The sequence below is a fragment of the Pseudomonas sp. 910_23 genome (genome assembly GCF_052850795.1).
The window spans coordinates 113402-169467 of record NZ_VXCZ01000008.1 but is presented as its reverse complement, the minus strand read 5'-3'; the positions used below and the strand labels follow the sequence as shown (position 1 = coordinate 169467).

Below are 56066 nucleotides of genomic sequence, written 5' to 3'. Positions count from 1 at the left end.
GAATGACCAGACGGGCGACTGCCAGATGTTCACTACGCGGCTGGCCGAGATGTGCAAGCAGTTGGGCGTGGAGTTCCGTTTCGAGCAGGACATCCAGCGCCTCGATTACGCCGGTGATCGCATTAACGGCGTGTGGATCGACGGCAAGCTGGAAACCGCCGACCGCTATGTACTGGCCCTCGGCAGTTACTCGCCGAAGCTGCTCAAGCCCCTGGGGATCAAGGCACCGGTTTACCCGCTCAAGGGCTACTCGCTGACCGTGCCGATCACCAACCCGGCAATGGCGCCCACCTCGACCATTCTCGATGAGACCTACAAGGTCGCGATCACCCGTTTCGACAACCGTATTCGTGTCGGCGGCATGGCTGAAATAGCCGGTTTTGACCTGTCGCTGAATCCACGTCGACGTGAAACCCTGGAGATGATCGTCAACGACCTTTATCCTCAGGGCGGCGATTTGGCCCAAGCCAGTTTCTGGACCGGTCTGCGTCCGACCACACCCGACGGCACGCCGATTGTCGGTGCCACCCCATTCAAGAACCTGTTCCTGAATACCGGTCACGGCACGCTCGGCTGGACCATGGCCTGTGGCTCTGGCCGCTTGCTGGCCGACCTGATGGCAAAGAAAACGCCGCAGATCAGCGCCGCCGGCCTCGATATTTCCCGTTATGGCAATCACCAGGAGTCCGCACAACATGTCAATCCAGCGCCAGCTCACCAATGAGCGCATGAGCCAGATCGTGGTTCACAGCGGTACCGTGTATCTGGCCGGGCAAGTCGGCGACGACCTGAGTGCCGGGATTGAACAGCAGACCCGTGAAACCCTGGTCAATATCGAGCGTTTACTGGACCTGGCCGGTACCGACAAGTCCAGGTTGCTGTCGGTGACCATCGACCTGAAGGATATTGACGCCGACTTCGCCGGCATGAACGCGGTGTGGGACAAGTGGCTGCCCAAAGGCGTCGCTCCGGCCCGTGCCACGGTTGAAGCCAAATTGTGCGAGCCGCAAATCCTGGTAGAGCTGTCCGTCGTGGCGGCGCTGCCTTAGCAACGATCCCTCTCCCGGCGCCGACGTTGTTGGTCGGCACCGGTTTTTCTTCACCTTGCTGCCTAGAAGCCTGCCGCCATGCGTCCAGCCCGTGCCCTGATCGACCTTCAAGCCCTGCGCCACAACTACCAATTGGCCCGTGAAGTCACGGGGGCCAAGGCGCTCGCCGTGATCAAGGCCGATGCCTACGGCCATGGTGCCGTGCGTGTGGCCCAGGCACTGGAAACCGAAGCCGACGGGTTTGCCGTGGCGTGCATCGAGGAAGCCCTGGAACTGCGTGCCGCCGGCATTCGCGCGCCAGTGCTGTTGCTGGAAGGCTTTTTTGAGGCGGACGAGTTGCCGCTGATCATCGAACAGGATTTGTGGTGTGTGGTGCATTCGTTGTGGCAGCTTGAGGCCATCGAACAGGCCAAACTGAGCAAACCGCTGACCGTGTGGCTCAAGCTGGACTCGGGCATGCACCGTGTCGGCTTGCATCCCAAGGATTATCAAGAGGCGTACCAGCGTCTGCTGGCCAGCGGCAAAGTCGCGAAGATCGTGTTGATGAGCCATTTTGCCCGCGCCGATGAGCTCGATTGCGTCAGCAGCAACGAACAAGTCACGGTATTCGAAGCAGCTCGCCAAGGCTTGGCTGCCGAAGTCAGCCTGCGTAACTCCCCGTCTGTATTAGGCTGGCCAGGCGTGGCCAGCGATTGGGTACGCCCAGGCATCATGCTCTACGGCGCAACGCCATTTGGCGAAGACCAGGCCTTTGCCGCACGGTTGCAGCCGGTGATGACCCTGGAGTCCAAAATCATTTGTGTACGCGAACTGCCGGCTGGCGAACCCGTGGGCTATGGCGCCAGGTTTGTCACGCCCAAGCCGATGCGCATCGGAGTGGTTGCCATGGGCTATGCCGACGGTTACCCCCGCCACGCGCCAACCGGTACGCCGGTGCTGGTGGCGGGCCAGCGCAGCCAACTGCTGGGGCGCGTGTCCATGGACATGCTGTGTGTCGACCTCACCGACTTACCCCAGGCGGGCCTTGGTTCAACCGTGGAGTTGTGGGGCAAGAACATCCTCGCCAGTGACGTCGCCACTGCTGCCGATACCATTCCCTACCAGATTTTCTGCAACCTGCGCCGGGTGCCCAGGCTCTATTGCGGCGCTTGATGGCCGGATACGAATGCAGCTGCCCGGGATTTAGGCCCAAGTGTTGTAAATACTGAACGCTGTCGCCATGATAACGCTCAATTACAACAAAGCCTGAATCCTAGGAGGCTCCTGCATTGGACGTCGGCGAACGACTGCAATCCATCCGTAAACTCAAAGGTCTTTCCCAGCGCGAGCTTGCCAAGCGCGCGGGCGTCACCAACAGCACCATTTCGATGATCGAGAAAAACAGCGTCAGCCCCTCGATCAGCTCCCTGCGCAAGGTGCTGGGCGGTATCCCCATGTCCATGGTCGAGTTCTTTTCCGAGGAGATCCTCCAGGAAATACCGACGCAGATCGTCTATAAAGCCAATGAGCTGATCGACATCTCTGACGGTGCCGTCACCATGAAACTGGTGGGCCGGGCGCACCCGAGCCGGGCCATCGCCTTTCTCAACGAAATTTACCCGCCGGGCGCCGACACGGGCGAAGAAATGCTCACCCATGAGGGCGAGGAAACCGGAATTCTGCTGGAAGGTCGCCTGGAATTGGTGGTCGGTCTTGAAACTTTTGTGCTCGAAGCTGGCGATAGCTACTACTTTGAAAGCACCAAGCCCCATCGTTTTCGCAACCCGTTCGATGTGCCGGCGCGACTAATCAGCGCAGCCACGCCCGCGAACTTTTAACAAAAGAGGCGCCCTGCCAGCGTTGCAGAGGCTCCCATAGCTGTATCCGTGTGGCCGTATCTCCCTTTATTTAATAGGGTTGTTTCGGCAGCCCGGGCTAACCGTTATACTTTCGCCGCCTGCGAAACCGTGGCCGCAGGCGTGAATAGCCACCATTGAGGGTGAACGCGTGAACCTAATTATGAAAATGCTGGCTGCACCAGCAACCGTACTGGCCCTATGGGCTGTCAGCGCTCAAGCTGCGACCAATGATGACATTGCCAAGCGCCTGGAGCCTGTGGGCCAGGTTTGCGTCCAGGGCCAGGAATGCAAGGGCATGGAAGTGGCCGTGGCAGCGGGCGGTGGCGGTGCGAAAACACCGGACGAGATTATCGCCAAGCACTGTAACGCGTGCCACGGTACTGGCCTCTTGGGTGCGCCGAAAGTTGGCGACACCGCCGCCTGGAAAGAACGCGCCGACCACCAGGGCGGCCTCGATGGCATCCTGGCCAAGGCCATCACCGGTATCAACGCCATGCCACCCAAAGGCACCTGCGCTGATTGCTCGGATGAAGACCTCAAAGGCGCCATCAAGAAGATGTCCGGCCTGTAATCAGACGATCTTCGCCAAAAATGCCGCTTACGAGCGGCTTTTTTGTGCTCGCGATTTATGTTTAGAGGCTGTTCATTGCAGCAAAGACCCGGCAAGCTCGGTCCAACTCCAATTCATGGAATGTTCGGGAGCAGTCCGATGGTGCAGTTGTGTTCAATCGAGCAAGCAGTTGACGACGTACTGGCGCGGTTGCCGGCGCATATCCACATGGGCATGCCGCTGGGTCTTGGCAAGCCCAATCTGTTCGCCAACGCGCTGTACCGGCGTATTGCCAAACTGCCGGAGCGGGCGCTGACGATCTACACCGCGTTGAGCCTGGGCCGCCCGACGATGGGCGATGGCTTGCAGAAGCGCTTTCTCGAACCGTTCATCGAGCGGGTGTTTGGTGACTACCCTGAACTGGACTTCCTCGCCGACCTGCACAAGGACAGCCTGCCGAAAAATATCCAAGTGCAGCAGTTTTTCATGCAGCCCGGCAGCCTGCTCCACAGCACTTCGGCGCAGCAGGATTACGTAAGCAGCAACTACAGCCATGCCGCCCGCGACATCAACGCCGCCGGCCTGAACCTGGTGGCGCAACTGGTTGCCAGCAGCGCCGAGCATCCTGATCGCCTGAGCCTGAGCTGCAACCCGGATATCACCCTCGACCTGCTGCCGATGATCGCCAAGCGCCGCGAAGCCGGGGAAACCATCCTCGTTGTCGGCCAGGTCCACAGCGATCTGCCCTACATGCCCGGCGACGCCGAGTTGGGCATGGACGCGTTCGACTACCTGCTCGATGAAAAAGACAGCACCACATTGTTTTCCACGCCGAACATGCCGGTGGGCTTCCAGGATCATTTTATTGGCCTGCACGCCAGCACCCTGGTACGTGACGGCGGCACCTTGCAGATTGGCATTGGCTCCATGGGCGATGCGCTGACCGCCGCCTTGCTGGCGCGCCAGGCCGATAACGAAGCCTATCGATTGCTGCTGACGGACCTGGATGTGTATCAGTGGGCGCCACTGATCAGCCGTGAGGGCGGTGTCGAGCCTTTCGCGCGTGGCCTTTACGGATGCAGCGAGATGTTTGTCAACGGGCTGTTGGTTCTGGCCGATGCGGGGATTGTGCGGCGCAAGGTCTACCCGGATGTGGCGACCCAGACGCAGGCCAACGAAGGCACTCTGGACGATGCGGCGCAACCCGATGGCGTGTCGATCCACGGTGGCTTCTTTCTAGGGCCGCGCAGTTTTTACCAGCGCTTGCAGGAAATGACCCACGCCAAGCGTCTCGAATTCAACATGACTGCCATCAGCTATATCAACGAGCTGTACGGCCAGGAAGAACTCAAGCGGCTGCAGCGCCTGGATGCGCGCTTTATCAACAGCGCGATCATGGTCACATTGCTCGGTGCCGGCGTGGCCGACCAGCTGGAAGACGGTCGCGTGCTCAGCGGTGTGGGCGGGCAATACAATTTCGTTGCCCAGGGGCATGCGCTGGACGGTGCGCGTTCAATCCTGATTTTGCGCAGCTGGCGGGAGTCGGCGGGCGAGGTCAGTTCCAATATTGTCTGGGAGTACGGCCACTGCACCATTCCCCGGCACCTGCGGGATATCGTCATTACCGAGTACGGCATTGCCGACTTGCGCGGGCAGACGGATGCCAAGGTGATCGAAGCGCTGCTCAATATCACCGACTCGCGTTTCCAGGGCGACTTGATTGAGCAGGCACAAAAGGCCGGCAAGCTGCCCAAGGACTTCCAGCTGGATCCGCGCTTTGCGGACAACACGCCGGAACGCCTCCAGGCGATTCAGGCCAAGCATCGACGGTTGTTCCCGGAATACCCGTTGGGCAGTGATTTCACGGATGAGGAGCGGGACTTGTTGCGAGCGCTGAACTGGCTCAAGAGCAAATTCAAGCTGACGGAGATTCTGGAGTTGGGCAAGGCGGCACTGGATGCACCGGAGCCGCAGGCGTATCCCGGGCATTTGGTACGGATGCGTCTGGATAAGCCGGAGGGGTTTAAAGAGGATTTGTATCAGCGGCTATTGCTTGCTGGGCTACAGGCCACCGCCCGCTGACAGGCAACACAAATCAAATGTGGGAGCTGGCTTGCCTGCGATGAGGGCCTGACAGTCGACATCTCTGTCGTTTGACACTCCGCTATCGCAGGCAAGCCAGCTCCCACACGTTGATTTAGTCGATGAAGGTCACGACACCACCCGCCAAGGACTTCACCCGCGCCAGCGACTCAACCCGATAACCCTGCGCATCCAGCTCCGCACGCCCACCCTGGAACGACTTCTCGATCACGATCCCCAAGCCCGCAACAGTCGCGCCGGCCTGCTTGATGATCGAAATCAGCGCCTGGGACGCTTTGCCGTTGGCCAAAAAGTCATCGATCACCAGCACGCGGTCGCTGCTGGTCAGGTGGCGTGGGGAGATCGCCACAGTGCTTTCGGTTTTCTTGGTGAAGGAATACACCGTTGCCGACAGCAGGTTTTCCGTCAGGGTCAACGACTGCTGCTTACGCGCGAAGATCACCGGTACACCCAGGTTCAGCCCGGTCATGATCGCCGGTGCAATACCTGAGGCTTCGATGGTGACGATCTTGGTGATCCCCGAATCCTTGAACAGCGCGGCGAATTCGTCGCCGATCAGTTTCATCAGTGCCGGGTCGATCTGGTGGTTCAAAAAGGCGTCGACCTTGAGAACCTGATCGGAAAGCACGATGCCTTCTTCGCGAATTTTCTTGTGCAGTGCTTCCACGGAAAGCTTCCTCTGATGGCGCAGCAGGCGCCGAAAGTAGATTGAAAAGTAGTCGATTCTAGCGCTTTAGCATTGCGCGTATATCCGCCAGGGCGGTGTTGCCGCGAACGGCCTTCACCTCGGTGGGGGTGTCGTCATTGCCTTCCCAGGCCAGGTCATCGGGCGGCAGCTCGTCAAGGAACCGGCTGGGGGCACAATCGATGATTTCGCCGTATTGCTTGCGCTTGGCGGCAAAGGTGAAGGCCAGGGTCTGACGTGCGCGGGTGATGCCCACGTAGGCCAGGCGCCGTTCTTCCTCGATGGTGTCGGCTTCGATGCTGGAGCGGTGTGGGAGGATTTCCTCTTCCATGCCCATGATGAACACGTAGGGAAATTCCAGGCCCTTGGAGGCATGCAAGGTCATCATCTGCACGCCTTCGGCGCCGTCTTCCTCTTCCTGCTGGCGCTCAAGCATGTCACGCAACACCAGCTTGCCGATGGCGTCCTCGACGGTCATTTCGCCGTCTTCGTCTTTTTCCAGGGTGTTCTTCAGCGCTTCGATCAGGAACCAGACGTTGCCCATGCGGTAATCCGCGGCCTTGTCGCTGGAACTGTTGGTGCGCAGCCAGTTTTCATAGTCGATGTCCATGACCATGCTGCGCAGGGCGCTGATCGGGTCTTCGCCGGCGCACTGTTCGCGCACCTTGTCCATGAAGCGCTTGAAGCGCGACAGGCGATCTGTGAAGCGCGTGTCCAGGTGTTCGCCCAGGCCGATTTCGTCGGTGGCGGCATACATGGAAATCTTGCGTTCGGTGGCGTAGTTGCCGAGCTTTTCCAGGGTAGTGGAGCCGATTTCCCGGCGCGGTACGTTGATCACCCGCAGGAAGGCGTTGTCGTCGTCCGGGTTCACGATCAGCCGGAAGTAGGCCATCAGGTCTTTTACTTCCTGGCGTCCGAAAAAGCTGTTGCCGCCCGACAGGCGATACGGCACCTGGTGGTGCTGCAGTTTCAGCTCGATCAGCTTGGCCTGGTAGTTGCCGCGATACAGGATCGCAAAGTCGCTGTAGGGCCGGTCGGTGCGCAGGTGCAGGCTGAGGATTTCCACGGCCACGCGTTCGGCTTCCGCGTCTTCGTTGCGGCAGCGGATCACGCGGATCTCATCGCCATGACCCATCTCGCTCCACAGTTGTTTTTCAAACTCGTGGGGGTTGTTGGAGATCAGCACGTTGGCGCAACGCAGGATGCGGCTGGTGGAGCGATAGTTCTGCTCCAGCATCACCACTTTCAGCGACGGGTAGTCTTCCTTGAGCAGCATCAGGTTTTCCGGGCGGGCGCCGCGCCAGGCGTAGATCGACTGGTCGTCGTCGCCCACCACGGTGAACTGGTTGCGCGTACCAATCAGCAACTTCACCAGCAGGTATTGGCTGGCGTTGGTGTCCTGATATTCGTCCACCAGCAGGTAGCGTACCTTGTTTTGCCACTTCTCCAGGATGTCCTTGTGTTCCTGGAACAGCTTGACCGGCAGCAGGATCAGGTCGTCGAAGTCCACTGCGTTGAACGCCTTGAGCGTGCGCTGGTAGTGGGTGTAGACGATGGCGGCGGTCTGCTCCTTGGGGTTGCGTGCAGCTTCCAGGGCTTCGGCGGGCAGGATCAGGTCGTTTTTCCATGAGCCGATCATGTTCTTGATTTCGTCGACGCCGTCGTCGCCTGCGTATTCCTTCTGCATGATGTCGGTCATCAGGGCCTTGACGTCGGTCTCGTCAAAGATCGAGAAGCCGGGCTTGTAGCCCAGTCGCACATGCTCCTTGCGGATGATGTTCAGGCCCAGATTGTGGAAGGTACACACCGTCAGGCCGCGGCCTTCGCCGCCCTTGAGCAGGGTGCCGACCCGCTCTTTCATTTCTCGCGCCGCCTTGTTGGTAAAGGTCATGGCGACGATGTACTGGGCGCGGATGCCGCAGTTCTGGATCAGGTGCGCGATCTTGCGGGTGATCACGCTGGTCTTGCCGGAGCCGGCGCCGGCGAGCACCAATAGAGGGCCGCCGACGTAGTTCACGGCTTCTTGCTGCCGGGGATTGAGTCGGGACATACGGAGTTTTAGGAGTCGTTGTTCAAAAGGGCGGGCATTTTAACAGGCTGGCAAGATTCTGCTGCCTTAGAACGACGGTGTGACGTACCACTCGATCTAAATTTGCCGGTTTTGCTACTTTGCCGCAGGATGTGGGGAATACTCAGACTATTTTTCACAGTCTGCGTGTTTGATAACACCTATCATTTGTCACGCATTTATCATTGCCAGGCCGCACGTCATAATGCCATCGCTCACGAAATTTAGCAGAGTCTAGGGAGTTAGCTTGTCTACGCCTGTCGAACCCTTGCGTTTGCTGCTGCTGGCCGAAGAGCCTGCATGGGCAGCGTTGTTGCGCGAGTGCCTGGTGCCGATGGGCGAAGGGGCTGTGCTGATCAGTGCACCCAACTGGGACTCGGTGAGTCGTCTGTTCGATGACGATCAGGGCGCCGTGCTATTGACTACGCCCAGCCTGCAGCCCGGTCCTGGCCGCTGCAGCTTGCCGTGTGTATTGCTGTTGGAGCAGGAGCCGCTGGTGTCGCCGCTCGGTGTCAGCGACTGGTTGATCCTGAATGGGCTGGACCCTGAAACATTGCGCCGCTGCTTGCGCCATGTGCGCGAGCGCGGCGTTCTGGAGAACACCTTGCAGCGCTTGGCCGAGCAGGACCCGCTCACCGGTATCGCCAACCGCCAGGGCTTCCAGACACTGCTGGCGGCGCGGCTGGCGGACAACGAAGGCCGCGGCCTGGCTCTGGGCCATCTGGACCTGGACAACTTCCGTCATGCCAACGACGCCCTCGGCCACCAGGCCGGCGATCGGTTGATCCTGCAAGTGGTGTCGCGGCTCAAGAGCCAGCTCGAAGCCGGGGACCAGCTGGCGCGGCTGGGCAGCGATGAATTTGCCTTGCTGATCGACACCCGTCGCGCGCCCCAGCGTGCCGAGTGGATGGCCGAGCGCATCACCGAAGTGATGGCCGAGCCTTACTGGGTCGATGGCGAAAGCTTGTTGATCGGCTGCAGCCTGGGCGTGGCACATGCGCGCGCCCGCGCCGGCGCTGACCCGTTGATGTGGCACGCCCATATCGCCATGCAGCAGGCCAAAAGCACCCAGGGCTGCACCTTTCACATCTTCAATGAACGCATCAACCGCAACGCTCGCAGCCTGGCCGACCTGGAAAGTGAACTGCGCCGGGCTTTGCGCCGCGATGAGCTGGAGCTGCATTACCAGCCGCGCCTGGACTTGGACGACGGTCATATCGTCGGCCTCGAAGCCCTGGTGCGCTGGCGCCACGGTGAGCGCGGCTTGTTGCCACCCAGCGAATTCGTGCCGCTGGCCGAGCAGAGTGGCCTGATCGTGCCTTTGGGCTACTGGGTGATTTCCCGGGCCCTGCGCGACATGCAAGACCTGCGCGAACGCGGCCTGCCGCCGCTGCACATGGCCGTCAACCTGTCGTTTCGCCAGTTCCAGGACAGCCAATTGCTCTCCACACTCAGTCGCCTGATTGCCGAGCGTGGCGTGGAAGCGCAATGGCTGGAGTTCGAATTGACTGAAACCGCGGTGATGCGCCGCAGCGATCTGGTCAAGCAGACCATGGACGCCCTGGGCCGCCTCGGCGTGCGGTTCTCCCTGGATGACTTCGGCACCGGGTTTTCGTCATTCGTGCACCTCAACAGCCTGCCGATCGCCTTGTTGAAGATCGACAAAAGTTTTGTCGGCGGCATGGAAGAGCGCGAAGAAAACCGCAAATTGGTACACGCGATGATCAACCTGGCCCACAACCTCAACCTGGAAGTGGTGGCCGAAGGCGTGGAGACACCCGAGCAGCTTGAGCTGTTGCGGTTGTTCGGTTGTGACCAGGCCCAGGGGTACCTGATCAGCAAGCCGTTGCCGTTGGCGGAACTGGTGGAGTACCTGATGTTTGGGCAAAGCCAGCAGGCGCTGTTGGGCTGAGCGATCCAGACGTGCAAATACAATTAAAACTGTGGGAGGGGGCTTGCTCCCGATAGCGGTGCGTCAGTCAGCAAATGCAGTGACTGACACTCAGCAATCGGGAGCAAGCCCCCTCCCACAGTTCTGACCGAGCAGGGCTTTATTCTGTCGGTGCGGCCTGAAAGGCAGGCTGCATTTCAGGCTCCCGCCGAATCATCCGCTTCATCTTCGCCTCAAACGCCCATGTCAGGCTCACCGCCGCGCACGCCAGTCCCAGCGCCAAGCCCCACCATACCCCGGTGGGCCCCCAGCCTAAAGTGAACGCCATCAGCCAGGCCGAGGGCGCACCGATCAGCCAGTAGCAACCCAGGCCGACCAGGAAGGTGGTCTTGGCGTCCTTCAAACCACGGATACAGCCCATGGCAATGGTCTGCACACCGTCGAACAATTCAAACCACGCGGCGACGGCCAGCAGGCTGACGGCCAGGACGATGACGTCATGGAACGCCGGGTTGTCATGGTCGAGGAACAGCCCGATCAACGGGTCGGAAAACAGCCACAACACTACGGCAAATCCCAGCATTACCATGGCACCAAAGCCTATGCCGACCCGACCGGCCATGCGTGCCTGCAACAACTGCCCGGCGCCGTAATGCTGGCCGATGCGCATGGTCACCGCGTAGGACATCCCCGCCGGTACCATGAACGCCACCGAGACAATTTGCAGGGCAATCTGATGCGCGGCCAACTGAGTACTGCCCATGGTGCCCATGCACAACGCCGCAAAGGCAAACAGCCCGACCTCTACTGCATAGGTGCCGCCGATCGGCAGGCCCAGGCGCCACAGCTCGCGCAGGTAGTGGGTATTCAAGCGCAGCAGGCCGGTACCCAGCGGGTAGGCGGCGTAGGCGCGGTTGCTGCGGATGTACCACATCAATGCCAGCGCCATGCCGTTGGCGACGATGGCGGTCACCAGGCCTATGCCCATCAGGCCCAGTTTCGGCAGGCCGAACATGCCTTCGATCAAGGCGTGATTGAGCAGATAGTTGACCACGGTGCCGCACAGGCTGATCACCATCACCGGCGTCGCCTTGCCGATCGCGCTGGTAAAGCCGCGCAGCGCCATGAAAGTCAGATAGCCGGGCAGGGCGAAAGGCAGGATGGTGAGGAATTGCCCCGCCGCTTGTACGTTGGTTTCGGTCTGGCCGAACATCAGCAGCACCGGCTTCAAGTTCCATAGCAGCAGCGCCGCTGCCAGGGCCATCAACCACGCCAGCCACAGCCCGGCCTGGGTGAGGCGCGTGGCGCCGTCGATATCGCCTGCGCCGTGACGAATGGCGACCAGGGTGCCCACCGCGGCAATCACGCCGATGCAGAAGATCGCCACGAACGAATAGCTCGCCGCGCCCAGGCCGCCGCCGGCCAGGGCTTCGGGGCTCAGGCGCGCCATCATCAGGGTGTCGGTCAGCACCATCAGCATGTGCGCCAACTGTGAGGCAATCAACGGCCCCGACAGCCGCAGAATGGCCCAGAGTTCGGTACGTGCCGGATGTTGCATGATCATCACACTCAAATAGTCAGGAAATGGGGGGAGATTGATTCTCGGCGCTTTGGGCGCTTTGCACAAAAGGATAAAAGCGATCGTTCACATGATTAAAACTCATGCCTCGTTGATTCTGATAGGGTGCCGATATTGCGCCGTCGGAGCTTTCCCAATGTCTCGTCGTCTTCCTCCACTGTATGCCCTGCGTGCATTTGAAGCCGCTTCCCGGCACAACTCCTTCACCCGTGCGGCGCAGGAACTGTCCATCACCCAAAGTGCGGTCAGCCGGCATATCCGCACCCTCGAGGAGCATTTCGCCTGCCGCCTTTTCCAGCGCAGCGGTCGCAATCTGCAGCTCACCGAAGCCGCACGCCTGTTGCTGCCCGGCGTGCGCGAAGGCTTCGCTGCGTTGGAGCGCGCCTGTCATACCTTGAATACTGAAGATGACATTCTGCGCATGAAGGCACCGTCCACCTTGACCATGCGCTGGCTATTGGCGCGCCTGAGTCGCTTCCGCGCCTTGCAGCCAGGCAATGAGGTGCAACTGACCAGTGCGTGGATGAGCGTGGATGAAGTGGACTTCAACCAGGAACCCTTCGACTGTGCGGTGTTGTTGAGCGATGGGCGTTTTCCGGCGGACTGGGAGGCCAGTTACCTGTTCCCCGAATTGCTGATCCCCGTGGGCGCGCCGAACCTGCTGGATGATGGGCCTTGGGACGCTGCCCGCCTGGCGAGTGCCGAGTTGTTGCATCCCACGCCTGATCGTCGTGACTGGCGCAACTGGCTGGAGCGCATGGGGTTGTCGTCCCGGGTGTCTCTCAAGGGTGGGCAGGTGTTCGATACCCTTGAGTTGGGCATGATCGCGGCGGCGCGTGGCTATGGCGTGTCCATGGGCGATTTGTTGATGGTGGCCGAAGATGTCGCCCAGGGACGCCTGAGCCTGCCGTGGCCCAGGGCGGTCGCCAGTGGGGAAAGTTACTACCTGGTGTGGCCGAAAACTCGTCCTGGGGGAGAACGCTTGCGACGGCTGGCGGAGTTTCTTCAAGGTGAAGTCAAAGCGATGGAGTTGCCTCAGGTTGAACGTCTCGATTGAGTAGGGGCCGGCGTTGATGCAATCGTTTGCGGGATACCCCTGTGATTCGCTCAAGTATTACCAAGTGCCGCCGAAGAAGGTGTGTTGGAACCATCGTGCACCAACGTTTCCCACTAGATAATTTGCCGAGCAGCGCTATGAGATCAGGATGATCCTGGCCTCGGCCAGGAGCTGTCATGTCTCAACCTCGTGCCCGGATTGCCTCCCAGTTAGGTCTCGCCCTTGCCGTGATTCTGGCTGTCGTTATCAGCGGCAGCACTGTGTTTGCCCTGCGTTCCCTCGACTCCGCCAACCTCGACACCCGTGAGGAGCACCTGGCCAGCGAGGCGCGTTTGCTCGCCGACCAACTCAATACCTTCCACAGCACCTTGCGCGAGAGTACCCAGCGTTTGAGCTGGCTGTTTGAAAAACGCTTCGGCGCCGGCCTGAGTGTGCGTGCCGACCAACCCGTGGCCGTGGCCGGTGTACAGACGCCGAGCCTGTACCTGGGTAATGAGGTGCTGAACAACAATTTCGAAGAAGTGGATGAGTTCAAGCAAATGTCCGGCGGTGTGGCCACCGTATTCGTGCGCAGCGGCGACGACTTTATCCGCGTGAGCACTTCCCTGACCAAGCAGGATGGCAATCGTGCCATCGGGACCGTGCTTGACCGACAGGGCGCGGCTTACCAGCGTGTTGCCGACGGGCAAACCTATATCGGCCGTGCGGTATTGTTCGACCGTTCCTACATGACCCAGTACAGCCCGGTGCGTGACAGCAGCGGCAAGGTCATCGCCGTGCTGTTTATCGGCTTCGATTACACCGATGCGCAGAACGCCCAGTTTGAAAATCTCAAGCGCTTCCGTCTCGGCCAGACCGGCTCCCTGGCGCTGCTGGATGAGCAGAAGCATTGGCTGGTGCCGCCAGCCGGCGTGCAGGCGCCGGACCAGGCCATTGCCGTGATGCTCGACCTGGCAAAGACGCCGGGGGCAGGGCGTTTCTGGAGCGATAATAACGAAGATTTCTACAGCGTTTCGGTGCCGTTCGAAGGCGGCCCCTGGGCGGTGGTGGCGAGTATGCCCAAGGCGGAAATACGCGCCGTGACGTGGGAAGTCGGGATTCGCCTGGTGATCGGCAGCGTGCTGGCGATGTTGCTGGCAGTGGGCGCCACGGTGTGGCTGTTGCGCAGCAAGCTGGCGCCATTGAGTGATTTGGTACGCCAGGCGCAAGCTCTGGGCGCAGGCGACTTGAGCGCACGCCTTAACGTGTCCAGCCATGACGAAATCGGGCAGTTGGCGCGCAGCTTCAATCAGATGGGTGAAGCGCTGTCGACCATGGTTTCGCATATCCGCAGTGCTGCCGAACAGGTCAACAGCCGCGCCCAGGCGCTGTCGGGGCTATCCGGTGGCGCCTACGAAGGCATGGAGCAACAGTCTGGCGAGATCACCAGTATGGCCGGCGCGGTGGAAGAGTTCAGCGCTACCTCGTTGAACATCGCCGACAACATGGGCAACACCGAGCGCCTGGCGCAAGAGAATGCCCAGCAGACCCGGATCGGCCGCACCTCGATGCAAGAGGCGTCATCGTCGCTGGAGCATATTGCCACTGCCCTGAACAGCACAGCCGCAGTGATCAACACCTTGGGCCAGCGCTCCCAGGAAATCGGCGGGATCGTCGGTGTGATTACCTCCATCGCCGAACAGACCAACCTGCTGGCGCTCAACGCCGCCATCGAAGCCGCCCGCGCCGGTGAGCAAGGCCGCGGTTTTGCCGTGGTCGCCGACGAAGTGCGCAACCTGGCCTCGCGCACCCGCCAGGCCACCGATGAAATTTCGGCGATGATCCAGAGCATCCAGCAGGAAACCGGCAACGCCATCAGCACCATGGAACACGGCAAGGTATTGATGCAGGACGGCCTGTCGCGCAACGCCGACGTCGCCTCGGCCCTGGCGCGTATCGATGAGCAAAGCCGCTCGGCCGGCCAGCAATTCGCTGCGATCACCACCGCCACCCAGGAGCAGAGCAGCACCGCAACCCTGCTCAGCAGTAACTTGCAGAGCATTGCCCTGGCCAACAGCGAGCAGCGCGAAGTGGTGTCGAACCTGGCAGTCACCGCCAAGGAACTGGAAACCTTGGCGGCAGGCTTGCGTCAGGAGGTAGACCGGTTTCGTTGAGGCTTAGTGGTCGCCCAGCCCTGGGTCTACGCGCTTGCCGATGTCCTTGAGCCGCGCCAGTTGGTCGACCATACCTGGCGCTTCATCCATGCTGGTCACGAAGGTCCACAGGTAAGTCATCACCGCGTAGATGTGGCCGGCCTTGACCCCTGGGGACAAGGCCAACTGGCTGATCGCGACCACAAACAGCAAAGCCGCGAGGGTACCGAGAAACAGGTACGCCGCAGCCTCGCGGTCTGAAAGCCAGATGCGCAGGCGCGACAGCACCTGGTAGTGACGTCGCAGGGTCGGCGCGCCGACCTTTTCGACCAGGCCGATTTCTTTCTCCAGGCGGTTATTCAGGCGCTCGTGTAGTTCCTGATTGCGCTGTGCAAAGCGTGGCAACAAGGTCATGCACAGCAGCAGCGCGGCCAGGCAGGCCATGCCTACCCATGGCTCAATCACGATCAACATTACCGCCGCGCCCACAATCGACACCAACGCCGTGGCGATGATCGGCACGTGCTTTTCAAAGAAGTCGACAAATTCCCGTGCCAGCACCACCCGTGCCGCTGATTTCGAGGTGCTGTGGTTCTGTTGGCGCTGGTTGAGGATGACTGGCACCGCAAGGTCGGCGTAAATGCGCGTGAACGTGCGTGTATCCAGCGCTCGCCGTGCCGCCCCGACCACCCAGAACGCCATGACCACGGCGGCATAGAACAACGCACTGGTGGCATCGCCGCGGATAATCGAATCCACCGCGAACCCGGCAAACAGCGGATAGGCCAACAACAGTGCGTTCTCCAGCGCCACCAGCGACAAGGTGCAAGACAGCTTGCCGGGATAGGCTTTGGCAATAGCCTTGAGTGTCTGGCTGGCGGACTGCTGGCCGATTTTCTGGCTTTCTTCGATCAGAATTTGGGGGGTGACGGATGTCATGGGTGCACCAAAGGAGTGATAGACGCTATTATTGAGCGACTGCTCAAGTATCCTTGAGCGATCGCTCAAAAAGCAAGCGCCGCTCATCTACCGGCGCCCGAAGGAATTGCCCATGTCGCGTATCGACCGTAAAGACCAGATCATCGCCGCCGCTCTTGAGCTGTTTCGCAGTAAGGGCTTTGCCGCGGTGTCCACCCGTGACTTGGCCGAACATGCCGGGCTGTCACGCAGTCACGTCTATCACTATTTCAGTGACTGGAATGAACTGCGTCGCGAAGCTTTTGTGCGCTTTGCCAATGAGCAGTTGGATGAAGTGCGTGAGCCGTTGGCCGATGCGCCACCGCTGGAGGCGCTAATGGGGTTCTTGCGCGACTGCCTGCCCAGCACCGCTGACGCCGCTTGGGCGCTGTGGCTCGACGCCTGGGACGAAGCCATGCACGACCCGCAAATGGCCCAGGCTTACCTGGTGATCAACGCCCAGTGGCAAGGCATGCTTGCCGAAGTGATCGAGCGGGGCGTTGCCGATGGCGTCTTTCGCTGCGAGTCGTGTCAGCGCGCTGCACGGCAGATCTTCGCCCTGGCGATGGGCTATGCCGATGACCTGATGCTCAAGCCTTCCGCAGAGTCGGCAGAAGCGGTGCTGGAAGAGGTGCTGGAAGTGGCGAGGCTGCTGCTGGATTTTGCCTGACAAGTGCTAGCCATGAGCGGCTGGTCGGTACTGCAACGCCTCCGCCAAATGATGGCGGGCGATGCCTTCCACTTGCTCAAGGTCCGCCAGGGTGCGAGCCACCTTGAGCAACCGATGGGCTGCACGCAGCGATAATGTCAGTCGTTCGCACGCGCTTTCCAGCCAGCTTTCATCGGCTTTGGTCAACTGGCAGTGTTCGCGTAGCCGTGGCAGATCGAGGAATGCATTGGCACAACCCTGGCGCTGGTGCTGGCGTTCACGGGCTTGCGCCACCTGGGCGGACGCTTGCGCGGTGGTGTCACCGGCCTGTTGGGAGGGGCTCAGCGCAGTGACCTCCCGCGCGACTGTCAGGTGCAAATCAATCCGGTCCAGCAGCGGCCCGGATAGCTTGTTGCGATAGCGTTGTATCTGTTCCGGCGTGCACCGACAACGCCCGCTGGGTTCGCCCATGTAGCCGCACGGGCAGGGGTTCATGGCCGCGACCAATTGGAAGCGTGCCGGGAAACTCACCCGGTCCCTGGCTCGGGAGATCACGATATGCCCCGACTCCAATGGCTCGCGCAGCACCTCCAGTACCTTGCGATCAAATTCCGGCAGCTCATCCAGAAACAGCACGCCGTGATGGGCCAGGGTGATTTCCCCCGGCTGCGGCTTCGAGCCGCCACCCACCAGCGCCGGGCCGGATGCCGAGTGGTGCGGCTGGCGGAACGGGCGATTGGGCCAATGGCTCAGGGGGGCCAGGCTGACCACGGATTGGATCGCGGCCACTTCCAGCGCCTCCTGCTCGCTCAGCGGTGGCAGCAAGCCCGGCAGGCGGCTGGCCAACAGGGTTTTGCCGGTACCGGGTGGCCCGCTGAACAGCAGGTTATGTGCGCCGGCCGCCGCAATCAGCAAGGCCCGCTTGGCTGCCAGTTGGCCCTGCACTTCACTCAGGTCCGGGTAAGGCTTGTTCAAGTACAGCAAGCCGTCGGACCTGTAGGGCTCAATCGGCACATGCCCATTAAGGTGCGCCACCACTTGCAGCAGGTGGTCCACCGCAATCACTTTGAGCCCCGACGCAAGGCAGGCTTCCTCGGCATTGGCCCTGGGCACTATCACGGTGCGCCCGGCCTTGCGCGCTGCCAGCGCGGCCGGCAACACACCTTTGACCGCCCGCACCTCGCCGGACAACGCCAACTCCCCAAGGCACTCCACGTCATCAAGCATCAAGGCCGGCACTTGCACACTGGCCGCCAGGATCCCCAGGGCAATCGCCAGATCAAAGCGCCCGCCGTCCTTGGGTAGGTCGGCGGGCGCGAGATTGAGGGTGATGCGCCGGGCCGGGTATTGCAGCGCCGAGTTGAGAATGGCGCTGCGAACGCGATCCTTGCTTTCCTTCACTGCAGTTTCCGGCAGGCCCACCAGCGTCAGCGATGGCAAGCCATTGGCCATATGCACTTCAACGGTGACGGCGGGGGCTTCAACGCCGACCTGGGCGCGGCTGTGCACGATAGCGAGGGACATGCTCGTTCCTTGAATGGGGGGGCGCTTCCTGCGGTTTTTTCAAGGGTAGACGAGGGGGGCGTCCAGCGAGGGAGGGAGGTTTTACAGAACGTATCCGGGCGGCAATGCAAAACAAATGTGGGAGCTGGCTTGCCTGCGATAACGGTATGTCAGCAAAGAATCATCCGCTGATTCACCGCCATCGCAGGCAAGCCAGCTCCCACACTAACCGTGTTTATTCAGCAGAGGATGGCGCCAACCGTGCTTCAAGTTCAGCCACCTTCGCCTCCAGGCTCTCCAACCGCGCACGCGTGCGGGCCAGCACCACCATCTGGCTGTCAAACTCTTCCCGGCTGACCAGGTCGAGCTTGCTGAAACCACTTTGCAGCAATGCCTTGAACTGGCTTTCGATTTCATTGCGGGGCAGCGGGGTGTCGCCGCTGAACAGGCGAGAGGCGTGGCCGCTCAGGGCGTCGAGGAGGTCTTTGGGCGCGAGCATGGGAAACATTCCGGAAAACAGTTGGCCAGCAGTGTATCACGCAGCGTCTATAGTCTTTTTCATGCCGCGTTGCGCACGGTTTTCGCGCATCAAAGCGGGCGGCTGCGCACCGTTTTGATGCGCATTGCGGCCGCGCGCACGCCCCGTGGGTGGGCACAAGTGAGCAAGGGATTGATTTCAGTGGTTTTTACGGAGCTGGCAAGGTTTCTGCTTAGACGATCATGACCCATGCACTGATGCAGTCGCTGTGACGAATGCAGTGCGCCGACGGATCAGGGGTACAGGTTTCGTCACCAGTGGATCGCTGGCGTCGCAACGGCAAATGCCGAGGCGACGATGCGTTACAAAGCCAGGCACTGCGCTTAGACTTGAGACGGGTTTGTTTTCCTGGGGCAAGTCCACCAATTCGGGAGAGAGTTTTCATGAAGCTAGTCACTGCCATCATCAAGCCGTTCAAGTTGGACGATGTACGCGAGTCACTGTCCGAGATCGGCGTGCAGGGCATTACCGTTACTGAGGTCAAGGGCTTCGGTCGGCAGAAGGGTCATACCGAGCTGTATCGTGGCGCGGAATACGTAGTCGATTTCCTGCCGAAGGTGAAGATTGATGTCGCCATTGACGACAAGGATCTTGACCGGGTTATCGAGGCGATAACCAAGGCGGCCAACACCGGCAAGATCGGTGACGGCAAGATCTTCGTGGTCAATCTGGAACAGGCTATTCGCATCCGTACCGGCGAAACCGATACCGACGCAATCTAAGCCGCCAAACCCCAACGCCCCAGGAGAAAACACTATGACTCTGCGTAAATTCGCAGGGCTCGGAGCCCTGCTGTCCATCGTAATGCCAAGCCTGGCCATGGCGGCAGACGAAGTGGCTGCTCCAGTCCTCAACTCCGGCGACACCGCCTGGATGCTGACCGCCACCGCTTTGGTGCTGTTCATGACCATCCCTGGCCTGGCGCTGTTCTACGGCGGCATGGTCCGCTCCAAGAATATTCTGTCAGTGATGATGCAGTGCTTTGCCATCACCGGCTTGATCAGCATCCTGTGGGTCGTCTACGGCTACAGCATCGCGTTTGATACCACCGGTATGGAACAGGGTGTGGTCAACTTCAACTCCTTCTTCGGCGGCCTGGGCAAGGCGTTCCTGGCGGGTGTCACCCCGGCCAGCATCACCGGGCCTGCGGCGCTGTTTCCGGAAGCCGTGTTCATCACCTTCCAGATGACCTTCGCCATCATCACCCCGGCGCTGATCGTCGGTGCCTTCGCAGAGCGCATGAAGTTCTCCGCGATGCTGATCTTCATGGCTATCTGGTTCACCCTGGTCTACGCGCCGATCGCGCACATGGTCTGGAGCGGCAACGGTGGCCTGATGTGGGACTGGGGCGTGCTGGACTTCGCCGGCGGCACCGTCGTGCACATCAACGCGGGTGTGGCGGGCCTGGTGGCGTGCATCGTGCTGGGCAAGCGTAAAGGCTTCCCGACTACACCAATGGCACCGCACAACCTGGGTTATACCTTGATCGGCGCGGCCATGCTGTGGATCGGCTGGTTTGGCTTCAACGCCGGCTCCGCTGCGGCGGCCAACGGCACGGCGGGCATGGCGATGCTGGTCACCCAGATTGCCACGGCTGCTGCGGCGCTGGGCTGGATGTTCGCCGAGTGGATCACTCACGGCAAGCCAAGTGCACTGGGCATTGCCTCAGGTGTGGTGGCCGGCCTGGTCGCCGTGACGCCAGCCGCTGGCACCGTGGGCCCGATGGGTGCCCTGGTGATCGGCCTGGTTGCCGGTGTGGTGTGCTTCTTCTGCGCCACCAGCCTCAAGCGCAAGCTGGGCTACGACGACTCCCTGGACGCCTTCGGTGTGCACGGTATCGGCGGTATCGTCGGTGCGATCCTCACCGGTGTGTTTGCAGCCCCGGCACTGGGCGGCTTCGGCACCGTGACCGATATCGCTGCCCAGGTCTGGATCCAGTGCAAAGGCGTAGGCTTCACTGTGATCTATACAGCCATCGTGACCTTCGTCATCCTCAAGGTGCTGGACATGGTCATGGGCCTGCGTGTCACTGAGGAAGAAGAGGCTGTGGGCCTCGACCTGGCGCAACACAACGAGCGCGGCTACAACTTGTAAGTACGCGAAAAAAACATGCCCGGCTTGCCGGGCATTTTTTTGTCTGGTGTTTGTCTTTGGCTAAAGGTGTATGGGTTTTTTATCAACTTTGTGATGGGATCCACACGGCACTTTTCAGAGTGCAAATGTCTTACAGGCATGAAGGCGTATTCGGCACTTTGTTTTTTCCCAGAGCGCGCTAGAATGCGCGCCGATGGGCGGAGAACTGTATGTGGCAACAGACCCTGATTACCCTGCGGGCCAAGCCCCGGGGCTTTCATCTGGTAACGGACGAGTTGCTTGCCGGCTTGCCTGAATTGAAGGCTTGCCGTGTGGGCCTGTTGCATTTGTGGCTGCAGCACACCTCGGCCTCGTTGACCGTCAACGAGAATGCCGACCCGGCGGTTCGCCGTGACTTCGAGCGTTTTTTCAACCTGCTGGTGCCACAGGGCCGCGCAGGGTTTGAACATAACGACGAAGGTCCGGATGATCTGCCGGCGCACTTCAAGGCCAGTCTGCTGGGCTGCCAGCTGAGTTTGCCGGTCAAGGCCGGCCGCTTGGCGATGGGGACCTGGCAAGGTGTTTATCTGGGCGAGCACCGTGATCATGGCGGTGCTCGTAAAGTCCTCGCCACCTTGCACGGTGAAGAGGCATAAGCCACTGGAAATCCGGTGGATGTTGATTTTTTTCCGGCGACCTCGACAGAGGGTGAAGCTGGGCTATAACTAATCTGCTTTTCGCAAGTCATGAGGTAGAACATGAGCGACGATGATCTGGAACAAGACGACCTCGAAGTAGGTGATGAAGACGACACCGAAGAAGGTCTTGAAGTAGCGGCGGAAGACGTTGCTGACGATGCCGAGGATGGCGGTGCCGATGACGCGGCTCCCAAAGCCAAAGGCAAAGCCAAGGCTGCTGTTTCGGTAGACGAGCTGCCAAGCGTTGAAGCCAAGAACAAAGAGCGCGATGCCCTGGCCCGTGCGATGGAAGAGTTCCTCGCTAAAGGCGGCAAAGTGGTCGAAGTCGAGGCTAACGTGGTTGCAGACCCACCGAAGAAGCCGGATAACAAGTACGGCAGCCGACCTATCTAAGGTCTGCCTCCTGCTTGTAAGAAAAAGCCCGCCGTCGCTGCGGGCTTTTTCATGCCTGGAGCCATTACCAGTTCGCTCCCACATTGGGGGGCAGTGTTAACCCCAGCGACTCAGCAGTGGCGGCAACTCCGTCAGGCTGCGAATCTGCGCATCCGGGTGCTTGTCACCCTCCCAGGCCTTGCCCGCGGGGTTAAACCACACCGCCCGCAGCCCCGCCTGCTGAGCACCGGCGATGTCATCCCCAGGGTGATCGCCCACGTGCACCGCCGCTCCGGCGTCCACGCCTCCGCGCTGCAACGCCTCTTCAAACAAGCGCCCGTCCGGCTTGGCAATGCCGATGTCTTCAGCGCGCAAGGCAAAATGGAAGTACTCCGCCAGGCCAACGCGCTGCACATCGGCATTGCCATTGGTGATCACCCCCAGCAGGAAGTGCTGGCGCAGCGCCTTGAGCATCGGCTCGGCTTCCGGGAACACGGTGAGCTGGTGACGTGCATGGATGAACGCTTCGAAGCACACATCCGCCATTTGCGCCGCTTCAGGCTGGGGATAGCCGGCCTCTTCGAATGCCAGCATCAACACCCGATGGCGCAGGATGCTGATGCGGTGCTTGAGCTCGGGATGACGCTGCAATACTTGCTGGCGCAGGCTGGCGAAATGCTCCAGGGGTAGGTCCCCGACCTTGGAGGCGTTGAGCGCCAGCCATTCGCGCATCGACGCTTCGGCGCTGATGATGACGGGTACGTTGTCCCAGAGGGTGTCGTCCAGGTCGAAGGTGATCAGCTTGATACTCATGAGTCGCTGCCTTTGATGCGTTTGGCCCGGGGATGGGCGCTGTCGTACACCGTTGCCAGGTGCTGGAAGTCCAGGTGTGTATAGATCTGAGTGGTCTTGATATCGGCGTGGCCGAGCAGTTCCTGTACGGCGCGCAGATCCTGGGAGGACTCCAGCAGGTGGCTGGCGAAGGAATGGCGCAGCATGTGCGGGTGCAGATTCTGCCCCAGCTCCCGCTCGCCGGCGGCCTTGACCCGAAGCTGGATCGCTCGGGGCCCCAGGCGTCGGCCTTGCTGGCTGACGAACACCGCATCGTCCGCCGGGTTGGTCAAAAGGCGCAGTGGCAGCCATAGCTGCAAGGCTTCGCGGGCTTTTCTGCCCACCGGCAGTACGCGGGTCTTGCTGCCTTTGCCGAGCACTTGTATCAGGCCATCGGCGAGGTCCAACTGATCGAGGTTCAGGCTTGTCAGCTCCGACAGGCGCAGGCCCGAAGAATAGAACAGCTCAAGGATTGCCTGGTCGCGATGGGCCAGGAAGTCATCCTCTACCGCACCATCGAGCAGCTGCAAGGCACGATCGGTATCCAGGGTCTTGGGCAGGCGCCGCTCGCCTTTGGGCGGGGACAGGCCATTGGCCGGGTCGTGATCGCACAAGCCTTCGCGATTGAGATAGTGATAGAGGCCGCGCACTGCCGACAGCAGGCGAGACAGGCTGCGCGAGGACTGGCCTTGCTGGTGCAACCGGGCGATCAGGCTGCGCAGGGCCTGAATATCCAGGGCTTTCCAGCTACTGACGTGCTGTTTCTCACAATAGGCCAGGACCTTGTTCAAGTCCCGCCGATAGGCTTCAAGGGTGTGGGGCGACACCTGGCGCTCATTGCGCAGGTGAGCGCAGTAGGCGTCCAGTTGCCGCTCCATGGTCAGCGCACCGCGCGCAGTGTGGTGGTGTGGCGCGGCAGGACGCGGCCCAGTACTTCGGCGATGTAGGTCAGGAACAGCGTGCCCACCGAACTTTTGTAGTGCGCAGGGTCACGGCTGGCGATGGCCAGCACGCCGTGCAAGCCTTGATGGCTGACGGCGATGACGGCGGTAGAACCGATCTGCTTGCGCTGCTCGGCGCCAAACAGGAAGTCCAGTTCATGTTCACGCAAGGTGCCGCTGACAGTCTTGCCTTCGGACAGCAAGCCGCCGATGGCTGTCTGTGCTTCACCACCTGTGACCCAGCGACCCACCGGCATCGGATTGTCGCTGAACAGGATCAGGCTGACAAAGGGCACCTGGAAGTCCTCGCGCAGGCTGTCTTCCACGGCGATCACCGTTTCTTCCAGGCTGGCGGCGTCCATCAGGGTCAGGATCAGGCGGCGGGTCTTGTCGAACAAGCGGTCGTTGTCGCGGGCCACGTCCATCAGGTGGGAAAGCCGATGGCGCATTTCAATATTGCGCTCGCGCAGGATCTTCATCTGTCGTTCCACCAGCGACACGGTATCGCCGCGCTGGTGGGGAATGCGCAAGGCTGGCAGCAGTTCTTCATGCTCGACGAAGAAGTCCGGATTAGCCTCAAGGTACGCCGCGACAGCAGCGGCCTCCAGGCTTTCACTCGGGGTAGCGTGTGCGGGTACTTGAGGCTTATCGGTCATTGGCTTGGCTCACTCATAGACGGACCTGTCCTTCGTATACACGCGAGGCCGGCCCGGTCATCATCACCGGGTGGCCAGGGCCTGCCCATTCGATGGACAAGCGTCCACCGGGCAGGTCGATCAGCAGCGGCGAGTCCATCCACCCCTGGCTGATCGCGGCTACGGCAGCGGCACAAGCGCCGGTACCGCAAGCCTGGGTTTCGCCGGCGCCGCGTTCCCAAACGCGCAATTGCGCGCGGGTACGGTCGATCACCTGCAGGAAGCCCACATTGACCCGCGCTGGAAAGCGCGGGTGATGTTCGATCTTCGGCCCCAGTTCGTGCACTGGGGCGTTATTGATGTCGTTGACCCGCAGTACCGCATGGGGGTTGCCCATGGACACGGCGGCGATATCCACGGTTTTGCCATCCACGTCCAGCGGGTAACTGAGGGCCTGCTCGGTGGCCTGGAACGGAATATCCGCCGGCACCAGGCGTGGCGCGCCCATGTTGACGCTGATCTGGCCGTCACTGCGAATATCCAGTTCGATCACGCCGCCCTTGGTTTCGACGCGAATCTGGCGCTTGGCGGTCAGGCGCTTGTCCAGCACAAAGCGTGCAAAGCAGCGCGCTCCGTTGCCGCACTGTTCCACTTCGGAACCGTCGGAATTGAAGATCCGGTAGCGGAAATCCACCTCCGGGTTGCTCGGCGCCTCCACCAGCAGCAACTGGTCGAAACCGATGCCGGTGTGACGGTCGCCCCACTGTTTGGCGTGTTTGGGCAGGATGTGCGCGTGCTGGCTGACCAGGTCGAGAACCATGAAATCATTGCCCAGCCCGTGCATCTTGGTAAAACGCAGCAGCATGGCTTACTCCGGCAGCAGGCTTTCGCCAGCATACAACTGGGCTACCGTCTCGCGGCGACGCACTTCAAATGCTTGATCACCGTCCACCAGCACCTCGGCGGCACGGCCGCGAGTGTTGTAGTTGGAACTCATGACAAACCCATAGGCACCCGCCGAATGCACGGCCAGCAGATCACCTTCTTCCAGGGCCAGCTGACGATCCTTGGCCAGGAAGTCGCCGGTCTCGCAGATCGGGCCGACGATGTCATAGGTGCGTGCTTCGCTTGCGCGAGGCGTCACGGCGGTGACATCCATCCAGGCCTGGTACAGCGCCGGGCGGATCAGGTCGTTCATCGCCGCATCGACGATGGCGAAGTCCTTGTGTTCGGTGTGCTTGAGGTACTCGACCTGGGTCAACAGCACGCCGGCGTTGGCGACAATATAGCGGCCCGGCTCGAACATCAGCGTCAGGTCGCGGCCTTCGATGCGTTCGCGCACGGCCTGGATATAGTCGCTAATCAACGGTGGCTCTTCGTCTCGATAACGTACGCCGACGCCGCCGCCCAGGTCGATGTGCTGCAGGTAGATGCCGCACTCGCCCAAACGATCGATCAAGGCCAGCAGACGGTCAAGGGCATCCAGAAAGGGTGGCAGTGTGGTCAGTTGCGAGCCGATATGGCAGTCGACACCCAGCACTTCCAGGTTCGGCAGTTGCGCGGCGCGGATGTACACCTCTTCGGCGTCGGCGATGGCGATGCCGAACTTGTTCTCTTTGAGACCGGTGGAAATGTACGGGTGGGTGCCGGCGTCGACATCCGGGTTGACGCGCAGGGAGATCGGCGCCCGAACGCCCATCTCGGCGGCAACGACTTGCAGGCGCTCCAGCTCGTCGGTGGATTCGACGTTGAAGCAATGCACGCCGACTTCCAGGGCGCGGCGCATGTCTTCGCGGGTCTTGCCGACGCCGGAGAACACGATTTTCTCAGCCTGGCCGCCGGCGGCCAATACGCGTTCGAGCTCGCCACGGGAGACGATGTCGAAACCGGCGCCCATGCGCGCCAGGACATTCAGCACACCCAGGTTGGAGTTGGCCTTGACCGCGTAGCACACCAGATGCGGCACGCCATCGAGGGCGTCAGTGAACGAGCGGTATTGGGCTTCGATATGCGTACGGGAGTACACGTAGGTCGGGGTACCAAAGCGCTGGGCAATCGCGGACAGCGCCACGCCTTCCGCGAACAGCTCGCCGTCCCGGTAGTTAAAAGCGTCCATAAGTTTCCCTTAGTAGGTGTCGTGCTTATGCGCTTTTGACGGCTTTTGCGACGATTGCGCCTGTTCATTCGGATCTTTGCTGTCATCCGGCAGGTACAACGGGCCTTTCTGGCCACAGGCACTAACGAGGCAAGCGACCGCGACGAGCGCAGCAAGGGAAGAGATCAGGCGCTTCATGGCGAAATCCTTGAATATGCATTAATTGCGCCCGAGTATACCGACCACCCGGCAGCTTGCCTATGCGCCGCACTACCCGTCCGGCGGGGCTTTGCCGAGGAGCGCAAGAAGCGGGCTACGCTGCTTGATGATATTTCGTACTGCCATCTGTCATGAAATCGGTATCCTTTGCAATCGGCGAAGCGCGTCCGTATCGTGCCCCGCTTGAGCAAAACCAGACACTTTTGAGGTTGCCACAATGAGTTTGACCGAAGCCCGTTTTCACGACCTGGTGGATGCCACCCAGGAGAAGCTGGAAGATATTTTCGACGACAGCGACCTGGATGTGGATCTGGAAAACTCGGCTGGTGTGCTGACCGTCAAGTTCGAGAGCGGCCAGCAATTGATCTTCAGTCGCCAGGAGCCGCTGCGTCAGCTGTGGCTGGCTGCGCGCTCCGGTGGCGTTCACTTCGACTACGACGAAGAAAGCGGCAAATGGCAGTGCGACAAAAGTGAAGAGTTGCTGGGCGAAATGCTCACGCGCCTCGTCCAGGAATATACCGGCGCCGAGCTGGATTTCGAAGAGATCTGACCGTGACCCAGCCTGTACCTGTACGCCCGCCCAAGCCGCTGTTCAGCAATGTCAGCCCGGCGGTGCCGTCACCTTGTATCAGTTTGTGTCGCCTGGACGAGCAGAAAGTCTGCCTCGGCTGCTTCCGCCACGTGGAAGACATCCGTGAATGGCGCTCCGCCGACGATGCGCGGCGCAGGGTGATCTGTGCCCAGGCAGAGCAGCGCAAGGCACACGCCTGATGCCATCTTGTTTATTTGTGTCGCTGTGGTAGTGTCCGGGTACACCTCAACTCATCGAGGTCCGTGAGAACCCCGCCTTTTTCTGGCGGGGTTTTGCTTTTTTGTGCAGAAAAAAGGAGTCTGCCTGAATCATGACCGCACCTTCCATCATTCTTACCCGTCTTGACGTGCAGCGTCTTGAGCAACTGATCGACCGCTTGGGCGACGAGTTTCCCGGCGTCGAAGCGTTGCAAGCCGAACTCGACCGCGCCGAAGACGTGGTCGGTCACGATGAAGTGACTGCGGGTGTCGTGACCATGAACTCCAGCGTGCATTGCCGTGAGCAAAGCAGCGGCAAGGACTATCACCTGACGCTGGTCTACCCCAAGGACGCGAACGCCGACGAAGGCAAGATCTCGATCCTGGCTCCGGTAGGCAGTGCTTTGCTGGGGCTGCAAGTGGGCCAGCATATCGACTGGCCTGCACCGGGTGGCAAGACGCTCAAGCTGGAATTGCTCAGTGTCGAAGGCCAGCCCAAGGATGGCGGGGCTTTCTCGCTCTAAATCTGGCCCAGTGCGGCATTGAGGGACTGTTCCAGTTCGGCTTTGTAGCGCAGGTACAAATTGCTCGGGCTTTGCACATCACCGAGCAGTCCTGACAAGTCCAGATCAGTGATGTAGCAACGGTAACGTTCGGTTTCCCGGCGTTGCCCGACGATCTCCCGGGCGACCACGGCAAACAGTTGGTCGCCAAATTCCAGTTCGCAAAATTCCCGCTGATTGCAGTAAAGGGTGATCCCCACCTGGCCAGGCGCGCCTTTGCCGATAATTGCCTGCACGTCATAAAACGGCTTGTTGGCAGGGTTCTGCGGCGCCGGTCGTGGTTCCACGCCGCGGGCGCGGCTGCTGCCCGATGGCAATAACTGATAGTACAAGGTGTGCACTTCACCCAGGGGCTGTCGGGAATCCAGGGACGACAGCGCTTCGCGGCGATAGAGGATCGATTGCAGGAAGCGTTGCAGCGGAGCCAGCAGACTTTGTTCATCATGAAACGGCAAGCGCTGCTGCCAAAGCGCGTTGAATTCGTCGAGTACGTACAGCTGGGCGAAGCCTTCATTGACTCGATAGAACACTTGCACGCAATCGGCCTGGCCCATAGGCAGGAGCAGCGCCAGGTCATGGTCTTCCAGGGCCATGGCGTCAAGGTGCCAAGGGCTGTAGCTGGCCAGTTCCTCACTGAGGTAGGCAATCAGCGCGTCCTGGGTTGGCAGTGACACATGATTGGCCTGGCCCGGTGTCAGTTCCATGACGTGATAGTGCTGTTGCACCTGCAACAGGTAACGATGATTGCCTTGGCCAAGCAGCAGGTGTTGTGCGGTGTCGAACACCTCTTCTACACGCTGGGCAATGAACTGCGCACGGTTGTGGCAAAAACAACGCACTCGCAGCCGTGGCAGATGACCCAGCGGTAGTTGGTTGAGGTAATCGCGCAGGCAGTCGAGCAGGGCGTGGGGGCCGTCATAGCGGCTGACCATCACCTCGTTCCAGCTGTTGAGCATGACCTGGTCCAGGGTCAGCACCAGGTTTTCGCGTACACCGGCGTAGCTCAGGGAGTCGGTGCGCTCTGTTGTCATCAGGATATTCAGGTCGCGATGATGCTTGAGCGGGTCAACCCCGACGTTGATCAGCAACAGCACGTCTTCGGGTACTGCCGGGCGCAGCAAGCGGCTCTCATCGACACTGGCCAGGGGCAGGGCGATGGTCTGTTGCAGGCTGCCCAGCAGGTTGAACAACTCGAACTCGGTCATGTCGCTGACACCGGGGTGCAGCGCCAGGCGGGTACTGCTGTCGATCACGCCGTTGCGATGGCACCAGGTGAGCATTTCCAGCAGGTCGCGGCTGCGTTTGATCGGCGCGAAGTGCTCCCATTCCAGGGCCGTCAGGTTGCCGTTATACAAACCCCAATGGTGCTGGCCCGGCTCCTTGCGGTTGGGCGACTGCACCAGGGTCAGGGTGTCTTCGGCCAGGTCCGGGGCGATGCCTGGGTTAATGAACTCAACCTTGCCGGCCTTGCGTTCGAACGCCGCATACAAGCGCCGGCCCAGTACATTGAGGTCGCGTTTGTTGATCAGGCTGGCAGTCTGTTCGCTGCGGGCGAACTGGGTGAGGAAACGGTAGCTGTAGTTCAGTTCATTGACCAGAGCGCGGCGCTCGGAAGCAACCTGACGCACTTTCCACTGGCTGCGACTGTCCAGCAGGGCCAGTTGGCGCTGGTCCCAACCCCATTCCTGGGCCAGGCGTTCCAGCAGCAGTCGCTGCCAAGTGGGGGTGCGCTGGCCGGCGCTGAGCTTGCGGTTGATCTTCAGGTACAGGCTGCGTCGTACCAGTTCCAGGCGATCCGGCTCGTTGCGGGCCTTGAGGTATTCCTCGATGCGGCGATACACCACGATGTAAGGGTCCAGCTCATCCAGGTCCACTTGGTTGGCGAACACCGCTCGCTTGAAACGCAGGCTCAGGCAGTACACGTTCGGATGTTCGCTGGCGTAGACTTCGGTCAGCAGCAGCTTGAGCACCGATTTGTACGGTGACTCGATGCCCTTGAACAATTGCCACAGCCCGGCACCTATGAACTCGCCCGGCGGGATATGGGCCAAGTGACCCAGGTCGAGGGTTTCATCGGCGCGGATAAACCGCTTGGAAATCAGGGCGTGGGTAAATTCGGCGTAGCGCTTTTCTTCGTAGACCGGCACCAGCCACCAGATCGGCGTGCGCCCGGCCAGCCAGATGGCTGTGCGGTAGAACTCGTCCAGCAGCAGGTAGTGCTGGGTAGTACCGCAATCGTCGGAGCTTAGTTGCGTATCGCGTTCACCCAGGACAAAGCGTGTAGGTTCGATCAGGAAAAAATGCGCCTCGGCGCCCATGCTCAAGGCCCAGGCTTCCAGCAGTTGGCACTTCTTGCGCAGCTCTGCCAGTTCGCTTTCGTCCAGGTCGGGAGCGTGGCACACCCACACGTCCATATCGCTTTGATCGGCCTGGGCCAGCGTGCCGAGGCTGCCCATCAGGAACAGGCCGTGGATGGGGCGGGGCGGGTTGCCATGGCGCGGTTTATAGGAGAACGAGCGGGTCAGGCGTTGGGCTTCGGCCAGGGCCTGGGTGTCAGGTTCGAAATTCGACAGCCCCGCCGGGGTGCTGCTGGAGACATAGCCCGGCAACAGTGGGTGATTGACGTGGAAAAACAGCGGCAACAAAGTCAGCACGCCTTGTTGGCGCGGTGTCAGCCCCTCGACAGCCCGGGCCATGCGGCCCTCATTGAGGGCCATGAAACGCGCGCGCAACTGGGTCAGCACCTTGCGGTCGATGCCTTCGTCCAGATCGGGGCGGATTTCGTGGGTGCGGGTCATGTCGAACTCGGTGGCTCGCTGGGCCCGACGTGGGCAGCCATGCAGGAGTCTACAGACAGTAGCGTAGGAGTTTTAGAGGGAAGTGGATTTTTGGCGTCAGAATTTTTGCGCCACACAACAGCGCCCTCGGAGTCCGCAACGGGCGGACCCCATGGGCGGGATCAGGTGTCAGGCAGCTTCTTTGGTGTTGGCAGTGGTCAGAATGGTCAGCAGGGTTTGAGCCTGCTCTGCAGCATCCCGGCCAAGGCTCGTCAGGTAGCCCCCGTCCGGCTGATCGATCAGTCCTTTCGCATGGAGGCGCTTGGCAGCGGCGATGGCGGTAGGAGCGGCGGTCTGATGGACTTTCAAGCCCTCCTTGGTGCTGTCCAAGGGGAAGAGTACAAGGATTTCCAGTTCGGCAACCAACTCAGGGGTATACGACATAAGGACTCCAGACTTTCTAAAATTTATTAGAGGCTAGCAGGCCATAAGGTGAACGCACTTTGGCGGGCTGTCCAGTGAGAAAGTCGTAGGTATTGATATGGCGCAGATTTGTGGCGAGGAAGCGGGCTTCCCGGCCACGCCAAGGTTGGTTTCAGTTGTTTTCAGGCGGTAGCTCAGGAAGTGCTCGCAGCGCCGTTTCATACCATTGGGTATCGAAGGCACGGTCTTCTTCGAGCATCTTGTCTATCTCAACGGCCAGCACATGGGCCATGAGGTTCAAAATGTCTTCGCGCTCGTAACCTACCAGGGTCAGTTTATTGAAGGTGGCCTTGGCGGCAGGCGGGTTGTCGCTTTCGATCTGGTTTTCGATGGCCTGGGTCAGCGTGCTTTCGGTGAACTCTTCTTCGTCGTTATCAATATCGGTCGGCTCGCTCATGGCAGGCTCCTCAAGGAAAGGGTGCCAGTCTACCGCCATTCAGGCAGGTGATGCTGCTGGTCAGGCCGGGCGCCTGGAACTATAACTCTTGCAGCCAACCCCACACCCGGCCTGGAGGCATCTGCAATGCTCAAGCTCTACGGATTTTCAGTCAGTAACTACTACAACATGGTCAAGCTTGCACTTCTGGAGAAGGGGCTGGCTTTCGAGGAGGTGCCTTTCTATGCAGGCCAGACCCCCGAAGCCTTGGCGGTGAGCCCGCGAGGCAAAGTGCCGGTGCTGGGCGTCAAGCAAGGGTTTATCAATGAAACCAGCGTGATTCTGGAGTACATCGAACACACTCAGGAAGGCCCTTCATTGCTGCCGGCCGACCCTTTTCAACGGGCTCAGGTGCTGGCGCTGTGCCGTGAAATCGAGCTCTACATCGAACTGCCTGCGCGAGCGTGTTTCGCCGAGGCTTTTTTCGGCATGACGGTGCCGGAGGCGATCAAGGAGAAATCCAGGGCCGAGCTGCTGCTTGGGATCGGTACGTTAGGTCGGCACGGTAAGTTCGCGCCTTATGTGGCTGGGGAGAACTTCACCATTGCGGATTTGTATTTCATGTACAGCCTGAACCTGGCGTGCGGCGTGGGCGAGAAGCTGTTCGGGCTGGACCTGCTGGCGCAGTTGCCGCAGGTGAAGGCCTTGTTGGGGCGCCTGAATGAAATGCCCAACGCGCAGAAGGTCGAGGCGGACAGGCAGGCGGCGATGCCTGCATTCATGGCGATGATTGCGGCCAAAAGGTGAGCAAATGAGGGAGGGGGCTTGCTCCCGATGGTGGTGTATCAGGTAAGAAAATCTTAGCTGACCCACCGCCATCGGGAGAAAGCCCCCTCCCACAGTTTTAGCGGCTGGCGAGCAATTCTTTGCCGCGCACGACCGCTGCCTTGACCTGGGCCGGCGCAGTGCCGCCCACATGGTTGCGGGCATTTACCGAGCCTTCCAGGGTCAGCACGGCAAACACATCCTGTTCGATCTGGTCGCTGAACTGGCGCAGTTCTTCCAGGCTCATTTCCGCCAGGTCCTTGCCGGTGTCCACCCCGTATTTCACCGCGTGGCCGACGATTTCGTGGCAGTCACGGAACGGCAGGCCACGGCGCACCAGGTAGTCCGCCAGGTCGGTTGCCGTGGAGAAACCCCGCAGGGCTGCTTCGCGCATGATCGCGTGTTTGGGCTTGATCGCGGGGATCATGTCGGCAAAGGCGCGCAGCGAATCACGCAGGGTGTCCGCGGCGTCGAACAGCGGTTCCTTGTCTTCCTGGTTGTCCTTGTTGTAGGCCAGTGGTTGGCCTTTCATCAGGGTCAACAGGCCCATCAGCGCGCCGAATACACGGCCGCTCTTGCCGCGCACCAACTCAGGCACGTCAGGGTTTTTCTTTTGCGGCATGATCGAGCTGCCGGTGCAGAAGCGGTCCGGCAGGTCGATGAACTGGAATTGGGCACTGGTCCATAGCACCAGTTCTTCGGAGAAACGCGACAGGTGCATCATCGCGATACTGGCGGCGGCACAGAATTCGATGGCGAAGTCGCGGTCCGAAACGCCGTCCAGGGAGTTGCCGCCCACGGCGTCAAAACCCAGCAGTTGCGCGGTGTACTCGCGGTCGATCGGGTAGGTGGTGCCGGCCAGCGCAGCGCTGCCCAACGGCATACGGTTGGCGCGCTTGCGGCAATCGACCAGGCGCTCGTAATCGCGACTGAGCATTTCGAACCAGGCCAGCAGATGGTGGCCGAAGGTCACTGGCTGTGCGGTCTGCAAGTGAGTGAAGCCGGGCATGATGGTGTCCGATTCACGCTCGGCCTGCTCCAGCAAACCTTTTTGCAGGCGGGTGATTTCGGCCAGGATCAGGTCGATTTCATCGCGCAGCCACAGGCGAATATCGGTGGCTACCTGATCGTTACGGCTGCGGCCGGTGTGCAGTTTCTTGCCGGTCACGCCGATGCGATCGGTCAGGCGTGCCTCGATGTTCATGTGCACGTCTTCCAGATCGACGCGCCAGTCGAACGTGCCTGCCTCGATTTCACCGCGGATGGTGGTCAGGCCGTCGATGATGCTGTCACGCTCGGCGTCGGTCAGCACGCCGACCTTGGCCAGCATCGTGGCATGGGCGATGGAGCCCATGATGTCGTGGCGGTACAGGCGCTGGTCGAAGGTGACGGAGGCGGTGAAGCGCGCGACGAAGGCGTCGACGGGTTCACTGAAGCGGCCGCCCCAGGACTGGTTGGTCTTGTCGGTGCTCATGGATTCGCTCGTGATCTGCTTGAAAGAGGCATGAAGGTGTACCGGCGATAATAACAGGGTTGCCCGTGAAGGCGGTGCCGCGGGTGATCGGCAATTTTATTTGTGTCGTAGATGGCTAAGTGCCTTGCCGCCGAACGCATCCGGGACGAGACTGGAGATACGTACTTATTGAAACGATATTTGACGATTGAGCAATATCGTCTCAGTGAGCGTCTACAGTTGGACTGCTAGTGTGTGAATGCACCAAAGCCTGGTGATGCGGTCATAACCAGACTATCCATTAAACAGGGGGGTATTCGGATTGTGTATCAGTGAACCCTACGACGATGCCCGAAGGCAGCAGGTCTTGGGCGCTATTGAACAGGTCCGGGTAAATTTGGGTGCCGCTCTCAGGGCACTTTTTGCCGCTCGCGCTAGTCTTAGCGTGGATCGCTGTGACGCAAGTCACCGCACCTGTCTACGCTATCCTTGTGCGAGACTCACGCAGGAATCCAGCGCAATATGAATGTCCTGATCGTTGATGACGAACCCCAAGCCCGCGAGCGACTGAGCCGTCTTGTCAGTGAACTCGAGGGTTATACAGTCCTTGAACCGAGTGCCACCAGCGGTGAGGAGGCATTGACGCTGATCGACAGCCTCAAGCCGGACGTGGTGCTGCTCGATATCCGTATGCCGGGCTTTGATGGCCTGCAAGTCGCTGCCCGCCTGAGCGAGCGCGAATCGCCACCTGCCGTGGTGTTGTGCGCGGCCCAGGAAGAGTTCTCTGCACAGACGCTGGAAGACAGCGGTGTCAGTTTTCTCGTCAAGCCGGTCACTGCCGAGGCCTTGCTCAAAGCCTTGAAAAAAGCCGAGCGTCCCAGCCGTACCCAACTTGCCGCACTGACCCAGCCTGCGGCCCAAAGTGGTAACGGGCCACGTAGCCACATCAGTGCGCGCACCCGCAAAGGCATCGAGCTGATCCCGCTCAACCAGGTGGTCTACTTTATTGCCGATCACAAGTACGTGACCCTGCGCCACGAAGCCGGCGAAGTGCTGCTGGATGAGCCGCTCAAGGCCCTTGAGGATGAATTCGGCGATCGCTTTGTGCGTATCCATCGCAACGCGCTGGTAGCCCGCGAGCGTATCGAGCGCTTGCAGCGCACACCCCTGGGGCACTTTCAGCTCTTCCTGAAGGGGCTCAATGGCGATGCGCTGATCGTCAGTCGACGCCATGTCGCCGGCGTGCGCAAGATGATGCAGCAGCTTTAGCCCGAGGGCTGGAGCGCGGTCTGCCTTCCTTATCCCGGTGCGATGTGGCCAGGGAGGCCCCGCACTTGCTGATTCAAATCAAAGCGTATTTGCCTGAGCTGTTATTATCCGCCGTATCTATTCAGTACGGATTGATCCATGTCCTCTCGCGAAATCCGCATCGCCACCCGTAAAAGCGCCCTGGCCTTGTGGCAGGCCGAATACGTCAAAGCACGCCTTGAGCAGGCTCATCCGGGCCTCAAGGTATCCCTGGTGCCCATGGTCAGTCGCGGCGACAAGCTGCTGGACTCACCCCTGTCGAAAATCGGCGGCAAGGGTCTTTTCGTCAAGGAGCTGGAAACTGCGCTGCTGGAAAACGAAGCCGACATCGCTGTGCATTCGATGAAAGACGTGCCCATGGACTTCCCTGAAGGCCTGGGCCTTTTTTGCATCTGCGAGCGCGAAGATCCGCGTGATGCCTTTGTTTCCAATACCTACGCGTCCCTGGATGACTTGCCGCTGGGCAGCATCGTCGGCACCTCCAGCCTGCGTCGCCAGGCTCAGTTGTTGACACGTCGGCCCGACTTGCAGATTCGCTTTTTGCGCGGCAACGTCAATACGCGCCTGGCCAAGCTGGATGCCGGCGAATATGACGCGATCATTCTTGCCGCCGCCGGCTTGATCCGCTTGGGCTTCGAAGATCGCATCACATCGGCCATCAGTGTCGAAGATAGCCTGCCCGCCGGCGGTCAGGGCGCAGTCGGCATCGAATGTCGGACCGTCGACAGCGAAATCCACGCACTGCTCAAGCCCCTCGATCACGCCGATACCGAAGTTCGTGTGACCGCCGAGCGCGCCCTGAACAAACACCTCAATGGCGGCTGCCAAGTCCCCATCGCCTGCTATGCCGTACTCGAAGGTGAGAACCTGTGGCTGCGTGGCCTGGTGGGGGATCCGGATGGCGGTACCCTGCTGACCGCCCAGGTGCGTGGGCCGCAACGAGATGCCACGGCCTTGGGGATTCAGGTTGCCGAGGAATTGCTGGACAAAGGCGCCGGTGCCATTTTGCAAAAAGTCTATGGCGAGGCCGGTCCGCAGTGACCGACTGGCGAGTGCTGCTGACGCGGCCTGCCGAGGAGTCGACAGCCCTGGCGGCTTTATTGTCCCAGGCCGGTATATACAGTAGCTGTCTGCCGTTGCTGGAGACGCAAGCGTTAGCGGTCACGGCTGAGCAACAAGCGGTGTTTGACGCGTTGCAGCGTTATTGCGCGGTCATTGTTGTGAGCAAGCCGGCCGCGCGCCTGGCGCTGCAACGGTTGGGGAATGCCGTGCCGCCAATGCCGTGGTTCAGCGTCGGTGCGGCGACGGCGCAGATCCTCGCCGGTCATGGCCTCGACGTTCATTATCCCGCCACTGGCGATGACAGCGAGGCCTTGCTTCAATTGCCTGCATTGCGCGAGGCTATCGCACAGCCGGGCGCCAAGGTGCTGATCCTGCGTGGCGAGGGCGGCCGCGAGTTGCTGGCAGAGCGTTTGCGCGAGCAAGGTGCTAGTGTCGACTATCTGGAATTGTATCGGCGTTTTCTCCCGGTCTACGAGACGGGTGCGCTGATGCAACGCATCCGGTTGGAACGCTTGAACGGCCTGGTGGTCAGCAGTGGGCAGGGTTTTTTACACCTGCAAGCCCTGGCGGGCACCGATTGGCCACAGGTGGCACAGCTGCCGTTGTTCGTGCCCAGCCCGCGCGTCTATGAGATGGCGCGGGCCGCTGGCGCAAAAAAAGTTGTGGATTGTCGCGGCGCGAGTGCCGCGGCTTTGTTAGTGGCGTTGGGGAGCTATCCCGTTCCCACTCTCTGATACGCAAAGGACGGATACGTGAGCGAAACAGCCTTGCCTAAAGATGAAGCTCAGCCCGCGCTTGATGCGCCGGTCGAGACACCGGTCACCGCGCCGCGCCGTGGCAATGGCCTGGCGGTCGTCGCCTTGCTGCTAGGGGCTGCTGGCGTAGCTGCTGGCGGCTGGGGGATCTGGCAGGTCCGCGCCCTTCAAGCCAGCAGCCAACATCAATTGAGCCAAGTGCAGACCCTGGATGACCAATCCCAGAGCCTCAAGCAAAGCCAGCAACAGTTGGCCGCCCGTCTGGCGCAATTGCCGGGTGCGGACGAGCTGGAAGAGCGCCGCCGCCTGGTTGCCCAGTTGCAGGGCGATCAGCAACGCCTGAGCCAGCGCCTCGAAACGGTGTTGGGCGCCAGCCGCAAGGATTGGCGCCTGGCCGAGGCGGAGCATCTGATCCGTCTGGCCAGTTTGCGTTTGTCTGCCTTGCAAGACATCAACAGTGCGCAGTCGCTGGTCCAGGGCGCCGACGAGATTCTTCGCGAGCAGAGCGACCCAGGGGCTTTCACCGCCCGTGAGCAACTGGCCAAGAGCCTTGCCGCATTGCGCAGCACTGAGCAACCAGACCGCACCGGCCTGTACCTGCAACTGGCGGCCTTGCGTGACCAGGTCGTGCAACTGGCGGCGATTGCCCCGGAGTATCAGCTTACGGAACCTGCTTCCCAAGGGCGCCCCACCAGCGATACGCAGAACCAGTTGAGCCAGTGGTGGGAACAGATTTCCCGCTATTTCCGCATCGACTTCAACCCGGATGACAATATCCGGCCATTGTTGGCAGGCCAGGGTTTGAACCAAGTGCGCCTGGCCTTGAGCCTGGCGCTGGAGCAGGCGCAGTGGGCCGCGCTCAACGGCGAGTCGGCGGTATACAGCCGCTCGCTGGGCGAAGCGCGCAGCGTATTGCAAGACAACTTCAATCAGGACAACCCGCAGAGCAAGGCGATGCTGGCGCGTATCGCTGAACTTGAGCCCAAGGCCGTGTCGGTGGTGACGCCGGACCTGGCTGCGAGCCTGGCCGCCGTGCAGGCTTACCTTGAACGTCGTCATCTGTCTGCCGACGAAGCCAAGGCCGCGGCCGGCAAACCGGCGACCCAGGAGTAGAGCTGATGAAGCGTTTCTATGTGATCCTGGTGCTGGCGATTGCAGTCGCCCTCGCACTGGCCGTGGGTATTTCGAAACACACCGGCTACGTGCTGATTACCTATCCGCATTTGCTGCATTACGAGTCAAGCCTGTGGGCTACCCTGGTGGCGGTGTTTGCCATCGGCCTGGCGATCTACCTGGTTCGTGTGTTGCTGAGCCTGATCACCACCTCCGGTGGCGTGGTCAATCCATGGTCGCGACGCAACCGCAGCCGCCGTGTGCAGATCGCGATCGAGCAAGGCCAGATGGACCTTGCCGAGGGCCGCTGGGCCAGTGCCGAGCGCCACTTGCACCGTGCTGCCGAAGCAGAGCGTCAGCCGCTGCTCTATTACATCGGTGCTGCCCGTGCGGCCAATGAGCAGGGCCGCTATGAGGAATCCGACGGCTTGCTGGAGCGCGCCCTGGAGCGCCAGCCCCAGGCGGAATTGGCCGTAGCCCTGAGCCATGCGCAACTGCAGATGGACCGCGGCGATACTGAAGGCGCCCTGGTTACGCTTCAGGCGATGCACGAGCGTCACCCGCATAACGCGCAGGTACTCAGGCAGCTACAGCGCCTGCATCAGCAGCGTGGCGATTGGTCGTCGGTGATTCGCCTGCTGCCTGAGCTGCGCAAGGACAAAGTCTTGCCCGCCAGTGAGCTGGCCGAGCTGGAACGTCGTGCCTGGGGCGAAAACCTGAGCCTGGCTGCCCAGCGTGAGGAGCAGGGCGAGGCGGGCTTGCAGTCTCTGGAGCGTGCCTGGGAGCAACTGACTTCGGCCCAGCGCCAGCAGCCACAATTGGTGCTGGCCTATGTCGACCAGTTGCGTCGGCTAGGCGCGGATGCAAAGGCCGAGGAAGTGCTGCGTGGTGCCCTCAAGCGCGACTATGACAGCCATCTGATTCGGCTGTATGGCCTGTTGCGTGGCAGTGACCCGGCGCGCCAGTTGAAGTTTGCCGAAGGCTGGCTCAAGGACCATCCGGGCGATGCCAGCTTGCTGCTGACGCTTGGCCGTCTGTGCCTGCAAAACAGCCTGTGGGGCAAGGCGCGGGACTATCTGGAAAGCAGCCTGCAAGTTCAGCGCAACCCCGAAGCCTGTGCCGAATTGGCCCGCCTACTGGCCCAACTGGGCGACACCGAGCGCAGCAACCAGCTGTTTCAGGAAGGTCTGGGGCTGCTCGACAATCGTCTGTTGTCCTCGCCTCTGCCAGTACCCGCGCGTATTTGAAGTAGGAAAGGGTGAATGGATTGGCTCGGATCTATCCGACACCCGATCCTTAAAACCCCAATAAACACTCGGTATAACTGACGTGATGACTAATTCCTACTTGTTGTAACTGGATTTCCGCCATGCCTTGGCGGAATGTCCTTGCTTCTTCGCGGAATTGTCTGCTCCGGGGCGTCTTGAAAGGGGTCGGGCCTTTCCTCTACCGTAGCGACCTATCTCTTGCAGTGCGGATAAACAATGTCTTTGGCCCCTTTACGCTCCTTGTTTTTGCTGGCGTTCATGGCGGGTGCGCTGACGTTGGGCGCGTCCTTCTATCTGGAATACGGCGCGTTGCTACAGCCTTGCTTTCTGTGCCAGGTACAACGTCTGCTTCTGGCCACTTTTGCGCTGATCAACCTGATGGCCGCCCTTCATAATCCCGGGCGTTCCGGCCTTTGCCTGTATGGGCTGGCGAGCACCGTGTGTGCATTATTGGGTGCCATCACTGCCGGGCGCCAAGTGCTATTGCAGAATATTCCGTCAGGTGCGGGCCGGGATTGCTGGCCCAGCCTGCACTACATGATCGAAAACCTGTCGTTCTGGCAGGCGGCGCGGTCAGTGTTCAACGGGACTGTCGATTGCGTTGAAATCAACTGGACGCTATTTGACCTGAGCCTGCCGGAGTGGAGCCTGTTGTTCTTTGTGGCGATGTTGATCCTGGGTGTCATGCAATGCTCGCGGCTGTTGTTCAGTAAGCATTTGCGCATCACAACGTCATGAAAACGGGACGCGCGTTGTAGGAGGGGATTAAACACTTGTATGAACATTCTCTCCTGCGTACCTTGAAGCCATAGTCCTGCGGGCATAATCTGGCCCGCACGCGTATCCAAACCATTTGTCAGACGCGGCTTTGTTCGACTGCTGCTTAATCCTTCAAGTGTTGCGCAGGTACAGAGCAGCAGCGCCCCTATAGGGAAGAGAGATCATCATGCTGGAAAGTTGTCAGAATGCTCAGGAACGTTGGGGTGGGGTGCACAAGCTGATCGACAGCTGGCTGAAGGCACGCCACGAACTGGTTCGGGCCTTTGATGCTCTCGGTGCCAAGCCCGAAGCGCTAAGCGAGAACCGCAAGCCATTGCAGGAATTCTGCGGCCTCTTGGTGGATTACGTCTCGGCGGGGCACTTCGGTGTCTACGAGCAGTTGACCAAGGAGGCCGAGGCCTTCGACGATCAACGTGGCCTGGACTTGGCCGAGACGATTTACCCGCGCATCGACGTCATCACCGAGAAGCTGCTGGCCTTCAACGACCTGTGTGATGCCGGTAAGTGTGTTGCAGAAAAATTCAAAGAGCTGGGCGGTTTGCTTCACGAGCGTTTCGAGCTGGAAGACTGCCTGATCGAAGTGCTGCACAACGCTCACAAGGAAGAGTTGACGGCCAAGGCCTGACTCGCCGCAACACAAAAAAACGGTGCGCATTGCGCACCGTTTTTCGTTTGGGCTCAGGTGCCCGCGGCGAGCAACTCGATCTCGAATACCAGTGGCGTATAAGGCGGGATCAACTCGCCGGCACCATCAGCGCCATAGGCTTGGTTGGATGGAATCACCAGGCGCCATTTCGCGCCCACCGGCATCTGTTGCAACGCACTGCGCCAGCCGCTGATCACACTGTCCAGACGAAACCACTGCGGCTGCGTGCTCTTGTCGAAGACGGTCCCGTCGGGTAATCGCCCCACGTAATTCACTTGCACGCGATCATCGGCCGCCGGTTTTTTCCCGCTGCCGGGGGTCAGTTCGGTCAGTAGGATGCCGTCTGCCAATTCGCGCACACCAGTTTTGGATTTCTCGCTGGCCAAAAATTGTTGCTCGGCCGCGAGTGCCTGTTCACTTTGTGGCGCCCGATTGTCTGGCGCGTTTTGCGCTTCGCGCTGGGCGAGGATCTGTTCGATGCGGGTGTCGTCCAGGGCCAGTGGCTTGCCTTGGTAGGCCTGTTTGAGTCCGTCGATCAGCGCCTCCATCGGCAGGCCCGGCATCTCCTGGCGCAGGCGTTCACCCAGGCTTGCGCCTAGGCTGTAGGCCAGGTCGTGGTCATCTTTGGACGGGGATTTCTCGCTCGCATTGGCCACTGAAAGCACCACGCTCAACACTAAAAAAAGGTAACGCGACATGGGCGTTCTCCAGCCGAAAGTGCGACGGATTATGCCAGTGTGAGTGCGTAAAAACTGGTGAGCATTTGCGTTATATCGATAAGAATTTTCGTGCCGTGCAACGCAAGCCCAACGATACTGTCAACATGCGCTAGCGGCGGTAAGAGCAGAGGGCTAGTATGAGCCGCACCCACGTCAGCCAGGAGGTAAACCATGTCGGCCAAACAGAAGCCTGTAAATACCCCGTTGCACTTGCTCCAACAACTTTCGGGCAGCCTGCTCGAACATCTGGAAAGCGCATGTTCCCAGGCGTTGGCCGATGCAGAAAAACTGCTCGCCAAACTGGAAAAACAACGCGGTAAAGCGCAAGAAAAGCTGCACAAGTCCCGTACCAAACTGCAAGACGCCGCTACTGCCGGCAAGTCCAAGGCGCAAGCCAAAGCCAAGGGCGCAGTCAAAGAACTTGAGGACCTGCTGGATGCCCTCAAGGATCGTCAAGCTGAAACCCGCAGCTACATTTCCCAACTCAAAAAAGACGCTCAAGAAAGCCTGAAGCTGGCCCAAGGCGTTGGTCGTGTGAAGGAAGCCGTAGCTAAAGCGCTGGGGGCTCGTACACCCGCAAAAGTTGCAGCCAAGCCCGCTGCCAAAACCGCTGCTGCCAAACCGGCAGCCAAGCCAGCCGCTAAAACTGCAGCCGCGAAACCGGCAGCCAAGCCAGCCGCTAAAACTGCAGCCGCGAAACCGGCAGCCAAGCCAGCCGCTAAAACTGCAGCTGCCAAACCAGCAGCCAAGCCAGCCGCTAAAACTGCAGCCGCGAAACCAGCAGCCAAGCCAGCCGCTAAACCTGCAGCCGCGAAACCAGCAGCCAAGCCAGCCGCCAAACCTGCTGCCGTCAAACCAGCAGCCAAGCCAGCCGCCAAACCTGCTGCCGCGAAACCAGCAGCCAAGCCAGCCGCTAAACCTGCTGCTGCCAAACCAGCAGTCGCCAAGCCAGCCACTCCAGCGGCACCGGCAGCATCCACCGCTCCAACCGCATCGGCCAGCACCACGCCTGCACCGGTAGCGCCAAGCACCACCCCAGCCAGCGCTTCCTAAGCGTCTGTGGCCGCGACGCGCAGCGCCTGCAGCGCGTCGTGGTCAAGGTTGGCGGCTTCGGTCGCCAGGCCTTCAAGCCATTCGTACTGACCCACCACCTCATTGATCGGCCATGCCTGCGCCAAGGTTTCCAGGCGCGCCAGCAGTGTTCGTTCAGCCTCCAGCTCCAGGGCTTTGACCCGCTCGCGCAACGATGCCAGCTGCGTATCCTGCTGCGCCAGGGCTCGCCATTGCACGCGCAGGTATCGCAACGGTTCGACAACCTGCACCCGCCACGGACGGGCAAGCTGTTGCAGCGCCTGCACCCGCTCAGGTGTATGTGCCACACCGCGCCGCTCCAGCCAGGCACCACACAGCAGCAGGCACACATCCGCGCCTTGTTCCTGCAAACGCAGGCAAGCGGCCTCTACACCCGGGCGAGCGTAGGTAGAAAGGGCAAAGCTCCACAGGTCAGCGCACATATTCACACCCAAGCCAGCGGCCAACGAAGCTGGTAGACTCCGCCGCCATTATGATCCGACTTCAAAGCCTAACATTACAGCGTGGCCCGCAACGTCTTCTCGAAGACGCCGAGCTGACCCTGCACGCCGGTCACAAAGCCGGCCTGATCGGTGCCAATGGCGCCGGCAAATCCACGTTGTTCGCCTTGCTGCTCGGTGAGCTGACCCCGGATTCCGGGGACTGCCTGCTGCCGGCCGACTGGCGCATCGCCCATATGCGCCAGGAGATCGACACCCTGGACCGCATCGCGATCGACTACGTGCTCGATGGCGACCTGCGCCTGCGCCAGGTGCAACACGACCTCGCCGAAGCCGAAAAAGCCCAGGACGGTGCCGCCCAGGCCCGCCTGCACGCCGAGCTGGACAGTGCCGACGGCTACACCGCCGACGCCCGTGCCCGCAAAATGCTCGCTGGCCTTGGCTTTACCAACGAACAGATGGACCGCCCGGTCGCCGACTTCTCCGGCGGCTGGCGCATGCGCCTGAACCTGGCCCAGGCACTGATGTGCCCCTCGGACCTGTTGCTGCTCGACGAGCCGACCAACCACCTGGACCTCGATGCGATCCTGTGGCTGGAAGACTTCCTCAAAAGTTACCAGGGCACCTTGCTGCTGATTTCCCACGACCGGGATTTCCTCGACGCCGTGGTCGACAACATCGCCCACGTCGAACAGAAGAAAATCACCCTCTACCGTGGCGGCTATACCGCGTTTGAACGCGCGCGCGCCGAACGCCTGGCCCAGCAGCAACAGGCCTTTGAAAAGCAACAGGCGCAACGTGCGCACATGGAAAGCTACATCGCCCGCTTCAAGGCCCAGGCCACCAAGGCCCGCCAGGCCCAGAGCCGCATCAAGGCGCTGGAGCGCATGGAAGAACTGTCGGCGGCCCACGTCGATTCGCCGTTCGATTTCGTGTTCCGTGAGTCGGTGAAGATTTCAAGCCCCCTGCTCGATCTGTCGGACGCTCGCTTGGGCTACGGCGACAAGACCATCCTGGAGAAGGTCAAGTTGCAGCTCACGCCGGGTGCACGCATTGGCTTGCTCGGCCCCAACGGCGCGGGCAAGTCGACGCTGATCAAGAACCTGTCGGGTGAGCTTGAGCCACTGGCTGGCCGCCTGACCCGTGGCGAGAACACGGTGGTGGGCTACTTCGCCCAGCACCAACTGGATTCGCTCGATGCCAAGGCCAGCCCGCTGTTGCACCTGCAACGCCTGGCGCCCACCGAGCGCGAGCAGACCTTGCGCGATTTCCTCGGCGGTTTCGACTTCCGTGGCGCACGCATCGACGAGCCGGTGCTGAATTTCTCCGGTGGTGAAAAAGCCCGCCTGGCCCTGGCCCTGATCGCCTGGGACCGTCCGAACCTGCTGCTGCTCGACGAACCGACCAACCACCTGGACCTGGAAATGCGCCTGGCACTGACCATGGCCCTGCAGGAGTTCAGCGGTGCGGTACTGGTGGTGTCTCACGATCGCCACCTGCTCAAGAGCACCACCGACAACTTCCTGCTGGTGGCCGACGGCAAGGTCGAAGAATTCGACGGCGACCTGGACGACTACGCACGCTGGCTGACCGATTACCGCCTGCGCAATGCGCCGGCCAGCAACACCCCGGTCAACCCGGACAAGACCGACAAGAAAGCCCAGCGCCAGGCCGCCGCCGCGCTGCGCCAGCAGCTGGCGCCGCACAAGCGTGAGGCCGACAAGCTGGAAGCCGAGCTGGGCAAGGTGCACGAGCGCCTGGCCAAGATCGAAACCAGCCTGGGTGATAGCTCCGTGTACGAGGCGGCGCGCAAGGATGAGCTGCGTGACCTGCTGGCCGAACAGGCCAAGCTCAAGGTGCGCGAAGGGCAATTGGAGGAAACCTGGATGGAGGCCCTCGAACTGCTCGAAACCTTGCAAGCGGAGCTGGAGGCGCTGTCCTGATGGAAGCGTTGCAACTGCCGGTACCGGCGCAATGGGTCGAGCCCGTATGGATCGGCGTGCAAATCCTGCTGATCCTGCTGGCCGGCTACCTGGCCCAGCGCTTCGTCGCCAAGGGCCTGACGCGCCTGGGTGAGCGTTACCCGTTCCCGCCGCAACTGCTGATGCCCCTGCGCGGCGGCTTGCGCTGGCTGATCATGGGCAGTGCGCTGATCTTTGTGCTGGGGCGCCTGGGGGTGTCTGCCACGGTGTTGTGGACGGCGCTGTCAGGGTTTGTCGCGGTAGCGGCAGTGGCGTTCTTCGCCATGTGGTCGGTGCTGTCCAACCTGTTGTGCGCAATTCTGATCTTCACCGTCGGGCCGTTCCGCCTTGGGGATATTGTCGAGCTGGTGGACACCGTCGACAAACCCGGCGTGAAGGGCAGGGTCGTGGCGATCAACCTGCTTTACACCACATTGATCGAAGTAGAAGAAGCCGGGACCAGCAGCGCGATGGTGCAAGTGCCTAACAGCTTGTTCTTTCAGCGCTCGGTGCGCCGTTGGCCTGGCACCCATGTATTTCCGGGCGACCGCTAGCGTTTACATCTTGTAAAAATCTATAGCCAGCCTTCGGTCGGTAGAGTTAGCTTAAAGGCACAATCGCTGACTCCCTTCTGAGGTGCGCAATGGCTCTCGACACATGGCTGGCCTTTTTCCTGGCCAGTTGGATCATCTCCCTTTCTCCTGGCGCCGGTGCCATCGCCTCGATGTCCAGCGGCCTGCAATACGGTTTTGTCCGTGGCTACTGGAACGCCATTGGCCTGCAACTGGGCCTGGCGATGCAGATTGCCGTGGTCGCGGGTGGCCTGGGGGCCATTCTGGCGGCGTCGTCTACCGCGTTCTATGCGATCAAATGGTTTGGCGTGGCCTACCTGGTGTACCTGGCCATCAAGCAATGGCGCGCCCTGCCCATGGACATGACCGATGACGCCGCCGTGCGCCCGATCGGGAAGCCGATGGCGATGATGTTCCGCGGCTTTTTGGTCAACGCCAGCAACCCTAAGGCCCTGGTGTTCATGCTGGCGGTGTTGCCGCAATTCGTGAACCCGCAGGCGCCGCTGTTGATTCAGTACCTGATCCTCGGTGCGACCATGATCAGCGTCGATATGATCGTGATGGCGGGTTACACGGGGTTGGCGTCGAAAGTCTTGCGTCTGTTGCGTACGCCTAAACAACAGAAACGCGTAAACCGCACATTCGCCGGCTTGTTTGTTGGCGCTGCCGGCTTCCTCGCCAGCCTGCATCGCGCTACTGCGTAATTGCCGAAACCGAATCGAAATGTGGAAGGGGCAAGCTCCCTCCCACATTGGATTTAGGGGTGATATGAAATAACACCTTGAGTCGAATTCATTAAAGCTCAACAATAGTGTTACTTCGTATTTCCACTTGAGATTCATTCATGACTGCCCCTTTCCGCTTTCTTGCGTGGCTGCTGTTGCCGGCGCTGATGTCGTGCAGCTTCAATCTCTTGGCCGCGACCGCCGAAGGCGCGCCACAGGCCCTGCATTTGCTGGATTACATCGGCGCCGACTACCCGCCTACGGTAGAGGCAGGCAAGGTGGTAGACGACTCGGAATACCGCGAGCAGGTGGAGTTTCTCGGAGTGCTGCAGGGTTTGGTGGCTGATCTGCCCGACAAACCCGAGCGCGCTGAGTTGATAAGCGGCGTTAATGAATTGCTGGCGGCGGTCACCGCCCATCAGGACGGCGCGAGCGTGGCCCGCCAGGCTCGTCAGTTGGGCGCCAAGCTGGCCGTGGCGTATGAAGTTAGCCAAGCACCGGCCATCACGCCGGACCCGACACGCGGCGCGCCGCTTTATGCCCAGCATTGTTCGGTGTGCCACGGCACTGTCGGCGCCGGTGATGGTCCGGCTGGCATGGGCATGACGCCGCCCCCCGCTAATCTGCGTGACGCCACGCGCCTGGATCGCTTGAGCCTGTATGCGATCTACAACACCCTCGGCCTGGGTGTCGAAGGCACTGATATGCCGTCGTTCGCTGACCAACTGGACGATCGCCAGCGCTGGGACCTGGCGACCTATATCGCCGGTTTCACCGCCGACCCGGCTGCCGCCAAAAGCGAGCAGGCGTTCAACCTCGCCGACCTGGCGCGCCAGACCCCCAATGAAGTGCTCGCCGCTGACGGCCCTGGCGCTGCGGCGACGTTCCGCGCCCAGCGTGCTCAGCCGCCACAGGTTCAACGTGGTCCCGCGCAGTTGCTCGACTACACGGCCGCCACGCTGGACAAGAGCCTCGCGGCTTTCCGCAACGGCGACCACGAGCAGGCCTATGATTTGTCCGTCGCTGCCTACCTGGAAGGCTTCGAGCTGGTGGAAAGCTCCCTGGATAACGTCGACGCCAATGTGCGCAAAGACACCGAGAAGGCCCTGATGGCCTATCGGCAATCGTTGCAGGATGGTTTGCCTATGGAGCAGGTGCAGCAGCGTCTGGACGTTGCCAAAGGCAAACTCACTGAATCCGCCGGCTTGCTGGGCGGCGATGGCCTGAGCTGGTCATTGAGCTATATCTCTGGCCTGCTGATCCTGTTGCGCGAAGGCCTGGAAGCGATTCTGGTGCTAGCGGCGATCCTCGCCTTCCTGCGTAACACCGGCCAGCAGTCGGCGGTTCGCAGCGTCAACGTCGGTTGGGGCCTGGCGCTGTTGGCAGGCTTGGCTACGTGGGCCTTGGCGGCGTATGTGATTGACGTCAGCGGGGCTCAGCGAGAACTGCTCGAAGGCTGCACGGCGCTGTTCGCCAGCGTGATGGTGCTATGGCTCGGCGTGTGGATGCACGACCGGCGTCACGCGGCGGCCTGGCAGGATTACATCAAGAGCAGCCTGGTGGGCGGCGGCGGCCGTTTCGGTTTTGCCGTGCTGGCGTTCTTCTCGGTTTATCGCGAGCTGTTCGAAGTGATCCTGTTCTACGAAACCCTGTGGCTGCAGGCCGGCCCTGCCGGGCACAACGCGGTGCTGGCCGGTGGTGCCACTGCGCTGGTGCTGCTGGTGGGCCTGGCCTGGGTGATCCTGCGTGGCTCGGCGAAGTTGCCGTTGGCGCTGTTCTTCGGCATCAACGCTGCGTTGCTGTGCGCGCTGTCGGTGGTGTTCGCCGGGCACGGTGTCAAGGCCTTGCAGGAGGCGGGCATCTTCGGCACGCGGCCGGTGGCGTTCTTTGACTTCGACTGGCTGGGCATTCATGCCGATGCGTATTCGTTGGGCGCGCAGGCTGTGGCGATCCTGGCGATTGTGGTGCTGTATGGCCGCAGCCGGCTGACCGAGAAGCGCCGGGCGGCGGCGTAGCATGCGGGTATGGATCGACGCCGACGCCTGCCCTCGGGCGGCCAAGGATCAGGTAGTGAAGTTTGCCCTCAAGCGCCAGTTCGAGGTGGTGCTGGTGGCCGGGCAGAGCCAGATCAAGCCGAGCTTTTCCTGTGTGAAGCTGATCGTGGTGCCCAGTGGCCCCGACGCGGCCGATGATTACCTGGTTGAGCACGCCGTACCCGGCGAACTGGTGATTTGCAGTGACGTGCCCTTGGCCGATCGGCTGGTGAAGAAGGGCGTCACGGCCCTCGATCCGCGAGGCAAGGAGTTCAGCCCTGCGAACATGAGTGAGCGCCTGGCGGTGCGCAACCTGTTCACCGACCTGCGTGAGCAAGGTCAGATGGGCGGCGGACCACCGCCCCATGGCGAGAAGGATAAGCAGGCGTTTGCCAATGCCCTGGACCGAATCCTTACACGTCTTATGCGCCTAGCCTGACCTGTGGCGAGGGAGCAAGCTCCCTCGCCACAGGTGCCTATCCGTCAGTCGTTCTCGTGGGTCAACTCCAGCACCCGATCCACCAACTTGTTGATCCCTGACGCCACTTCACTGATGTTCTTGCCGAGCATATACGCCGGCGTACTGACCAGCTTGCGCGCCTTGTCCTCGACGATATCTTCCACCGTGCATTCGTGGTGCGTGGCGCCCATCTTGTCCAGGGCAGCCGCTGTGTCTGCATCGTTACCGATGGTGCAGGTCACGCCAGGGCCGTAGATCTTCGCGGCCAGGGCCGGAGAGATGCAGATCAACCCCACCGGCTTGCCTGCTTCGGCGAACGCTTCAGCCAGCTCCAGCACCTGCGGGTTGACGCTGCAGCTGGCGCCCTCCACGGCGAAGTTCGACAGGTTCTTCGCGGCGCCAAACCCGCCGGGCACGATCAGGGCGTCGAAGTCGGCGGCATTGGCTTGGCCAATATCCTTCACTGCGCCCCGGGCGATACGCGCAGACTCCACCAGCACATTGCGCGACTCGGGCATTTCTTCGCCGGTGAGATGGTTGATCACGTGCAATTGCGCAATGTCGGGTGCAAAGCATTCCACTTGAGCGCCGCGCTGGTCCAGGCGCAGCAGGGTGATCACGCTCTCGTGGATCTCTGCGCCGTCGTATACGCCACAGCCGGAAAGGATCACTGCAATCTTTTTGCTCATGGGCATTTCTCCTGATTCATGGCGTTAAATGTCTACTAATTTGTAACCTGTTGCCAATGGGATCTCACGTCGCTGCACCTAATCTTGATGTAACAAAAATAGACCGGACTAGCCCATGGACTTTGTGCCTTACGCAGTACCGTTTTTTATCGCCCTGATCGTTGTGGAGCTGCTGGCCGACCGTTGGCGCGGTGCACGCAACTACCGAGTAGCGGACGCCATCAACAGCCTCAGCACCGGTGTGCTGTCCACCACGACCGGTTTGCTGACCAAGGGCGTGGGCCTGTTGACCTACGCGTTCGCCCTCAAGCACCTGGCGCTCATCGAGCTGTCGACCCAGAGTGCCTGGACCTGGGTGTTCGCCTTTGTGTTCTATGACTTCTGCTATTACTGGCTGCATCGCATGGGCCATGAGCGCAATATCCTGTGGGCCGCGCATTCGGTGCATCACCAGAGCGAGGACTACAACCTCACCACCGCCTTGCGCCAGACCAGCACCGGTTTTCTGCTGAGCTGGATCTTCTACCTGCCTCTGGCTGTGGTCGGCGTGCCGCTGGTGGTGTTTATCAGCGTGGCTTCGCTCAACCTGTTGTATCAATTCTGGGTCCATACCCGCCACGTTCCCAAGCTGGGCTGGTTTGAGTGGTTCTTCGTGACGCCGTCCAATCATCGTGCCCACCACGCACAGAATGCTCTCTACATGGATCGTAACTACGGCGGGGTGTTCATTATTTGGGACCGGCTGTTCGGTACTTTTCAAGAGGAAGACGACAACGAGCCGGTGATCTTTGGGGTAACCACACCCCTGGCCAGTTGGAACCCGTTGTGGGCCAACCTGCAGTTTTATGCGCAATTATGGAGTGACGCCCGGCGCACCGAAAGCTGGTGGGACAAGTTGCGCATCTGGTTCATGCGCACCGGCTGGCGCCCGGCGGACGTCAAAGCCAAATACCCGATAGCCAAGCCGGACCTGAGCCAGTTTCGCAAGTTCGAAGTGCCTTTGGATGCGCGGCAGCAGGTCTACATCGCCTTGCAATTTGCTGCTTATGTGGGCTTTGGCAGTTATCTGATGAATTTCGGTGAGGGCCTGCCTACGGCGGCGTTGGTGCTCGGCTGGGGCGCGATGGCCCTGGGCCTGTTTACGTTGGGGGTGGCACTGGAGAATCGCCCATGGGCGTTGAAGGCCGAGATGGCGCGCCTGGCGCTGAACCTGCCGTTGGTATGGCTGGCGCCGCTGGTCGGCTTGTGGCCTGCCAGCCCTCTCGCCTGGCTGGGCCTGGCGAGCTACAGCCTGCTCAGCGTGATTGGTCTCTACTGTTGCAGAGGCCGTTTTACTCGGTTGGCGTCTTAGGCGTTTCGACCGAGGCTTGCTCGACAGCCTGTCGCGCCTTGGCCTCGGCACACGCTTGGCGGGCGATGCGAGCATTCTTGAAGCGACGTCGCAGCCACAGGCCAAAACCCAGCACCAGCAAGGCGCCCAGTACCCATAGCTCGTACTTCTTGACGCTGCCGAGCATACCTTCCAGCACCGCACCGAAATGATAGGCCGCAGCCCCCAGTGCAGCGGCCCAGATCGCCGCACCAATACCGTTGAGGATCAGGTAGCGCATCGGCGGGTAACCGGACAGGCCGATCGCCACGGGCATCACCGTGCGCAACCCGTAGACAAAGCGAAAGCTCAGTACCCAGATATCCGGGTGCTTGCGGATATGCTCCAGTGCCTTGTCGCCCATCAACTGCCAGCGCGGCTTGCGTGCCAGCAGCTTGCGGCCGTGCTTGCGCCCCATGTAGTACCAAAGCTGGTCGCCGGCATAGCTGCCAAAAAAGGCAACGACCACCACCAGGTTGATATCCATGTAGCCACGAAACGCCAGGAAGCCTGCGAGTACGAGGATGGTCTCGCCTTCGAAAAATGTGCCGAGAAAGAGGGCAAAGTAGCCGAAGTCATGCAGAAATTGTTGAAGCATGGTCTGGGGTGCTGGCGAAATGAACGCGCAGCCTACGCCTTCACGAAGATTCATGAAAGTATCGAGATGTGTCACGAAGTGAACAATTCCTACATAAATGACGAATGCGACTACAGGTCGCATCGATAAGCACAACTGTCATTCCTTCGTCATAATGGCCGCTTATAACTGCAACGCTCGCCCGTAAACGCGGGCTCAGGAGTCTGTCGTGAGCTTTACCCCTGCCAATCGCCTGTTCCCCGCCACTCGTCTGCGTCGCAATCGTCGTGATGATTTTTCTCGCCGCCTGGTACGTGAAAATGTACTGACGACGAACGATCTCATCCTGCCGGTTTTTGTGCTCGACGGTGAAAATCGTCGGGAAGCAGTCGCCTCGATGCCGGGTGTGGAGCGTTTGACCATTGATCAGTTGCTGATCGAGGCGGCCGGTTGGGTCGAACTGGGGATCCCGGCACTGGCGCTGTTTCCGGTGACCCCACCGCAGCTCAAGTCTCTGGACGCCGCCGAAGCCTGGAACCCGCAAGGGATCGCGCAGCGCGCCACCCGTGCCCTGCGCGAGCGCTTCCCGGAGCTTGGGGTGATCACTGACGTGGCGTTGGACCCGTTCACCACGCACGGCCAGGATGGCATTCTTGACGAAGAGGGTTATGTTCAGAACGACATCACCGTCGATGCACTGGTCAAGCAGGCTTTGTCGCACGCAGCGGCGGGCGCCCAGGTGGTTGCGCCGTCGGACATGATGGACGGGCGTATCCAGGCGATTCGCGAAGCCCTTGAGCTGGCCGGTCACGTCAATGTACGAATCATGGCCTACTCGGCCAAATACGCCAGCGCCTATTACGGCCCCTTTCGCGATGCGGTGGGGTCGGCGCTGAACCTGGGCAAGGCCAACAAGGCTTCGTACCAGATGGACCCGGCCAATAGCCAGGAAGCGCTGCACGAAGTGGCGGCCGACCTGGCCGAAGGCGCCGATATGGTGATGGTCAAGCCCGGGATGCCGTACCTGGACATCCTTTATCGGGTCAAAGAGGAATTCAAAGTGCCGACCTTTGTCTATCAGGTCAGCGGTGAATACGCCATGCATATGGCGGCGATCCAGAATGGTTGGTTGAGTGAAGGGGTGATCCTCGAATCCCTGACTGCCTTTAAACGTGCCGGCGCTGATGGCATTCTGACCTACTTCGCCGCCCGCGCTGCCCAATTGCTTAGAGAGCAACAATAGCCCTCACAGGAACACTCGATGAATACCGAAGGACTCTCCGAAGTTGCCGTAAAAGACGCTCACCCGGTGGTTGAACAAGTTTCCCAGACCCCGCCGGAGCTGGAGCCTGCCCCGCCAGCGGTGGTTGCCGAAGCACCTGCGCCGGCACCGGTGGCCGTGGTCACCAACCTGGATGACAGCAGCCTGTACATCCATCGCGAGTTGTCACAACTGCAATTCAACATCCGCGTGCTGGAGCAGGCGCTGGATGAGTCCTACCCGTTGCTGGAGCGGCTGAAATTCCTGCTGATCTTCTCCAGCAACCTGGATGAGTTTTTCGAGATTCGCGTTGCCGGCCTCAAGAAGCAGATCACCTTCGCCCGTGAACAAGCCGGGGCCGACGGCCTGCAACCGCACCAGGCGTTGGCGCGCATCAGTGAGCTGGTACATGGTCATGTGGACCGCCAGTACGCAATCCTCAACGACATCCTGCTGCCGGAACTGGAAAAGCATCAGGTCCGCTTCATTCGTCGTCGTCACTGGACCGCCAAGATCAAGACCTGGGTGCGCCGTTACTTCCGGGACGAGATTTCGCCGATCATTACCCCCATCGGCCTGGACCCTACGCACCCGTTCCCACTGCTGGTGAACAAGAGCCTCAACTTCATCGTCGAGCTTGAAGGTATCGATGCCTTCGGTCGCGATTCGGGTCTGGCGATTATCCCGGCCCCGCGTCTGTTGCCACGCATCATCAAGGTACCGGAAGAGGTAGGGGGGGCTGGCGACAACTATGTATTCCTGTCGTCGATGATCCACGCCCACGCCGATGACCTGTTCCAGGGCATGAAGGTCAAGGGCTGCTACCAGTTCCGCCTGACCCGTAACGCCGACCTGGCACTGGATTCCGAAGACGTCGAAGACTTGGCTCGCGCCCTGCGTGGCGAGCTGTTCTCGCGGCGTTATGGCGATGCGGTGCGTCTGGAAGTGGCGGATACCTGCCCTAAACACCTGTCGGACTACCTGCTCAAGCAGTTCAACCTCGCCGAATCCGAGTTGTATCAGGTCAACGGCCCGGTGAACCTGACGCGCCTGTTCAGCATTACCGGCCTGGACAGCCATCCGGAGCTGCAATACAAGCCGTTCACGCCACAGATCCCGAAACTGCTGCAAAACAGCGAGAACATCTTCAGTGTTGTGAGCAAGCAGGACATTCTATTGCTGCACCCCTTCGAGTCGTTCACCCCAGTGGTCGACCTGCTGCGCCAGGCCGCCAAGGACCCGCATGTTCTGGCCGTGCGCCAGACCCTCTACCGCAGTGGCGCCAACTCGGAAATCGTCGATGCGTTGGTGGATGCTGCGCGTAACGGCAAGGAAGTCACCGCGGTGATCGAGTTGCGTGCGCGCTTTGACGAAGAGTCCAACCTGCAACTGGCCAGCCGTCTGCAAGCCGCCGGTGCGGTGGTGATCTACGGCGTGGTCGGCTTCAAGACCCACGCCAAGATGATGTTGATCCTGCGCCGCGAGGCCGGGGAGATCGTGCGCTACGCCCACTTGGGCACCGGCAACTACCACGCCGGCAACGCCAAGCTCTACACCGACTACAGCCTGCTGACATCCGACGACGCACTGTGCGAAGACGTCGGCAAGTTGTTCAGCCAGCTCATCGGCATGGGCAAGACCTTGCGCATGAAAAAGCTGCTGCACGCGCCGTTCACCCTCAAGAAGGGCATGCTCGACATGATTGCCCGCGAGACCCAGTTTGCCCTCGATGGCAAGCCGGCGCACATCATCGCCAAGTTCAACTCGCTGACCGATCCGAAGATCATCCGCGCGCTGTACAAGGCCAGCCAGTCGGGCGTGCGCATCGATCTGGTGGTGCGTGGCATGTGCTGCCTGCGCCCGGGTATTGTCGGCGTGTCGCATAACATCCACGTGCGCTCGATCATCGGCCGCTTCCTGGAGCACACCCGTGTGTTCTACTTCCTCAACGGTGGTGAAGAGCAGATGTTCCTCTCCAGCGCCGACTGGATGGAACGCAACCTCGATAAGCGTGTGGAGACCTGCTTCCCGGTGGAAGGCAAGAAGCTGATCATGCGGGTCAAGAAGGAGCTGGAAAGCTACCTCACTGACAACACCCATAGCTGGAGCCTGCAGTCGGACGGGCGTTATGTACGCAACACCCCGACCGGCAACCAGAACCCGCGCAGCGCGCAGGCGACGTTGCTGGAGAAGTTGGGTAGCCCGATTCTTGCGGTGAACTAAAACCCGGCAAAGTCTAAAAATGTGGGAGGGGCTTACCCCCTCCCACATTTGTATTTCGGTGTTCTTTAGATCGGCTCAGCGCAGGTTCAGGCCGAATCCCATGCGCGTCAGCCCCTCGGCCCTTGGTGGTTAGTGAGACTTAGCAAGAAATCTTTGTGATGGGGTCATCAGGACGCGCGCGTGCCCATCGGTATCCATATTGACAATCGGGGGTAGTTCCGTTGGCTTCTTTAACAGAAGTGGCATTCACAGGGGTTGGTTCTTTTTCTTCCGATGCGAACCAATCTTCTATAAAGCGCGGGCCTGGGTCATCGCTCCAACTGCCGCCTGGGTAAAATGTGCCGCTGTGAAATCCTCTGGCCTGCGCAGCGTCTGGCACAACAGCCAGGAAAACGCCCCAGCTGCATAGGAAACCGGTGATTACCATTGTGTGTTTCATCTGTGAACTCCTTTTAGTGCAACCAGCAGTGCAAAGATTTCGTTTACTCACCATCGTTGCTATCAGGGTAACGTCGTAGTAACAGCGATTGCAGTTTGCGTGGCGTTCAGGACCATGCCCGTCATGTAGGCACCGTTTTTGGAAACGGCTCTAATTTCGCTGTTTTTGCCTCCGCTAATCGGTAGCAAGCAGACGGTTCCTGCCGATTGCGTCCACGTGCAACCCTGTGAGTATTGGTCACTATTGAGAACATTCAGCGCGACGATTTCACCACTGGTAATCGCGCCTGCTTCTCCCCATGCGCTACCAGTTGGTAAAGGAATGATCGCGATGATCGGGATGGGTAACGGCGAAGGCAGCCACATCATGTACTGATTTCGGCCATCTACGGTGGATTGGGAGACCAACACTCGGCCGGCCTCGTTAATACCGAGGGCCATGTTTTTGGAACCAGAAGAGAGCGACAGGACTGCCGGCGCAGCAGTCTTGTTGCTCCAGAATGCACTTTTCGTCACGTTCACTGCCGAGTTGGGATAAATGCATGTTCCGACGAAGCTGGAGGCATTAATAGCACGGGTGACCGTGCAATAGCTGGCGCCGGTGGGCAGTGCCAGATCAGTCATGCTATAGGACACCCCATTTTTTTCCGCGACCCGAGCAGTGGTGTTACCAGCATTGTTGGGGCAATTGAGAGCGAGCTGCGGGGTGCCAGTAGTGGGCAAGTTAACATCCGCAACGGCGCAATTGTCCCCCCAATTGGACACGCGTTCAGGGGTGCCGCTGCCATTGGCATAAAATACTGCGGTTCCCTGGTTGTCGGCATCCAGGCTTGAACCTGCCACGTC

56 protein-coding genes and 1 pseudogene (2 of these 57 running past the window's edge) are annotated in these 56066 nt (G+C 60.6%); 35 read left to right on the top strand and 22 right to left on the bottom strand.

Going from position 1 to position 56066, the window contains the following annotated elements; translation table 11 throughout:
• The 6 genes from dadA to FW800_RS12330 all read left to right on the top strand — a co-directional run.
• A protein-coding gene (dadA, locus tag FW800_RS12355) for a D-amino acid dehydrogenase (RefSeq protein ID WP_103734162.1) crosses the window boundary here: on the top strand, window positions 1–724 show its 3' portion. 578 nt of this gene lie to the left of the window's left edge; only the last 724 of its 1302 coding nucleotides appear in the window; its start codon lies off the left edge, out of view; the stop codon is at window positions 722–724.
• Entirely contained in the window at window positions 696–1049 is a 354-nt protein-coding gene (locus tag FW800_RS12350) for a RidA family protein (RefSeq protein ID WP_446437726.1), read from the top strand. Before dadA ends, FW800_RS12350 begins: the two co-directional genes overlap by 29 nt.
• A 78-nt stretch (window positions 1050–1127) precedes the next feature.
• Complete coding sequence (gene alr, locus FW800_RS12345) at window positions 1128–2201, top strand: alanine racemase (protein ID WP_005792469.1); 1074 nt, start codon at window positions 1128–1130, stop codon at window positions 2199–2201.
• A 116-nt stretch (window positions 2202–2317) separates the two neighbouring features.
• Window positions 2318–2866, top strand: coding sequence for a cupin domain-containing protein (locus tag FW800_RS12340; RefSeq protein WP_005792468.1), 549 nt, complete (start codon window positions 2318–2320; stop codon window positions 2864–2866).
• Window positions 2867–3047: 181 nt separating this feature from the next.
• Window positions 3048–3458, top strand: a complete 411-nt coding sequence (locus FW800_RS12335; protein ID WP_032878737.1) for a c-type cytochrome — start codon at window positions 3048–3050, stop codon at window positions 3456–3458.
• A gap of 138 nt (window positions 3459–3596) precedes the next feature.
• Complete coding sequence (locus FW800_RS12330; protein WP_446437725.1) at window positions 3597–5519, top strand: acetyl-CoA hydrolase/transferase C-terminal domain-containing protein; 1923 nt, start codon at window positions 3597–3599, stop codon at window positions 5517–5519.
• A 115-nt stretch (window positions 5520–5634) separates the two neighbouring features.
• Here the strand turns inward: FW800_RS12330 and FW800_RS12325 are convergent, their stop codons facing one another.
• The gene (locus FW800_RS12325) at window positions 5635–6207 is read right to left on the bottom strand and encodes a xanthine phosphoribosyltransferase (RefSeq protein WP_032878740.1); all 573 of its coding nucleotides are present in this window, start codon (window positions 6205–6207) and stop codon (window positions 5635–5637) included.
• A 58-nt stretch (window positions 6208–6265) separates the two neighbouring features.
• Window positions 6266–8275, bottom strand: a complete 2010-nt coding sequence (gene rep / locus FW800_RS12320; RefSeq protein ID WP_005792464.1) for a DNA helicase Rep — start codon at window positions 8273–8275, stop codon at window positions 6266–6268.
• A gap of 265 nt (window positions 8276–8540) precedes the next feature.
• Here rep and FW800_RS12315 point away from each other — a divergent pair, with 265 nt between their 5' ends.
• Window positions 8541–10205, top strand: coding sequence for a putative bifunctional diguanylate cyclase/phosphodiesterase (locus FW800_RS12315; protein ID WP_005792463.1), 1665 nt, complete (start codon window positions 8541–8543; stop codon window positions 10203–10205).
• A gap of 139 nt (window positions 10206–10344) precedes the next feature.
• On the opposite strand, the gene FW800_RS12310 is transcribed toward FW800_RS12315, so the two are convergent.
• Window positions 10345–11748, bottom strand: a complete 1404-nt coding sequence (locus FW800_RS12310) for a NorM family multidrug efflux MATE transporter (RefSeq protein ID WP_078822627.1) — start codon at window positions 11746–11748, stop codon at window positions 10345–10347.
• Between the two features lie 151 nt (window positions 11749–11899).
• Between FW800_RS12310 and FW800_RS12305 the strand changes: the two genes are divergently transcribed.
• From FW800_RS12305 to FW800_RS12295, 3 genes and pseudogenes are all read left to right on the top strand, one after another.
• Window positions 11900–12820 carry a LysR substrate-binding domain-containing protein gene (locus FW800_RS12305; RefSeq protein ID WP_078822626.1) on the top strand — a complete coding sequence of 307 codons (921 nt, stop codon included), beginning with the start codon at window positions 11900–11902 and terminating at the stop codon, window positions 12818–12820.
• Window positions 12821–12996: 176 nt separating this feature from the next.
• Window positions 12997–14070 (top strand): annotated as a pseudogene (locus FW800_RS12300) (Cache 3/Cache 2 fusion domain-containing protein); the annotation flags it as partial.
• Window positions 14071–14112: 42 nt separating this feature from the next.
• The gene (locus FW800_RS12295; protein WP_372804228.1) at window positions 14113–14973 is read left to right on the top strand and encodes a methyl-accepting chemotaxis protein; all 861 of its coding nucleotides are present in this window, start codon (window positions 14113–14115) and stop codon (window positions 14971–14973) included.
• 3 nt (window positions 14974–14976) lie between these two features.
• Here FW800_RS12295 and FW800_RS12290 read toward each other — a convergent pair whose 3' ends face one another.
• Window positions 14977–15891: an ABC transporter six-transmembrane domain-containing protein gene (locus FW800_RS12290; protein WP_179119857.1), complete on the bottom strand. Its 915-nt coding sequence runs from the start codon at window positions 15889–15891 to the stop codon at window positions 14977–14979.
• 112 nt (window positions 15892–16003) lie between these two features.
• Here FW800_RS12290 and FW800_RS12285 point away from each other — a divergent pair, with 112 nt between their 5' ends.
• Window positions 16004–16579: a TetR/AcrR family transcriptional regulator gene (locus FW800_RS12285; RefSeq protein ID WP_032878749.1), complete on the top strand. Its 576-nt coding sequence runs from the start codon at window positions 16004–16006 to the stop codon at window positions 16577–16579.
• Window positions 16580–16585: 6 nt separating this feature from the next.
• On the opposite strand, the gene FW800_RS12280 is transcribed toward FW800_RS12285, so the two are convergent.
• Together FW800_RS12280 and FW800_RS12275 are read right to left on the bottom strand one after the other, a co-directional pair.
• Complete coding sequence (locus FW800_RS12280; RefSeq protein WP_005792457.1) at window positions 16586–18082, bottom strand: YifB family Mg chelatase-like AAA ATPase; 1497 nt, start codon at window positions 18080–18082, stop codon at window positions 16586–16588.
• 214 nt (window positions 18083–18296) lie between these two features.
• Window positions 18297–18560 (bottom strand): accessory factor UbiK family protein, encoded by a 264-nt coding sequence (locus FW800_RS12275; RefSeq protein ID WP_005792456.1) that lies wholly within the window; start codon window positions 18558–18560, stop codon window positions 18297–18299.
• 422 nt (window positions 18561–18982) lie between these two features.
• Between FW800_RS12275 and glnK the strand changes: the two genes are divergently transcribed.
• From glnK to sutA, 4 genes are all read left to right on the top strand, one after another.
• Window positions 18983–19321 carry a P-II family nitrogen regulator gene (glnK, locus tag FW800_RS12270; RefSeq protein ID WP_002555808.1) on the top strand — a complete coding sequence of 113 codons (339 nt, stop codon included), beginning with the start codon at window positions 18983–18985 and terminating at the stop codon, window positions 19319–19321.
• Between the two features lie 34 nt (window positions 19322–19355).
• A complete protein-coding gene (locus FW800_RS12265) occupies window positions 19356–20693 on the top strand; it encodes an ammonium transporter (RefSeq protein WP_032878752.1) in 1338 nt (445 codons plus the stop codon).
• A gap of 209 nt (window positions 20694–20902) precedes the next feature.
• Complete coding sequence (locus FW800_RS12260; RefSeq protein ID WP_005792453.1) at window positions 20903–21328, top strand: secondary thiamine-phosphate synthase enzyme YjbQ; 426 nt, start codon at window positions 20903–20905, stop codon at window positions 21326–21328.
• A gap of 102 nt (window positions 21329–21430) precedes the next feature.
• Window positions 21431–21763 (top strand): transcriptional regulator SutA, encoded by a 333-nt coding sequence (gene sutA / locus FW800_RS12255; RefSeq protein WP_032878753.1) that lies wholly within the window; start codon window positions 21431–21433, stop codon window positions 21761–21763.
• A gap of 96 nt (window positions 21764–21859) precedes the next feature.
• On the opposite strand, the gene FW800_RS12250 is transcribed toward sutA, so the two are convergent.
• From FW800_RS12250 to lptM, 6 genes are read right to left on the bottom strand one after another with little or no spacing between them, the layout of a single operon-like run.
• A complete protein-coding gene (locus FW800_RS12250; protein ID WP_032878755.1) occupies window positions 21860–22555 on the bottom strand; it encodes an HAD family hydrolase in 696 nt (231 codons plus the stop codon).
• Window positions 22552–23451 carry a tyrosine recombinase XerC gene (gene xerC, locus FW800_RS12245; protein ID WP_032878757.1) on the bottom strand — a complete coding sequence of 300 codons (900 nt, stop codon included), beginning with the start codon at window positions 23449–23451 and terminating at the stop codon, window positions 22552–22554. Before xerC ends, FW800_RS12250 begins: the two co-directional genes overlap by 4 nt.
• A gap of 2 nt (window positions 23452–23453) precedes the next feature.
• On the bottom strand, window positions 23454–24170 hold the full coding sequence (locus tag FW800_RS12240; RefSeq protein WP_005792447.1) for a DUF484 family protein: 717 nt from the start codon (window positions 24168–24170) through the stop codon (window positions 23454–23456).
• 13 nt (window positions 24171–24183) lie between these two features.
• Window positions 24184–25014, bottom strand: a complete 831-nt coding sequence (gene dapF, locus FW800_RS12235; protein WP_078822621.1) for a diaminopimelate epimerase — start codon at window positions 25012–25014, stop codon at window positions 24184–24186.
• Window positions 25015–25017: 3 nt separating this feature from the next.
• A complete protein-coding gene (lysA, locus tag FW800_RS12230; protein ID WP_032878765.1) occupies window positions 25018–26265 on the bottom strand; it encodes a diaminopimelate decarboxylase in 1248 nt (415 codons plus the stop codon).
• 9 nt (window positions 26266–26274) lie between these two features.
• Entirely contained in the window at window positions 26275–26442 is a 168-nt protein-coding gene (gene lptM / locus FW800_RS12225) for an LPS translocon maturation chaperone LptM (protein WP_003195417.1), read from the bottom strand.
• A gap of 238 nt (window positions 26443–26680) precedes the next feature.
• Here lptM and cyaY point away from each other — a divergent pair, with 238 nt between their 5' ends.
• The 3 genes from cyaY to rnk all read left to right on the top strand — a co-directional run bounded on the left by cyaY (window position 26681) and on the right by rnk (window position 27776).
• Window positions 26681–27013: an iron donor protein CyaY gene (cyaY, locus tag FW800_RS12220; protein ID WP_248127659.1), complete on the top strand. Its 333-nt coding sequence runs from the start codon at window positions 26681–26683 to the stop codon at window positions 27011–27013.
• A 2-nt stretch (window positions 27014–27015) separates the two neighbouring features.
• Entirely contained in the window at window positions 27016–27234 is a 219-nt protein-coding gene (locus FW800_RS12215) for a DUF1289 domain-containing protein (RefSeq protein ID WP_005792443.1), read from the top strand.
• Between the two features lie 131 nt (window positions 27235–27365).
• Window positions 27366–27776, top strand: coding sequence for a nucleoside diphosphate kinase regulator (rnk, locus tag FW800_RS12210; protein WP_005792442.1), 411 nt, complete (start codon window positions 27366–27368; stop codon window positions 27774–27776).
• Here the strand turns inward: rnk and FW800_RS12205 are convergent.
• From FW800_RS12205 to FW800_RS12195, 3 genes are all read right to left on the bottom strand, one after another.
• Window positions 27773–30613: a class I adenylate cyclase gene (locus FW800_RS12205; protein WP_446437724.1), complete on the bottom strand. Its 2841-nt coding sequence runs from the start codon at window positions 30611–30613 to the stop codon at window positions 27773–27775. The two genes, rnk and FW800_RS12205, sit on opposite strands and share 4 nt — an antisense overlap.
• Window positions 30614–30781: 168 nt before the next feature.
• On the bottom strand, window positions 30782–31036 hold the full coding sequence (locus FW800_RS12200) for a TIGR02647 family protein (protein ID WP_014720451.1): 255 nt from the start codon (window positions 31034–31036) through the stop codon (window positions 30782–30784).
• A gap of 151 nt (window positions 31037–31187) precedes the next feature.
• Window positions 31188–31472: a hypothetical protein gene (locus FW800_RS12195; RefSeq protein WP_103734172.1), complete on the bottom strand. Its 285-nt coding sequence runs from the start codon at window positions 31470–31472 to the stop codon at window positions 31188–31190.
• 126 nt (window positions 31473–31598) lie between these two features.
• Between FW800_RS12195 and FW800_RS12190 the strand changes: the two genes are divergently transcribed.
• Entirely contained in the window at window positions 31599–32258 is a 660-nt protein-coding gene (locus FW800_RS12190; protein WP_032878779.1) for a glutathione S-transferase family protein, read from the top strand.
• A gap of 97 nt (window positions 32259–32355) precedes the next feature.
• Here the strand turns inward: FW800_RS12190 and argH are convergent, their stop codons facing one another.
• Window positions 32356–33750, bottom strand: a complete 1395-nt coding sequence (gene argH / locus FW800_RS12185; protein ID WP_005792438.1) for an argininosuccinate lyase — start codon at window positions 33748–33750, stop codon at window positions 32356–32358.
• Window positions 33751–34251: 501 nt separating this feature from the next.
• On the opposite strand from argH, the gene FW800_RS12180 reads away from it, so the two are divergent.
• From FW800_RS12180 to rsd, 7 genes are all read left to right on the top strand, one after another.
• Window positions 34252–34998: a LytR/AlgR family response regulator transcription factor gene (locus FW800_RS12180; RefSeq protein WP_446437723.1), complete on the top strand. Its 747-nt coding sequence runs from the start codon at window positions 34252–34254 to the stop codon at window positions 34996–34998.
• A 138-nt stretch (window positions 34999–35136) separates the two neighbouring features.
• A complete protein-coding gene (hemC, locus tag FW800_RS12175) occupies window positions 35137–36078 on the top strand; it encodes a hydroxymethylbilane synthase (RefSeq protein ID WP_032878783.1) in 942 nt (313 codons plus the stop codon).
• On the top strand, window positions 36075–36833 hold the full coding sequence (locus FW800_RS12170; protein ID WP_446437722.1) for a uroporphyrinogen-III synthase: 759 nt from the start codon (window positions 36075–36077) through the stop codon (window positions 36831–36833). The genes hemC and FW800_RS12170 overlap by 4 nt, the downstream gene beginning before the upstream one ends.
• A gap of 18 nt (window positions 36834–36851) precedes the next feature.
• Entirely contained in the window at window positions 36852–37967 is a 1116-nt protein-coding gene (locus tag FW800_RS12165) for a uroporphyrinogen-III C-methyltransferase (RefSeq protein WP_032878787.1), read from the top strand.
• A 5-nt stretch (window positions 37968–37972) separates the two neighbouring features.
• Window positions 37973–39214 (top strand): heme biosynthesis HemY N-terminal domain-containing protein, encoded by a 1242-nt coding sequence (locus tag FW800_RS12160; RefSeq protein ID WP_446437721.1) that lies wholly within the window; start codon window positions 37973–37975, stop codon window positions 39212–39214.
• A 237-nt stretch (window positions 39215–39451) separates the two neighbouring features.
• Window positions 39452–39973, top strand: a complete 522-nt coding sequence (locus FW800_RS12155) for a disulfide bond formation protein B (protein WP_078822616.1) — start codon at window positions 39452–39454, stop codon at window positions 39971–39973.
• A 208-nt stretch (window positions 39974–40181) separates the two neighbouring features.
• A complete protein-coding gene (rsd, locus tag FW800_RS12150) occupies window positions 40182–40640 on the top strand; it encodes a sigma D regulator (protein WP_446437720.1) in 459 nt (152 codons plus the stop codon).
• 53 nt (window positions 40641–40693) lie between these two features.
• On the opposite strand, the gene FW800_RS12145 is transcribed toward rsd, so the two are convergent.
• On the bottom strand, window positions 40694–41359 hold the full coding sequence (locus FW800_RS12145) for an FKBP-type peptidyl-prolyl cis-trans isomerase (RefSeq protein ID WP_446437719.1): 666 nt from the start codon (window positions 41357–41359) through the stop codon (window positions 40694–40696).
• 192 nt (window positions 41360–41551) lie between these two features.
• Here FW800_RS12145 and FW800_RS12140 point away from each other — a divergent pair, with 192 nt between their 5' ends.
• The gene (locus FW800_RS12140; protein WP_446437718.1) at window positions 41552–42433 is read left to right on the top strand and encodes an AlgP family protein; all 882 of its coding nucleotides are present in this window, start codon (window positions 41552–41554) and stop codon (window positions 42431–42433) included.
• On the opposite strand, the gene FW800_RS12135 is transcribed toward FW800_RS12140, so the two are convergent.
• Complete coding sequence (locus tag FW800_RS12135) at window positions 42430–42894, bottom strand: TIGR02444 family protein (RefSeq protein ID WP_032878795.1); 465 nt, start codon at window positions 42892–42894, stop codon at window positions 42430–42432. The genes FW800_RS12140 and FW800_RS12135 overlap by 4 nt on opposite strands.
• 50 nt (window positions 42895–42944) lie before the next feature.
• Here FW800_RS12135 and FW800_RS12130 point away from each other — a divergent pair, with 50 nt between their 5' ends.
• The 5 genes from FW800_RS12130 (at window position 42945) to FW800_RS12110 (ending at window position 48642) form a co-directional block, all read left to right on the top strand.
• Window positions 42945–44855 carry an ATP-binding cassette domain-containing protein gene (locus FW800_RS12130; RefSeq protein ID WP_078822612.1) on the top strand — a complete coding sequence of 637 codons (1911 nt, stop codon included), beginning with the start codon at window positions 42945–42947 and terminating at the stop codon, window positions 44853–44855.
• Window positions 44855–45427, top strand: coding sequence for a mechanosensitive ion channel family protein (locus FW800_RS12125; protein WP_005792426.1), 573 nt, complete (start codon window positions 44855–44857; stop codon window positions 45425–45427). Before FW800_RS12130 ends, FW800_RS12125 begins: the two co-directional genes overlap by 1 nt.
• Before the next feature lie 89 nt (window positions 45428–45516).
• Window positions 45517–46149 carry a LysE family transporter gene (locus FW800_RS12120; protein ID WP_005792425.1) on the top strand — a complete coding sequence of 211 codons (633 nt, stop codon included), beginning with the start codon at window positions 45517–45519 and terminating at the stop codon, window positions 46147–46149.
• Window positions 46150–46289: 140 nt separating this feature from the next.
• Complete coding sequence (locus tag FW800_RS12115) at window positions 46290–48185, top strand: FTR1 family protein (protein WP_223017770.1); 1896 nt, start codon at window positions 46290–46292, stop codon at window positions 48183–48185.
• A gap of 1 nt (window position 48186) precedes the next feature.
• Window positions 48187–48642, top strand: a complete 456-nt coding sequence (locus tag FW800_RS12110) for a YaiI/YqxD family protein (protein WP_446437717.1) — start codon at window positions 48187–48189, stop codon at window positions 48640–48642.
• A 44-nt stretch (window positions 48643–48686) separates the two neighbouring features.
• Here FW800_RS12110 and elbB read toward each other — a convergent pair whose 3' ends face one another.
• Window positions 48687–49352: an isoprenoid biosynthesis glyoxalase ElbB gene (gene elbB / locus FW800_RS12105; RefSeq protein WP_446437716.1), complete on the bottom strand. Its 666-nt coding sequence runs from the start codon at window positions 49350–49352 to the stop codon at window positions 48687–48689.
• Window positions 49353–49467: 115 nt separating this feature from the next.
• On the opposite strand from elbB, the gene FW800_RS12100 reads away from it, so the two are divergent.
• Window positions 49468–50703, top strand: a complete 1236-nt coding sequence (locus tag FW800_RS12100; RefSeq protein WP_446437715.1) for a sterol desaturase family protein — start codon at window positions 49468–49470, stop codon at window positions 50701–50703.
• On the opposite strand, the gene FW800_RS12095 is transcribed toward FW800_RS12100, so the two are convergent.
• Window positions 50684–51319 carry a DedA family protein gene (locus FW800_RS12095; RefSeq protein ID WP_032881179.1) on the bottom strand — a complete coding sequence of 212 codons (636 nt, stop codon included), beginning with the start codon at window positions 51317–51319 and terminating at the stop codon, window positions 50684–50686. The genes FW800_RS12100 and FW800_RS12095 overlap by 20 nt on opposite strands.
• A 208-nt stretch (window positions 51320–51527) precedes the next feature.
• Here FW800_RS12095 and hemB point away from each other — a divergent pair, with 208 nt between their 5' ends.
• Window positions 51528–52541 (top strand): porphobilinogen synthase, encoded by a 1014-nt coding sequence (gene hemB / locus FW800_RS12090; protein ID WP_005792419.1) that lies wholly within the window; start codon window positions 51528–51530, stop codon window positions 52539–52541.
• Between the two features lie 18 nt (window positions 52542–52559).
• Window positions 52560–54782 carry a polyphosphate kinase 1 gene (gene ppk1 / locus FW800_RS12085; protein ID WP_005792418.1) on the top strand — a complete coding sequence of 741 codons (2223 nt, stop codon included), beginning with the start codon at window positions 52560–52562 and terminating at the stop codon, window positions 54780–54782.
• A gap of 139 nt (window positions 54783–54921) precedes the next feature.
• Here the strand turns inward: ppk1 and FW800_RS12080 are convergent, their stop codons facing one another.
• Both FW800_RS12080 and FW800_RS12075 read right to left on the bottom strand, forming a co-directional pair.
• Window positions 54922–55221 carry a hypothetical protein gene (locus FW800_RS12080; protein WP_446437714.1) on the bottom strand — a complete coding sequence of 100 codons (300 nt, stop codon included), beginning with the start codon at window positions 55219–55221 and terminating at the stop codon, window positions 54922–54924.
• A gap of 62 nt (window positions 55222–55283) precedes the next feature.
• A protein-coding gene (locus FW800_RS12075; protein ID WP_446437713.1) for a hypothetical protein crosses the window boundary here: on the bottom strand, window positions 55284–56066 show its 3' portion. It continues 459 nt past the right edge of the window; the window shows 783 of its 1242 coding nt (coding positions 460–1242); the start codon falls outside the window, past its right edge; the stop codon is at window positions 55284–55286.

Coding starts and splice junctions, on each gene's coding strand:
- FW800_RS12290 (WP_179119857.1), bottom strand. CDS start 15,891: ATGACATCCGTCACCCCCCAAATTCTGATCGAAGAAAGCCAGAAAATC.
- elbB (WP_446437716.1), bottom strand. CDS start 49,352: ATGAGCAAAAAGATTGCAGTGATCCTTTCCGGCTGTGGCGTATACGAC.
- FW800_RS12125 (WP_005792426.1), top strand. CDS start 44,855: ATGGAAGCGTTGCAACTGCCGGTACCGGCGCAATGGGTCGAGCCCGTA.
- argH (WP_005792438.1), bottom strand. CDS start 33,750: ATGAGCACCGACAAGACCAACCAGTCCTGGGGCGGCCGCTTCAGTGAA.
- FW800_RS12250 (WP_032878755.1), bottom strand. CDS start 22,555: ATGAGTATCAAGCTGATCACCTTCGACCTGGACGACACCCTCTGGGAC.
- FW800_RS12330 (WP_446437725.1), top strand. CDS start 3,597: ATGGTGCAGTTGTGTTCAATCGAGCAAGCAGTTGACGACGTACTGGCG.
- ppk1 (WP_005792418.1), top strand. CDS start 52,560: ATGAATACCGAAGGACTCTCCGAAGTTGCCGTAAAAGACGCTCACCCG.
- FW800_RS12280 (WP_005792457.1), bottom strand. CDS start 18,082: ATGTCCCTCGCTATCGTGCACAGCCGCGCCCAGGTCGGCGTTGAAGCC.
- glnK (WP_002555808.1), top strand. CDS start 18,983: ATGAAGCTAGTCACTGCCATCATCAAGCCGTTCAAGTTGGACGATGTA.
- FW800_RS12275 (WP_005792456.1), bottom strand. CDS start 18,560: ATGCTCGCGCCCAAAGACCTCCTCGACGCCCTGAGCGGCCACGCCTCT.
- cyaY (WP_248127659.1), top strand. CDS start 26,681: ATGAGTTTGACCGAAGCCCGTTTTCACGACCTGGTGGATGCCACCCAG.
- FW800_RS12265 (WP_032878752.1), top strand. CDS start 19,356: ATGACTCTGCGTAAATTCGCAGGGCTCGGAGCCCTGCTGTCCATCGTA.
- FW800_RS12080 (WP_446437714.1), bottom strand. CDS start 55,221: ATGAAACACACAATGGTAATCACCGGTTTCCTATGCAGCTGGGGCGTT.
- FW800_RS12260 (WP_005792453.1), top strand. CDS start 20,903: ATGTGGCAACAGACCCTGATTACCCTGCGGGCCAAGCCCCGGGGCTTT.
- xerC (WP_032878757.1), bottom strand. CDS start 23,451: ATGGAGCGGCAACTGGACGCCTACTGCGCTCACCTGCGCAATGAGCGC.
- FW800_RS12200 (WP_014720451.1), bottom strand. CDS start 31,036: ATGTCGTATACCCCTGAGTTGGTTGCCGAACTGGAAATCCTTGTACTC.
- FW800_RS12350 (WP_446437726.1), top strand. CDS start 696: ATGTCAATCCAGCGCCAGCTCACCAATGAGCGCATGAGCCAGATCGTG.
- FW800_RS12180 (WP_446437723.1), top strand. CDS start 34,252: ATGAATGTCCTGATCGTTGATGACGAACCCCAAGCCCGCGAGCGACTG.
- FW800_RS12135 (WP_032878795.1), bottom strand. CDS start 42,894: ATGTGCGCTGACCTGTGGAGCTTTGCCCTTTCTACCTACGCTCGCCCG.
- FW800_RS12155 (WP_078822616.1), top strand. CDS start 39,452: ATGTCTTTGGCCCCTTTACGCTCCTTGTTTTTGCTGGCGTTCATGGCG.
- FW800_RS12335 (WP_032878737.1), top strand. CDS start 3,048: ATGAAAATGCTGGCTGCACCAGCAACCGTACTGGCCCTATGGGCTGTC.
- hemC (WP_032878783.1), top strand. CDS start 35,137: ATGTCCTCTCGCGAAATCCGCATCGCCACCCGTAAAAGCGCCCTGGCC.
- FW800_RS12240 (WP_005792447.1), bottom strand. CDS start 24,170: ATGACCGATAAGCCTCAAGTACCCGCACACGCTACCCCGAGTGAAAGC.
- FW800_RS12145 (WP_446437719.1), bottom strand. CDS start 41,359: ATGTCGCGTTACCTTTTTTTAGTGTTGAGCGTGGTGCTTTCAGTGGCC.
- lysA (WP_032878765.1), bottom strand. CDS start 26,265: ATGGACGCTTTTAACTACCGGGACGGCGAGCTGTTCGCGGAAGGCGTG.
- rnk (WP_005792442.1), top strand. CDS start 27,366: ATGACCGCACCTTCCATCATTCTTACCCGTCTTGACGTGCAGCGTCTT.
- FW800_RS12120 (WP_005792425.1), top strand. CDS start 45,517: ATGGCTCTCGACACATGGCTGGCCTTTTTCCTGGCCAGTTGGATCATC.
- FW800_RS12310 (WP_078822627.1), bottom strand. CDS start 11,748: ATGATCATGCAACATCCGGCACGTACCGAACTCTGGGCCATTCTGCGG.
- lptM (WP_003195417.1), bottom strand. CDS start 26,442: ATGAAGCGCCTGATCTCTTCCCTTGCTGCGCTCGTCGCGGTCGCTTGC.
- FW800_RS12190 (WP_032878779.1), top strand. CDS start 31,599: ATGCTCAAGCTCTACGGATTTTCAGTCAGTAACTACTACAACATGGTC.
- FW800_RS12115 (WP_223017770.1), top strand. CDS start 46,290: ATGACTGCCCCTTTCCGCTTTCTTGCGTGGCTGCTGTTGCCGGCGCTG.
- FW800_RS12110 (WP_446437717.1), top strand. CDS start 48,187: ATGCGGGTATGGATCGACGCCGACGCCTGCCCTCGGGCGGCCAAGGAT.
- FW800_RS12295 (WP_372804228.1), top strand. CDS start 14,113: ATGGGTGAAGCGCTGTCGACCATGGTTTCGCATATCCGCAGTGCTGCC.
- rsd (WP_446437720.1), top strand. CDS start 40,182: ATGCTGGAAAGTTGTCAGAATGCTCAGGAACGTTGGGGTGGGGTGCAC.
- FW800_RS12130 (WP_078822612.1), top strand. CDS start 42,945: ATGATCCGACTTCAAAGCCTAACATTACAGCGTGGCCCGCAACGTCTT.
- FW800_RS12095 (WP_032881179.1), bottom strand. CDS start 51,319: ATGCTTCAACAATTTCTGCATGACTTCGGCTACTTTGCCCTCTTTCTC.
- FW800_RS12205 (WP_446437724.1), bottom strand. CDS start 30,613: ATGACCCGCACCCACGAAATCCGCCCCGATCTGGACGAAGGCATCGAC.
- FW800_RS12100 (WP_446437715.1), top strand. CDS start 49,468: ATGGACTTTGTGCCTTACGCAGTACCGTTTTTTATCGCCCTGATCGTT.
- alr (WP_005792469.1), top strand. CDS start 1,128: ATGCGTCCAGCCCGTGCCCTGATCGACCTTCAAGCCCTGCGCCACAAC.
- rep (WP_005792464.1), bottom strand. CDS start 8,275: ATGTCCCGACTCAATCCCCGGCAGCAAGAAGCCGTGAACTACGTCGGC.
- FW800_RS12140 (WP_446437718.1), top strand. CDS start 41,552: ATGTCGGCCAAACAGAAGCCTGTAAATACCCCGTTGCACTTGCTCCAA.
- FW800_RS12285 (WP_032878749.1), top strand. CDS start 16,004: ATGTCGCGTATCGACCGTAAAGACCAGATCATCGCCGCCGCTCTTGAG.
- dapF (WP_078822621.1), bottom strand. CDS start 25,014: ATGCTGCTGCGTTTTACCAAGATGCACGGGCTGGGCAATGATTTCATG.
- FW800_RS12305 (WP_078822626.1), top strand. CDS start 11,900: ATGTCTCGTCGTCTTCCTCCACTGTATGCCCTGCGTGCATTTGAAGCC.
- FW800_RS12160 (WP_446437721.1), top strand. CDS start 37,973: ATGAAGCGTTTCTATGTGATCCTGGTGCTGGCGATTGCAGTCGCCCTC.
- sutA (WP_032878753.1), top strand. CDS start 21,431: ATGAGCGACGATGATCTGGAACAAGACGACCTCGAAGTAGGTGATGAA.
- FW800_RS12195 (WP_103734172.1), bottom strand. CDS start 31,472: ATGAGCGAGCCGACCGATATTGATAACGACGAAGAAGAGTTCACCGAA.